General features: G+C 69.6%; 49 protein-coding genes and 1 tRNA gene (2 of these 50 running past the window's edge). 29 read left to right on the top strand and 21 right to left on the bottom strand.

Annotation, left to right across the window (positions count from 1 at the left end; translation table 11 throughout):
• Positions 1–430 carry the 3' portion of a zf-HC2 domain-containing protein gene (locus tag J2X64_RS05395; protein ID WP_310150704.1) on the top strand. It extends 389 nt beyond the left edge of the window, so only the last 430 of its 819 coding nucleotides appear in the window; the start codon falls outside the window, past its left edge; the stop codon is at positions 428–430.
• A 162-nt stretch (positions 431–592) separates the two neighbouring features.
• A tRNA-Ala gene (locus J2X64_RS05390) sits at positions 593–665 on the top strand.
• Between the two features lie 426 nt (positions 666–1,091).
• On the opposite strand, the gene J2X64_RS05385 is transcribed toward J2X64_RS05390, so the two are convergent.
• A complete protein-coding gene (locus tag J2X64_RS05385; RefSeq protein ID WP_310150701.1) occupies positions 1,092–1,271 on the bottom strand; it encodes a hypothetical protein in 180 nt (59 codons plus the stop codon).
• 448 nt (positions 1,272–1,719) lie between these two features.
• Here J2X64_RS05385 and J2X64_RS05380 point away from each other — a divergent pair, with 448 nt between their 5' ends.
• From J2X64_RS05380 to J2X64_RS05360, 5 genes are read left to right on the top strand one after another with little or no spacing between them, the layout of a single operon-like run.
• On the top strand, positions 1,720–2,763 hold the full coding sequence (locus J2X64_RS05380) for an iron-siderophore ABC transporter substrate-binding protein (protein ID WP_310153131.1): 1,044 nt from the start codon (positions 1,720–1,722) through the stop codon (positions 2,761–2,763).
• On the top strand, positions 2,763–3,785 hold the full coding sequence (locus J2X64_RS05375) for an iron ABC transporter permease (protein WP_310150699.1): 1,023 nt from the start codon (positions 2,763–2,765) through the stop codon (positions 3,783–3,785). Before J2X64_RS05380 ends, J2X64_RS05375 begins: the two co-directional genes overlap by 1 nt.
• Positions 3,782–4,822, top strand: a complete 1,041-nt coding sequence (locus J2X64_RS05370; protein ID WP_397444016.1) for a FecCD family ABC transporter permease — start codon at positions 3,782–3,784, stop codon at positions 4,820–4,822. The genes J2X64_RS05375 and J2X64_RS05370 overlap by 4 nt, the downstream gene beginning before the upstream one ends.
• A 1-nt stretch (position 4,823) precedes the next feature.
• Positions 4,824–5,708: an ABC transporter ATP-binding protein gene (locus J2X64_RS05365; RefSeq protein WP_310150696.1), complete on the top strand. Its 885-nt coding sequence runs from the start codon at positions 4,824–4,826 to the stop codon at positions 5,706–5,708.
• Positions 5,705–6,661, top strand: a complete 957-nt coding sequence (locus J2X64_RS05360; protein ID WP_310150692.1) for a siderophore-interacting protein — start codon at positions 5,705–5,707, stop codon at positions 6,659–6,661. Before J2X64_RS05365 ends, J2X64_RS05360 begins: the two co-directional genes overlap by 4 nt.
• Positions 6,662–9,050: 2,389 nt before the next feature.
• Here J2X64_RS05360 and J2X64_RS05355 read toward each other — a convergent pair.
• From J2X64_RS05355 to J2X64_RS05335, 5 genes are all read right to left on the bottom strand, one after another.
• Positions 9,051–9,479 carry a CBS domain-containing protein gene (locus tag J2X64_RS05355; RefSeq protein ID WP_310150689.1) on the bottom strand — a complete coding sequence of 143 codons (429 nt, stop codon included), beginning with the start codon at positions 9,477–9,479 and terminating at the stop codon, positions 9,051–9,053.
• A gap of 361 nt (positions 9,480–9,840) precedes the next feature.
• On the bottom strand, positions 9,841–10,146 hold the full coding sequence (locus J2X64_RS05350; RefSeq protein ID WP_310150685.1) for a hypothetical protein: 306 nt from the start codon (positions 10,144–10,146) through the stop codon (positions 9,841–9,843).
• Between the two features lie 892 nt (positions 10,147–11,038).
• On the bottom strand, positions 11,039–11,749 hold the full coding sequence (locus tag J2X64_RS05345) for a GAF and ANTAR domain-containing protein (protein ID WP_310150682.1): 711 nt from the start codon (positions 11,747–11,749) through the stop codon (positions 11,039–11,041).
• A gap of 1,186 nt (positions 11,750–12,935) precedes the next feature.
• On the bottom strand, positions 12,936–14,213 hold the full coding sequence (locus J2X64_RS05340; RefSeq protein WP_310150678.1) for a glycoside hydrolase family 3 N-terminal domain-containing protein: 1,278 nt from the start codon (positions 14,211–14,213) through the stop codon (positions 12,936–12,938).
• Positions 14,214–14,575: 362 nt separating this feature from the next.
• Positions 14,576–14,914 carry a hypothetical protein gene (locus J2X64_RS05335; RefSeq protein WP_310150674.1) on the bottom strand — a complete coding sequence of 113 codons (339 nt, stop codon included), beginning with the start codon at positions 14,912–14,914 and terminating at the stop codon, positions 14,576–14,578.
• Between the two features lie 510 nt (positions 14,915–15,424).
• On the opposite strand from J2X64_RS05335, the gene J2X64_RS05330 reads away from it, so the two are divergent.
• The 3 genes from J2X64_RS05330 to J2X64_RS05320 all read left to right on the top strand — a co-directional run bounded on the left by J2X64_RS05330 (position 15,425) and on the right by J2X64_RS05320 (position 18,641).
• Complete coding sequence (locus J2X64_RS05330; protein ID WP_310150671.1) at positions 15,425–15,838, top strand: nuclear transport factor 2 family protein; 414 nt, start codon at positions 15,425–15,427, stop codon at positions 15,836–15,838.
• Between the two features lie 1,384 nt (positions 15,839–17,222).
• Positions 17,223–17,717: a pyridoxamine 5'-phosphate oxidase family protein gene (locus J2X64_RS05325; RefSeq protein ID WP_310150664.1), complete on the top strand. Its 495-nt coding sequence runs from the start codon at positions 17,223–17,225 to the stop codon at positions 17,715–17,717.
• Positions 17,718–18,215: 498 nt separating this feature from the next.
• Positions 18,216–18,641, top strand: coding sequence for an ANTAR domain-containing protein (locus tag J2X64_RS05320; RefSeq protein ID WP_310150662.1), 426 nt, complete (start codon positions 18,216–18,218; stop codon positions 18,639–18,641).
• A 416-nt stretch (positions 18,642–19,057) separates the two neighbouring features.
• On the opposite strand, the gene J2X64_RS05315 is transcribed toward J2X64_RS05320, so the two are convergent.
• On the bottom strand, positions 19,058–19,321 hold the full coding sequence (locus J2X64_RS05315; RefSeq protein ID WP_310150657.1) for a hypothetical protein: 264 nt from the start codon (positions 19,319–19,321) through the stop codon (positions 19,058–19,060).
• Positions 19,322–19,917: 596 nt separating this feature from the next.
• On the opposite strand from J2X64_RS05315, the gene J2X64_RS05310 reads away from it, so the two are divergent.
• The gene (locus J2X64_RS05310; protein ID WP_310150655.1) at positions 19,918–20,529 is read left to right on the top strand and encodes a hypothetical protein; all 612 of its coding nucleotides are present in this window, start codon (positions 19,918–19,920) and stop codon (positions 20,527–20,529) included.
• 760 nt (positions 20,530–21,289) lie between these two features.
• On the opposite strand, the gene J2X64_RS05305 is transcribed toward J2X64_RS05310, so the two are convergent.
• Both J2X64_RS05305 and J2X64_RS05300 read right to left on the bottom strand, forming a co-directional pair.
• Positions 21,290–21,793, bottom strand: a complete 504-nt coding sequence (locus J2X64_RS05305) for a hypothetical protein (protein WP_310150653.1) — start codon at positions 21,791–21,793, stop codon at positions 21,290–21,292.
• Positions 21,794–22,146: 353 nt separating this feature from the next.
• Positions 22,147–22,815, bottom strand: a complete 669-nt coding sequence (locus J2X64_RS05300) for a hypothetical protein (protein WP_310150650.1) — start codon at positions 22,813–22,815, stop codon at positions 22,147–22,149.
• Between the two features lie 178 nt (positions 22,816–22,993).
• Between J2X64_RS05300 and J2X64_RS05295 the strand changes: the two genes are divergently transcribed.
• Positions 22,994–23,878, top strand: coding sequence for a nuclease-related domain-containing protein (locus tag J2X64_RS05295; RefSeq protein WP_310150648.1), 885 nt, complete (start codon positions 22,994–22,996; stop codon positions 23,876–23,878).
• A 101-nt stretch (positions 23,879–23,979) separates the two neighbouring features.
• Here the strand turns inward: J2X64_RS05295 and J2X64_RS05290 are convergent, their stop codons facing one another.
• Entirely contained in the window at positions 23,980–24,363 is a 384-nt protein-coding gene (locus J2X64_RS05290; RefSeq protein ID WP_310150645.1) for a cupin domain-containing protein, read from the bottom strand.
• 509 nt (positions 24,364–24,872) lie between these two features.
• Complete coding sequence (locus J2X64_RS05285; RefSeq protein WP_310150642.1) at positions 24,873–25,631, bottom strand: hypothetical protein; 759 nt, start codon at positions 25,629–25,631, stop codon at positions 24,873–24,875.
• Positions 25,632–26,119: 488 nt separating this feature from the next.
• On the opposite strand from J2X64_RS05285, the gene J2X64_RS05280 reads away from it, so the two are divergent.
• Positions 26,120–29,071 carry an AAA family ATPase gene (locus J2X64_RS05280; protein ID WP_310150640.1) on the top strand — a complete coding sequence of 984 codons (2,952 nt, stop codon included), beginning with the start codon at positions 26,120–26,122 and terminating at the stop codon, positions 29,069–29,071.
• Between the two features lie 1,312 nt (positions 29,072–30,383).
• Positions 30,384–30,728 carry a nuclear transport factor 2 family protein gene (locus J2X64_RS05275; RefSeq protein WP_310150637.1) on the top strand — a complete coding sequence of 115 codons (345 nt, stop codon included), beginning with the start codon at positions 30,384–30,386 and terminating at the stop codon, positions 30,726–30,728.
• A 529-nt stretch (positions 30,729–31,257) separates the two neighbouring features.
• Here the strand turns inward: J2X64_RS05275 and J2X64_RS05270 are convergent.
• The 3 genes from J2X64_RS05270 to J2X64_RS05260 form a co-directional block, all read right to left on the bottom strand.
• Positions 31,258–31,818, bottom strand: coding sequence for an MBL fold metallo-hydrolase (locus J2X64_RS05270; RefSeq protein ID WP_310150635.1), 561 nt, complete (start codon positions 31,816–31,818; stop codon positions 31,258–31,260).
• A 106-nt stretch (positions 31,819–31,924) separates the two neighbouring features.
• Positions 31,925–33,379, bottom strand: a complete 1,455-nt coding sequence (locus J2X64_RS05265) for an NAD-dependent succinate-semialdehyde dehydrogenase (protein WP_310150633.1) — start codon at positions 33,377–33,379, stop codon at positions 31,925–31,927.
• Positions 33,376–34,494: an SDR family oxidoreductase gene (locus tag J2X64_RS05260; RefSeq protein WP_310150630.1), complete on the bottom strand. Its 1,119-nt coding sequence runs from the start codon at positions 34,492–34,494 to the stop codon at positions 33,376–33,378. Before J2X64_RS05260 ends, J2X64_RS05265 begins: the two co-directional genes overlap by 4 nt.
• Before the next feature lie 151 nt (positions 34,495–34,645).
• Between J2X64_RS05260 and J2X64_RS05255 the strand changes: the two genes are divergently transcribed.
• From J2X64_RS05255 to eboE, 15 genes are all read left to right on the top strand, one after another.
• Entirely contained in the window at positions 34,646–35,431 is a 786-nt protein-coding gene (locus tag J2X64_RS05255; protein WP_310150627.1) for an SDR family oxidoreductase, read from the top strand.
• A gap of 61 nt (positions 35,432–35,492) precedes the next feature.
• The gene (locus tag J2X64_RS05250; protein ID WP_310150624.1) at positions 35,493–36,212 is read left to right on the top strand and encodes an XRE family transcriptional regulator; all 720 of its coding nucleotides are present in this window, start codon (positions 35,493–35,495) and stop codon (positions 36,210–36,212) included.
• A 264-nt stretch (positions 36,213–36,476) separates the two neighbouring features.
• Positions 36,477–37,457, top strand: coding sequence for a zinc-binding dehydrogenase (locus J2X64_RS05245; protein WP_310150621.1), 981 nt, complete (start codon positions 36,477–36,479; stop codon positions 37,455–37,457).
• 25 nt (positions 37,458–37,482) lie between these two features.
• Complete coding sequence (locus J2X64_RS05240) at positions 37,483–38,535, top strand: alcohol dehydrogenase catalytic domain-containing protein (protein ID WP_310150617.1); 1,053 nt, start codon at positions 37,483–37,485, stop codon at positions 38,533–38,535.
• A complete protein-coding gene (locus tag J2X64_RS05235; protein WP_310150615.1) occupies positions 38,528–39,415 on the top strand; it encodes an NAD(P)-dependent oxidoreductase in 888 nt (295 codons plus the stop codon). Before J2X64_RS05240 ends, J2X64_RS05235 begins: the two co-directional genes overlap by 8 nt.
• Positions 39,416–39,543: 128 nt before the next feature.
• On the top strand, positions 39,544–40,563 hold the full coding sequence (locus J2X64_RS05230; protein WP_310150611.1) for an ABC transporter permease: 1,020 nt from the start codon (positions 39,544–39,546) through the stop codon (positions 40,561–40,563).
• A gap of 104 nt (positions 40,564–40,667) precedes the next feature.
• Positions 40,668–41,786, top strand: a complete 1,119-nt coding sequence (locus J2X64_RS05225) for a substrate-binding domain-containing protein (protein ID WP_310150609.1) — start codon at positions 40,668–40,670, stop codon at positions 41,784–41,786.
• A gap of 56 nt (positions 41,787–41,842) precedes the next feature.
• Entirely contained in the window at positions 41,843–44,365 is a 2,523-nt protein-coding gene (locus J2X64_RS05220) for an ATP-binding cassette domain-containing protein (RefSeq protein ID WP_310150607.1), read from the top strand.
• A 14-nt stretch (positions 44,366–44,379) separates the two neighbouring features.
• A complete protein-coding gene (locus J2X64_RS05215; protein ID WP_310150605.1) occupies positions 44,380–45,453 on the top strand; it encodes a 2,3-butanediol dehydrogenase in 1,074 nt (357 codons plus the stop codon).
• A gap of 13 nt (positions 45,454–45,466) precedes the next feature.
• Positions 45,467–46,003 (top strand): VOC family protein, encoded by a 537-nt coding sequence (locus J2X64_RS05210; protein ID WP_310150602.1) that lies wholly within the window; start codon positions 45,467–45,469, stop codon positions 46,001–46,003.
• A gap of 150 nt (positions 46,004–46,153) precedes the next feature.
• Positions 46,154–47,509, top strand: a complete 1,356-nt coding sequence (locus J2X64_RS05205; protein ID WP_310150601.1) for a Xaa-Pro peptidase family protein — start codon at positions 46,154–46,156, stop codon at positions 47,507–47,509.
• A 10-nt stretch (positions 47,510–47,519) separates the two neighbouring features.
• Entirely contained in the window at positions 47,520–48,584 is a 1,065-nt protein-coding gene (locus J2X64_RS05200; protein ID WP_310150599.1) for a thiamine pyrophosphate-dependent dehydrogenase E1 component subunit alpha, read from the top strand.
• The gene (locus tag J2X64_RS05195) at positions 48,572–49,549 is read left to right on the top strand and encodes an alpha-ketoacid dehydrogenase subunit beta (RefSeq protein ID WP_310150597.1); all 978 of its coding nucleotides are present in this window, start codon (positions 48,572–48,574) and stop codon (positions 49,547–49,549) included. The genes J2X64_RS05200 and J2X64_RS05195 overlap by 13 nt, the downstream gene beginning before the upstream one ends.
• On the top strand, positions 49,546–50,775 hold the full coding sequence (locus tag J2X64_RS05190) for a biotin/lipoyl-containing protein (protein WP_310150594.1): 1,230 nt from the start codon (positions 49,546–49,548) through the stop codon (positions 50,773–50,775). The genes J2X64_RS05195 and J2X64_RS05190 overlap by 4 nt, the downstream gene beginning before the upstream one ends.
• A 65-nt stretch (positions 50,776–50,840) precedes the next feature.
• Complete coding sequence (gene eboE / locus J2X64_RS05185) at positions 50,841–52,058, top strand: metabolite traffic protein EboE (protein WP_310150592.1); 1,218 nt, start codon at positions 50,841–50,843, stop codon at positions 52,056–52,058.
• Between the two features lie 57 nt (positions 52,059–52,115).
• On the opposite strand, the gene J2X64_RS05180 is transcribed toward eboE, so the two are convergent.
• The 7 genes from J2X64_RS05180 to J2X64_RS05150 form a co-directional block, all read right to left on the bottom strand.
• On the bottom strand, positions 52,116–52,301 hold the full coding sequence (locus tag J2X64_RS05180) for a hypothetical protein (RefSeq protein WP_310150589.1): 186 nt from the start codon (positions 52,299–52,301) through the stop codon (positions 52,116–52,118).
• 172 nt (positions 52,302–52,473) lie between these two features.
• Positions 52,474–52,797: a hypothetical protein gene (locus J2X64_RS05175; RefSeq protein WP_310150588.1), complete on the bottom strand. Its 324-nt coding sequence runs from the start codon at positions 52,795–52,797 to the stop codon at positions 52,474–52,476.
• Between the two features lie 173 nt (positions 52,798–52,970).
• Complete coding sequence (locus tag J2X64_RS05170; protein WP_310150586.1) at positions 52,971–53,663, bottom strand: GntR family transcriptional regulator; 693 nt, start codon at positions 53,661–53,663, stop codon at positions 52,971–52,973.
• 81 nt (positions 53,664–53,744) lie between these two features.
• The gene (locus tag J2X64_RS05165; RefSeq protein ID WP_310150585.1) at positions 53,745–54,653 is read right to left on the bottom strand and encodes a polysaccharide deacetylase; all 909 of its coding nucleotides are present in this window, start codon (positions 54,651–54,653) and stop codon (positions 53,745–53,747) included.
• 14 nt (positions 54,654–54,667) lie between these two features.
• On the bottom strand, positions 54,668–56,155 hold the full coding sequence (locus J2X64_RS05160; protein ID WP_310150584.1) for an NCS1 family nucleobase:cation symporter-1: 1,488 nt from the start codon (positions 56,153–56,155) through the stop codon (positions 54,668–54,670).
• Positions 56,156–56,290: 135 nt separating this feature from the next.
• Positions 56,291–57,085: a cation transporter gene (locus J2X64_RS05155; protein ID WP_310150582.1), complete on the bottom strand. Its 795-nt coding sequence runs from the start codon at positions 57,083–57,085 to the stop codon at positions 56,291–56,293.
• Positions 57,082–57,671, bottom strand: the 3' portion of a protein-coding gene (locus J2X64_RS05150) for a cation diffusion facilitator family transporter (protein ID WP_310150580.1). The gene runs 319 nt beyond the window's last position; 590 of the gene's 909 nt are visible here — the last part of the coding sequence; its start codon lies beyond the right edge, outside the window; the stop codon is at positions 57,082–57,084. The genes J2X64_RS05155 and J2X64_RS05150 overlap by 4 nt, the downstream gene beginning before the upstream one ends.

Raw genomic sequence — 57,671 nt, 5'->3', positions numbered from 1 at the left:
CCTCGGGGACCGTGCGCCAGGGCCGGTGGCGACGGCGACCTCGACCGGTGGGGGCGGTGGGGCCGGCGGCGTGGGCGCCGCGCGGCTGGCCTTCTCCCCGGTGCAGCCGTCGCTCATGACGGCGGTGGTCGACGTGGTGCCGGTCGCCTCGGGCACGGAGCTGCGGGTCGAGTGCCAGTACGCGCGCTCCTCCGGGGGCTCCACCTCCGGCGGCACGGACGGCAGGTACCAGGGTGAGGACGGCGTCGCGTACGCGATCTGGGTCGTCGACCGCTCCGGCTCGGCCACCGAGCTGCACGCCTGGACCGCGCGGCCGGACCGGGTGATGCGGCCCGTGGGTCGCTCGGACCTGCCGGTCGCCAGCATCGGCGCCGTGGAGATCCGACGTGTCACGGACGGGGCCACGGTGATGCGGGCGCGGCTCAGCTGAGGGCTGGGCCGGCTGTCGTCTCTGGGGGACTGTGCGTTGTCCCGCAGGCTGGGGCAACGCACAGTCCGGCCCCCGACACACGGTCCGCGAACGCCGGCCGCGACGGTGGCGGGTCGTTTTTTCTCCGGTGCCGGGCTGGTGTTACAGTTTCGTCCGCATCAAGGGGCTGTGGCGCAGTTGGTAGCGCGTCTCGTTCGCAATGAGAAGGTCAGGGGTTCGAATCCCCTCAGCTCCACCCCGAGAGAACCCCGGCTGACCTGCGTAATCATCGTCAGGATGGACAGGGCGTCTTGTTATGTGACCCTCTGGCGTGTGCCCCCGGTGTGGCACACGCAGTCGGATGCACTCCATGCCTCTCCATGCAGCGACATGCGCGTCTAACTCTGCGTGACGGCGCCCGAACGTCCACCCTTGCCGGACTGTGCGCGCGTGCCGCAGGCGCCCTGACCAATCCGCGTTCAGACATGGGTCGGTGCGCAGGTCAGGGGCGGCATCCGAGGTCGTGTGCGACATCTCGTGCAACATGTGCTCAGTGGGACCGGCAGATATGAGGCTGAACCCGAGTGGCGCAGCGACCTGGCGGCGCTGTTGGCTGGTGCACGTTTGACCTGCTGGGTGATGAGGATCGGAGGCCGCAGAGCCTTCGTTCGACCTGCCGGAATCAGGCGGACTTCTCGGCGTACGTGCCAACGTGCTCCAGCGCCATGTTGAGGGATGCCGCCATCGGCAGGGCATTCTGCGCGGCCTGGGAGAGTAGGTAGCCGCCCTGCAGCGCAGCCATGAGGCCGGTGGCCAGACGTTCGGTGTCAGCGTCGGGTCGTAGTGCCCCGTGCACCTGCATTCGGTCCAGCGTCTAGCTGCTGTTGGGTGGTGTGCCGCAGAGACGCAGCAGGACGACCGCAGGGAGCTGCCAACATCTGTGAAGTCATAAATCCCTTGTCTCGCAGCGAGTTGTGGTCCTGCTTTGCCGGTAGACGACCGCGTGGTCGACACCTCGACGATTGCAAGCGAGGTTCGTGCTAGTCCACTACTTGTCACGACTTGTCAGGTTCTCTTGACCCGATCTTGACCCTTCGGCGGTCGTCTGGACGCTGTCCACCGCGTGCCATGGCAGGCGGGCAGCCGGCTCAGTCGATAGGACGCTCCCACCGCCGTCGGGTCGATGCACCGGCTATCGCTGCCCCGGGAGCGGCAGTGGGTGTTGATGCCCCATTCGGTGGTTTGCGCAGTAGGGAGATCGCGCATAGGTTAGGCAAGCCTAAGTAAGGCTCACCTAACATGCAGGAGCAATCGTGTCCCTCCGCCTCCGCGCGCTCGCCTCCGTGGCCGCCACCGCCCTGCTCGCCCTGACCGCCTGCTCGACGGGCCCGGCCACCGAAGCCGGCGATGACACTCCTCGCGCAGAGGCGGTCGCCGCCGACGCCTTCCCGGTCACCGTGAAGCACGCCTTCGGCGAGACGACCATCGAGGAGCGGCCCGAGCGGGTCGCCACCGTCTCGTGGGTGAACGCCGACGTCGCTCTCGCCCTCGGTGTCGTGCCGGTGGGCATGCCCAAGGACGAATGGGGCGCCAACGACAAGGCTTCCACCCCGTGGAAGGACGCAGCTCTGGAGAAGGCCGGCGCTGCGCTGGGCACCGACAAGGCGCCAGCGCAGTATTCCGAAGCCGACGGCATCAACTACACCGAGATCGCCAAGACCACGCCCGAGGTCATCCTGGCCGCCTACTCCGGCCTGACCAAGGAGGAGTACGACAAGCTCTCGAAGATCGCCCCGGTCGTGGCCTACCCCGAGGTCGCCTACGGCACGCCCTGGCAGGAGAGCACCCGCCTCATCGGCCAGGCCCTCGGCAGGAGCGACGCCGCACAGAAGCTGGTGACCGACACCGAGAAGACCATCAGCGAGCAGGCCGCGAAGTACCCGCAGATCAAGGGCAAGACCTTCATCTACGGCAACCTCGAGCCCACCCGCGGCAGCGGCATCAACATCTACACCAGCCAGGACAACCGACCCCGCTTCCTCACCCAGATCGGCATGAAGCAGGCCCCAGTCGTCAAGGAGAACACCAAGGACTTCTACCTGACGTGGTCGGAGGAGCGCGCCGACGAGCTCGAGTCCGACGTCTTCGTCACCTGGGTGCCCAGCGCGACGACCAGGGACGCGATCGTGAAGGACCCGCTGCTGGGCCAGATCCCGGCGGTCAAGCGCGGCGCCCTAGTAGCCGACCCCGACGAGACCCTGACGCTGAGCGTCTCCGCGGCCAGCCCGCTGAGTTTGCCGTGGGCCCTCGACCGCTTCCTGCCCCAGCTGGCCGCCGCGGCCGACAAGGCCTGATGGCGTCAGGTCCAAGGACGAGGCGTCGGGCGCTGCCCCCGGCGGCGGTCGTCGTCGCCGGGGCAGTACTGCTCGCCACGGCCTGCGTGCTGTCCCTCGCGGTCGGCGCCCGCCCGGTGGGGTGGTCGACGCTGTTCGACGCGTTGTCCGGTTTCGACCCGTCGCTCGGTGACCACCTTGTCGTGCAGTCGCGGGTGCCGCGCACCCTCACCGGGCTCCTCGCCGGCACCGCCCTCGGCCTTGCCGGCGCCGCCATGCAGGGAGTGACGCGCAACCCGTTGGCCGACCCCGGCATCCTGGGCGTCAACGCCGGGGCGGCGCTGGCGATCGTCGTTGCCCTGTTCCTCTTCGGCATCGCCAGCCCGGCGGGCTACCTCTGGTTCGCGTTCGCCGGCGCCGCCGCGGCGGCGGTCGTGGCGTATGCCGTGGCGAGCCTCGGGCGCGAGGGCGCCACTCCGGTGAAGCTCGCGCTGGCGGGCGCGGCGCTGAGCGCGGTGCTGGCCTCGGTGATGAACGCCCTCCTCGTGCTGAGTCAGCAGACCCTCGACCAGTTCCGCTTCTGGCAGGTCGGGTCGCTGAGCGGTGCCACGCCGGCGGAGCTGCGCACCGTCCTGCCCTTCGCGGTCGTCGGGGCACTCGTGGTGGTCGGGTCGGGCCGCTGGCTCAACGGGCTCGCCCTCGGCGACGACCTCGCTCGCGGACTCGGCCAGCGCGTCGCCCTCACCCGCGCGGTGACTGCCGCCGGCGTGGTGGTGCTGGTCGGCAGCGCTACCGCGCTGGCCGGTCCGATCGCCTTCGTCGGCCTCGTCGTCCCGCACATGGTCCGTGCGCTCGTGGGCGGCGACCACCGCTGGCTCCTGCCGCTGTCGGCTCTGCTGGCGCCGGCGCTCCTGCTGGCCGCCGACGTGGCAGGTCGGGTCGTCGCCCCACCGAGCGAGGTGCAGGCGGGCATCATGACCGCGGTCGTCGGCGCCCCGGTCTTCATCGCCCTGGTGGCCCGGCGCCGTGTGGCCGCGCTGTGAGCGTCGTGACGGTCGCAGCGCCCGTGGTGCGACAGGCGCGCATCCGGGCGCAGCGGCACACCTCTCTGGTGCTCGGAGGGCTCGCCGTCGCCGTCGTTGGGCTCTTCACGGTCAACGTGCTGTTGGGCAGCTACACCGTGACGATCCCCGACTTCCTGCGGATCGTCTCAGGTAAGACGATCCCGGGCGCCAGCTTCATCCTGCTCGAGAACAAGCTGCCGCAGGCCGTGCTCGCCGTGCTGGTGGGGGCCGCCTTCGGTGTCGCGGGGGCGGTGTTCCAGACGCTGCTGCGCAACCCACTCGCCAGCCCGGACGTCATCGGCATCAGCATGGGCGCCAGCGCCGCGGCCGTGGTGGGGATCGCCTTCTTCGGCGTGGGCGGGCTGGCGCTGCAGGGCTTCTCGATGGTGGGCTCGCTCCTGGCCGCCCTGGTGATCGTGCTGGTCTCGCGGCGCGGCGACCTGGCCGGGCACCGCCTCATCCTGGTCGGCATCGGCTTGGCTGCCGCCCTGCAGGCGCTCACGTCGTGGGTGCTGACCCGCACCGACATCCACGTCGCGGCGGAAGCGCTGGTGTGGCTCAATGGCTCGCTGAACAACGCCACCTGGGCGCGCGTGCGAACGCTCGGACTCCTGCTGATCGTGCTCCTGCCAGTGGTGGCGGTCGCCGCCCGCCGGCTGCCCGTCCTCGAGCTGGGGGAGGAGGCCGCCGTGGGCCTGGGCGTCCACCCGTGGCGCGGCAGGCTGCTCCTACTCCTGGCGGGCACGGCACTGGCCGCCGCGGGGACCGCTGCGGCGGGGCCGGTCGCCTTCGTGGCCTTCCTGTCGGGTCCGATCGCCCGGCGCCTGCTCAGGGGACGGGCGACCCTGCCGGTGGCCGCGCTCGTCGGGGCGCTGGTCGTGCTCGCCGCCGAGTTCACCGCCGTCAACGCCGTGCCTGGCAGCGCCCTGCCCGTCGGGGTGGTCACAGGGCTGCTCGGCGGCCCGTTCCTGCTGTGGCTGCTCGTCACGGCCCACCGAGTCGGCCGAGGAGGCTGAGATGGCACCGATCCCCACCGCGCCCTCACACCACGACGAAGCGGCCAGGGTGCACCACACCCTGGAGACCCGTGACCTCTCGCTCGCCTACGACGGGCGCCGGGTCGTCGACGGACTCAGCCTCGAGGTGCCCACGGGAGCCGTCACCGCCGTCGTCGGGGCGAACGCCTGCGGCAAGTCGACGTTGCTGCGCGGCCTGGCCCGGGTCCTGCAACCCGAGTCGGGGTCCGTGCTCCTCGACGGCCGGTCCATCCACGAGCGACCGACCAAGGAGGTCGCCGCGGTGCTCGGCATGCTGCCGCAGTCGCCGGTCGCGCCCGAGGGCATCACCGTCGCCGACCTCGTCGGGAGGGGTCGCTACCCGCACCAGGGCTGGTTCCGCCGGTGGACGGCGGAGGACGAGCACGCCGTCACCGAAGCGCTTGCAGTCACCGACACCACTGAGCTGGCCGAGCGCAGCGTCGACGAGCTCTCCGGCGGCCAGCGCCAGCGGGTCTGGATCGCCATGGCCCTGGCCCAGCAGACCGACCTCCTGCTGCTCGACGAGCCGACCACCTTCCTCGACGTCGCGCACCAGGTCGAGGTGCTCGACCTGCTCAGCGACCTCAACCACGCGCGGGGCACGACGGTGGTGCTCGTCCTGCACGAGCTCAACCTCGCAGCGCGCTACGCCGACCACCTCGTGGCGATGCGGGACGGCCGGGTCGTCGCTGCCGGCCCGCCCGCGGAGGTCGTCACCGAGCAGCTCGTGCGCGACGTCTTCGCCATGGACTGCCGCGTCGTGCCGGACCCCGTGGCCGGCACCCCGATGGTCGTGCCCATCGGGCGTCGCCGGTCGTACGTCGCACCCACCACCAGCCCGTCCCCGACAGGAGCCCTGCGATGACGATCACCGCCGCACCGCCGACCATGCTCGCCTTCGACGTCGAGGTCGTCGGCGTGCGGCGGCTCGGCCCGTCGATGGTCCGCGTCACCTTCGGCGGCGACTGCCTCTCGCGGTTCGGGGACGGCGGGCCACTCGGGCCGCGCGACCTGCGCGTCAAGCTCATGTTCCCCGCTCCGGGAGCAGCGCTGCCCGACCTCTCCGACCTCTCGCCCGGCTGGTACCAGCGGTGGCTGGCCTTCGACCCGTCGGTGCGCGGGTCCATGCGCACCTACACGGTGCGGGCAGCCCGCGTCGCCGCGGCAGACCCGCAGCTTGACATCGACTTCGTCCTGCACGGCGACGGTGGCCACGCTGGCCCGGGCTCCGGCTGGGCGGCCCAGGCTAAGGTCGGCCAGCGGCTGACCGTCATCGGCCCGCATGCCGGCACCACGGCATATGCCGGCATCGAGTGGCAGCCGCCGGCGCCCGGCGCCGCGGCTCCCGTGCGGGTGGTGCTGGCCGGCGACGAGACCGCGGTGCCTGCCATCGGCTCGATCCTCGATTCTCTCCCTAGGGGGTATGCCGGGCACGCCCTCCTCGAGGTGCCCTCGGCTGCCGACGTCCTCACCGTCGACGCCCCGGCCGTCGCCCGCGGTGAGGTGGAGGTGCGCTGGCTCGCCCGGGGCTGTCGTCCGCGCGGGGAGGCGCTGCGGGCGGCGCTGCTCGAGGTGATGGCAGACCACGCCGGAGCGGTCCCGCCCACCACGACCGAGCTGACCGAGGTCGATATCGACCGCGAGATCCTCTGGGAGACAGCGGAAGGCGTTCGGGCCGCCGACTGCTACGCGTGGGTTGCGGGTGAGGCCTCCGCTGTCCGCGACCTGCGTCGCCTGCTGGTGGGCGACCTGGGCGTCGACCGCACGCAAGTCGCCTTCATGGGCTACTGGCGCGAGGGGCGGGCCGAGTCCAGCTGATCCGTTTCAGCTAACCCACTCCTGGTGAACACGTGGGTGACCGAGGCGAGTGGTCGGCCACTCCTGACCTCAGTCCCCTATTTTGGCTCGCTGACCCAGGTCGCCAAGCAGTGCCTGAGCTTGGAAACGCATGCATTGCACGAGTTGGTGAGGACTTTCCTTACTGGTTCAAGCGCGGCTTCGCCGCGGGCCGGGGCCTGCGGCCCCGGCCGTGTCGGGCATGCGGCCTGGCGGCCGTTCCGGGCGCGGCCGGTTCCGCTGCCCGCCGGCCACAGCAAGAAGTGCCCCGCAACCAGTCCGAGGCACTTGTCACCACCTAGCCGCCGACCCGACTCCGCAGCATCCGGCCGGTGCCGGCGAGCCCGTCAAGGCCGCAGCCCCAGCCCGGTCACGGTGCACACTCCGTGTACCGCCACAACACCGCCCGCAATCAGGGCGACCTTGACCGACTCGACGGCCGACCTCCACTGCTCCGCCATCGGGTCGCCGGCTCTCCCTGGCCATGGCCGAACGCGTGTGCCCCCGGCGTGCCCCCAGCCTTCAGCGGGCGCACCCAAGCCGAGGTCAACCGTACGAGCCAGAGCACGAATGCCATTGCTGTTAAAGGCCTGCAGGCCTTCGCTATGAGAAGGTCAGGGGTTCGAATCCCCTCAGCTCCACTCATCGGCATCCTGTCCGACCTGCGGAAACGTCAAAGGATGGACAGGGTGTCTTGCTATGCGGTCGCCGCGTCTGAGATGTGGGAGCACAAGGGAGCACAATTCGGGGGAGTTGTTGTGCTGCTGTTGGGCGGCCTGCTCGTCGGGTCGACGTTGACGGTCGTCACCGCGGCGCGATGCTCAGGGCCCTCGACGTGACCGACGGCGCCCCTGGAGGCGGCCCATCGGGGTGGAGCGCCTTGGACTTTGCCGTGGGGCGCGGACGAGTGTTGCATTGAGCCGGGAGGGCAGTCCCATGGTTGGGATGACTTCAGCACGACGGCCGAGCACCTGATCGATACGCGGTCGGTGAGAGCCTCATACCTGCCGTTCGGTGGAGGCGCGCCACCAGCCGTTCGCGGTGGAATTTCACACGTGGTGAGCGCTCGCCGTAGCCTGTTCACATGTACTTGGGGTCGGACCTGCTCGTTGGTCTCGTCGACGCGCGCTGCCTCGCAGTGCGACCGGAACCGGCTGGCGCTCACACCCACTGAGGCGAGGCCGCGGCCCTCCACCATGTGGCGGAAGTGAACAGGGCCATCCCTGCGCGAGGATGCGCCCGGCGTCGCCGTCGGATGACCCGTCACGGCGGTGGCGTCGCCAACCGCCTGGCTGCCGATCGACGCTGCGGCGGGCCGTCTTGTTTGAGCCTCGGCCTCCGTGGGCATGGGCGGACCGTTGCGGCTCCTGGACTGCTCAGACCTTCCCGGCTGTCCGAGCCCCCGGGCCCCACCAAGAGCATGGTCACCGGCCCATGAGGGATCAGACGGGACGGCGCCCGTGAAGGGCGGCGTCGTCGTTGGCAGCTGGCGGCGGCGTTGTCAGGCCCCTGCCTGTGGCCGGCCGGACGAACGGTCGTTTGGCCAGCCCCACCACCGCGCATAAACCCGGTGCCGCCGCCCGGGTGACGGCCGTCCTGTCCCCCAGCTCCAACCTCCCCGGGCCGCGGTCCACGCAGATGCTTACCGATGCAGATTCGCCGCCGCCACCGGTGGGTACAGCGTTCTCATGGACGCCGCCTCCCGGGCTGTGCGGGCTGTCGGGGGGCAGATGCCACCGCCCCCGGGAGGCGGTTCGAGCGGAGGCTGCCCTGGTCGTGGCGTACACACGCTCGATTGAGTGGAGGGACGCGGATGGGCGAGACGTACTACCGCGGGCAGATCGAACAGAGACGACGTGAGCGCTCGCACGCCGAGGCGGACGCTCAGAGCGTGCGGGAGCTCGAGGTCAGCAAGTCCGCTGAGGCGGCTGCAGCCAAAGTTGCCGCCGAGTCCGCCCGCTCGTCCAGGGCCGCGCAGGCCCTGCTCCGTGCAGCCGCCCTCTACGAGAGGGACGCCCGAGCCGCGGCGCGAGAGGCCACCATGCGGATCGGACGGCCAAGCGGCTGCGTAGGGAGGAGCTGGGGCTGCACGGGGCGCTGGGCCGCCTGATCGCCGTCGAGGCGGAAGAGCTGAAGCGCAAGTGGTCGCGCGACGCGCGCCCCGCTGGGACCAAAGGGAGCAACAGGCCATAGCCCTCGGGCGCATGTGCTCCCGGTTTCAACGACCTCGCGGCGGGGAAAGGACAGGTCGCCACGCCCCGAGTGTGCCAACAACAGGGGGTGCACAGCCCGGGGCGTGGTCCCTCGCTGGCCAACGACCTGCCGGAGCAACCCGAGGCGATGGCTGCCTTCGGCTCCGACCGCTCGGCCGTCAGTCCGTAGAGGGTGCGGCCGAAATGGCTTCAACCAGCCGCCCAGCACTCTCCTCCGGGAGGTTCTTGGCGATGTCTGCCTGGCTGATCATCCCGACCAGGTCCTGACCGTCGATGACCGGAAGCCGACGTACCCCATGCCTGGCCATCGTGGAGAGTGCCTTCTCGATATCGTCGTCGGCGCCGACTGTGACGACTTCGTCACCGGCGTAATCCCCGACTCTCACCTGGTTGGCATTCATCCCCTCGGCGACGCAGTTCAGCACGATGTCCCGGTCCGTGATCATCCCCGTGAGCCGGTTGTCGTCGCCGCAGATTGGCAGCGCACCGACCCCGAGGTCACGCATCTTCTGTGCCGCCTGCGTCACCGTGTCGTTGATCCCGGCGCACTCGGCGCCACCCGTCATCACATCGCGTGCCGTCGTCATGATGTACCTCCCAATCGAATGTGGAGACTCTCCTTACCCACTCTGCAGAGGTTCCACACGGGACGCTCCCACCGCCACGGGGTTCGCGGTGGGGCGCCGACCGCCGCAAGTGTCAGGGGATGCCGCGGTCGGCACGAAGCTCAGCGTATGCCCCGAAACGAGGGAAACCGGCCGCTGAGCACGACCACTCAGCGCTACCCTCGTACCAGCGCGTGCTGAGATCCGGCGGGCAGAAGGAGTCGGTGAGCAACACCGCGAAGTCCTGTCATCGGCATGAGCGGACGTATGCCGCCGGCCGGCACGCGGCGGTAAGACGCAGCAGCCCGGATCGCGCCTTTAGCGTACGTTTCGCGCATTCGGTCTAGCCTGTGGCGACCCGTTTGAGGGCCAGATCGCGCGGTGTTGGGGTGCTGCGCGGCCCGTTGGGGCTGGCGTAGAGCCGAGAGTAGAGACCTACGGATGCGTCGGGGCAAGTGAATGGGTCGAGGCCGGTGGGCAGGATGGTCGGGCAGCCGGTGAATCGGCGCTGACGGGCCTGGTCTTGGCTGGTGATGATGGTGCGGGTGATGGTGGCCTTTATCGGGGTGTCTGTGACTGCGGTCGTGATCAGCTCATAGGCGGCGGCGCCGTTGGGGCAGTCCGGCATGACCAACAGTTCGATGTCCATGGCTATGGAAGGTGTCTGCCGAGCCAGCGGAGTTTGCGGCCGAGGATTCTGTTCCGGTGCCACCCTCGCCGCATCACCTGCGCGCGGAGGTTGCGGAACTGATCCCGCCCAGCTGCGGCGGGCCCGCGTTTCCCCTCGTCCTCGATCTTCCATGCCTGCTGGTGCACGAAGTGGGCACACCGCAGACAGAGGTGTACCTCTGGGTGGTCGCCGAGGTCGACCATTCGATCGGGGGCATCGGTGGAGCCGCAGCACCAGCATGCGGCGCTGCGATCGTCCTCCTGATCGACTGCGGTGATGGGTTCGGCGCTCATGTGCCCATCTTGCGCGTCCGCATGACCTCTCGGAAGGGAGGGACGGAGAAGCGCTGTCACTGGCAGGACCCTGAGGAGTGCGGCAAATCCGTAGGTCGACGAAGTGCCAGGGCGTGATGCCTGGGCAAGGCGGTTTGGATGCGGACCCCTGCCCGGATGCATCCACGCCCTCTCAGCTCATCCCCCGGCTCGGCCACAAGAACCTGAGGCCCTGTGCCACCAGCTACTCGAGGGCTTCGACGGCTCCGCCATCGTGGTCATGAGCGCAGTTCGACGGTACGACCGGCGCCGTCGGTTGGTGGTGCGTGGGCACTAGGGCGCATCATCCGCTGGGTGGAGGCGGCGGCTCATGGACTAGGAGGATGGTGGGGGCTCAGGGGTCGGTGCGTCCCAGTACGGTCAAGGCTTTGCTGAGGCGGCGGCCGCGTCGGCACGAGGGTGCCCCGGCGCGGCGTCACCGGCCCACCCCGCCACGACTGCCAAACCGCAGGCCACACAGCTCTTAGAGCGAATGGTGGCCTGCGGTGGCGGGTACGGCGCGGGTGGCTGGGGGGCTCAAACAGCCGGGTCCCTCGGTCCTACCAGCCATGCTCCAAGCTGCCCGTGGCGATGACACGGTCCGCCAGGGCGGACACCTTGATGTTCCTGTCCTGGCTGGCCTTGGCCAGGACGCCCCACGCATCGTCCAGGGAAAGCCCGCGGGTCCCCATCAGGATCCCCAGGGCGACACCGATGTGCCGACTGGTGTGCAGGGCCTTCTCCAGGTGCTCGACCTGTTCCTGGTGCCGCGCCGCACCTAGGGCAGCGACGGCGGTCGCGCCGAAGATCGCGATCATGGTCTCGTGTTCGGCCCGGAACGCGCGCGGCTCCATCGCGTACACGTTCAGCGCCCCGAGGACCTCGTCGTCGACGGGCAGCACATGGGCCAGCATGCTGCGCACCCCCAGCTCGGCCACAGCCTGGGGGCCGAACGCCGGCCACCGCGGGTCCGTGCACAGGTCGTCGACCCGAAAGGTGTCCTCTCGCCGGATGGCGTCCAGGCACGGCCCTTGACCGGTGGCGTACTGGATCTTGTCGGCCTGCTCGGGAACGGCGCTCGTGGCGGCCACCGTGACCGCTTTGCCGTAGCGCACGCTGGTGATCGAGGCATGGTCGCCCCCGATGATCTTCAAGGTCAGCCGACACAGGGTGTCGGCGACTTCGTCGGTGTCCTTCAGGCAGGCCATGGTCCTCGCCACGTCGGCGAAGTCCTCCAGCACGCGCCATCCCTCATCCAGCGCCTTGGGCACTGTCACGCTCCTCGCGCCCGTCCCTCCCAAGGTGTTGGCCGCGCTCTGACCGTCACCCCGTGAAGCAATTGTGCGTCACAGCAACCACTTCCGGAAGCCCGCATTTTCGAGCCAGTCGGCAAGGAGACGCCCCCACCGCCAGGGGCGATCGGTGGGGGCGCGGCCGCAGCCGAGAGGGTGAGGGGGTCCCCGGCTGCTGCATTTCCAACGGTACGGCTCCGGATGCGTTTGAGTGGCGATGCCCCGGCGTGAGAGACCCTCACCCGTTCGGATGAAGCCGTGGCTCGCCCAAGGCGGGGATGCTCGGGTGTGGGCCCGGACTGGCGCGTCACGGGCTCGCAGGGAGCGGCCGCACCAGGTCTTCGAGGGCCGACCCGGTGCGGCGGCTCCCGCAAACGATGGGCGCCCCCACCGAGGGGGGTCGGCGGGGGCGCGGCGCGGGAATGACTAGGAGAACCCGCATCTCCCACCGTGCTTGCGGCGCCGGAGACCGAACAGTGACCAAGGTCCCGCCACCCTCCATGGGTGCGCCCCCAACCGGGACGGGCCGGCGAGGGCGCTGCGACGAGGGGCGATGTGGCCCCAGCGCCGCTGGGGTAAGACCTTGGCAGTACGTCCCTCCTCCGAACAGGGACCAAGGACCCGCCCGCCACGGCAAGGACGAGAGACGCCCTACTTGACGAGGTGCGTGCCAGCGCGAAGGAGTCAGGCGCCGAAACCGCCGGCGTTGCCGCCCCCGCACCGGGGATTCGGTACTCCTCCGGAGCCCGCCCAGCAAGGGTGTCAGCACCCAACCCCTCGCTGCCTCGACGGCGCAGCACCAGTCCGAGAACGGCTAGGGCGGCAACAACGACCGCGATACCGATGACGAAGCTCATGTTCCCCTCCAGCCTCCGTCCCATCCGGGCCGGTCGTGGCCGCGTAGGCGCCTGCCGCCTGGTCCAGGGCCGGTTTGTCCTGAGGAGGCGAGATTGCCCCATTACTGCTGCGACAAGCACCGGGGGCTCTGCCACCAAAGCCCGCTGTCGACGCCCAGGGCGGCTAGTGGGCTGTGGGCCATGTGCGTCCCAGGCTGCGTAGCTTCCCGAGGGCGATGAAGCGGCCGATCTGAGCCGCATCCTCGCGTCTCGTGGATTGGGGTACATCAGCGGCTGAGTAGGGGCTTCCTTCGGGGGTCCGCGAGACCTCAGAGCTGGGTGTTGAGGTAGCCCTGCAGTTGGGTCACCGTCCGCGAGTTCCACGTCCGCGCGCCGTCGGTGGCGATGCCCAGGTAGAGCTGGAGTGCTCGCATGGACGCGGGACCCCACAGGCCGTCGGCGGTCGTGCCGATGCGGGTCTGCAGCGCCCGGATGGTGGTCGGGTTGAGCGCACCGGTGACGGTGACGCCGAGCCAGCGCTGCAGTGCCGAGATCGTCCGGGGGCCCAAGGATCCGTCCAGCGAGAGTCGAGCGCCGAGCAGCCCCTCGGCGGCCTTGGCGGTAAGGATCCTCATCACCGCTGCCGCTACCTTGGCCCGGAAGGCGGAGTCCGTCGCAGCACGCGCCTTCACTGCAGCCACCATCGCGGGGATGGTCGAGGCGTTGACGGTCAGGACCTCGTCCCCACCAGCGTTGATGAAGCGGACGGCGCGCTCGCCCGCGGACCAGGCGGCGACCGCCTTGGCGTTGCCGAGGTCGTCGCTGACGACGACGCCGCGGAAGCCAAGGGTGTTGCGCAGGAGGCCGGTGACGACCGTGGGCGAGAACACCGCCGGTCGCGATCCGTCGATCTTGGTGTAGATCGCCGAGGACATCATCACGACCGGGACGCCGTCCGCGACGGCGGACCTGAACGGTGTGATCGACCCGGAAGTGGTGGTCGTGACGTAGTCCTTCACGCCCGCGGTCGTGTCGGTGTTGGCGGTGACGTAGCCCAGCCCTGGGAAGTGCTTGGCCGTCATCGCGAGGTCGGCCGAACGCTCGCCGGAGAGGAAGGCGTCGCCCTTGGTCGTCACGACGCTCGGCGTGTGGCCGAACTCCCTTTGCCAGTAGCCGATCGGTGGGTTGCTCGACGCAGTCGCGGCGGGGACGGTGTCCATCACCGGTGCGAGGTTCATGTCCACACCCGAGCGGCGGAGCTGCCGGCCCCACGTCCGCGCCGACGACGTCAGAGTGGTTGTCGACCACGTCCCCATGGTCAGGGCGGTCGGCATGCGCGAGAACCCGCTGCCCTGCAGCACCTGGACGTAGCCGCCCTCCTGGTCCGTGGAGATCCACAGCGGCACACTCGCCGTCGCGGTGCCCGTCGCGAGGCGGTCGAGACGAGCGGTCAGCGCGCGGATCGGTGCGGCGCCCGCGGTGGGCCGGCCGGTGAGGATGACGTTGCCGACGTGGTAGGTCCCGATCGCGGTCGCCGCCGCGGCGGACAGGCCGGTGGCCGGCGTGCCGACCATGAACAGCTGCCCGATGCGCTGAGCGTTGCTCATACGGGTGTATGCAGCCTGAGCGAGTTCAGCTGCAGTGGCCGCCTCAGCGCGGGGCACGGCCGGGGTGCCGACCGACACACCCACCGCTGCTCCGGCGACGACGAGACCACGGATCAGACCGGAACTGGTCCGCATGGGGACCACCACCTCGGCTCGGCGGAACACTTCAACACTACGACGCCCCGCAGCCGCGGAAGGTTGGTCTCATCGAGCTGACGACCTGTTGCGTCAACGGCACCGCCCAGCTCGCCGCGGAGTGAGGCACCTGGGAGGCAGTCCTCAGCGGACCTTCAGCCGTGACGGCAGTTGTCACAGTCTCAAGGCGGTCCGTCGGACGGGGAGGGCTCCAGCGGAGCTCGCGGTCAGTTGCCTTGCCTGTTGGCCAGGGCCTCAAAGTTCTCGTAGAGCGCTGGCACCCCGTGCTTCTCACGGGACTTCAAGGCTGCTGGTCCGACCCGGGACCACATGCCTGCGACCCAGAGCCAGTCGAGCACGAGATCCGTGTCCAAGATTCCGTTCTTGGTCAGCGTTCCGATGGTCTCGCCCCAGACGAGGACCCGAGACACCAATACGTCGTCGACGGTGGCCTCCTCGGGTTCGAACTCGTCCGCCCACAACGCCTGCTGTGCTTCCTCCAGACCCATGGTCGCGCCCCATTGGGCCAGCTGCACAAGCAGTGCGGCATCTTCACGACTCGCCATCGCGATCCCTCCTTTGCCTCTCCCGATCAGGTCCCCGTCCCGGCAGGAGAAGGTGTTGCACGCTGAGCACGCCCTGCCGGGGACCCTGGCGCCAAGAGGCTGTCACCCGGGAAGGGGGCGCAGAAGCCACATTCGTACTACGACACCCACGTGTTTCGGCCACCCGAACTGTCCGGCCAGGAGGGGAGAATGCCAAATACAGGCGGTGCTGCGACCGGAACTGCCGCCGGCATCGATGATCGCCACCGCAGGAGGTGACGTCGGTCGATCTCGCGGATCGCGCGCTCTGTCATCAGCCGCAGCGGGGCCGGGGCGCCTCGACGTCGGACAGAACCCCTACGTCTAGCCTCTGGACCAACCGCCGACGCCGGGCGGGCGGCCCTCACCCGCCGTGCGACGCGCTTGGGTCTGGAAGTCGTTCGGAGGCCGCCGACTTCGCACAGGAGACCCATCTGCGCTGTTGCGGCGGGAAAGTGACCAGTGCCATCCTTCCCCGACGGGAGGTATGCCATGGCTGACGAGCACCCCTCGGTGCGTCTCGTGCGGGGCTACATCGAGGCGTCTCAACGGGCGCGGGCCTCCGGGAGCGCCCCTGACTTTGCTGCCGTTCGCCGGTATCTCGCAGACCACGTGGTCACGAGGATGGCGAGCCCGTGGACGGACGAGCCCTGGCAGGTGAAGCAGCAAGGCGCCGACGCCATGATCGAGCGCCTGCGGGCCCCCATCAACGCCGCCACCTCGCTCACCACGGAGAACGTCAACGTGCAGATGGCTGGGGACGACGTCCTCGTGGAGCAACTATCCACGATCGTCGACGGCAACGGCCGGCACGTCACCATGATCTGCCACATCTTCTCCGTGGCCGACGGTGCAATCACAGGGATACGGGCCTACCGCAACGAGCTCGGGCTTCCCCTCGGCTGAGATCCCAAGCACGACCCACCACAGCAACAATGGCCGAATGCGGCGGAAAGACGCATCGCCCGGATCGCGGTGGCTTTTCCGTGAAGACGACCTCGAGGATTACGTGCATGTCCGGCACAACCGGCGTCGGCGAAGACTCCGAGAACGCCGAACACCCGACCATACGATGGGATGCGGGTGCTTCCTCCTGGTCAGAGCAAGCGCACGCCGCGCCCCCACCGAGTGCCCTCGGTGGGCGAACTTGGTTGGGAACCGCCGCACCGGATCATCCCTCAGAGACCCGGTGCGGTGGCGTCCCCTGCAAGCCCAGGACGACGCGCTCCAGCCTCTGGACCCGCCTTCAGAGCATCCCCCCAATGCGCGAGCTACCACTTCCCCCGAACGGGTGAAGTGAGGTCACCCCAGGGCCTCAGCACTTCGGGGCAATCGCGCCCTACCGTAGAAAACGCGCAGTCAGGGGCACCCCTCACCCCCCTTGGCTGCAGCCGCACCCCACCGCAACCCCTGAGCGGTGGGGTGCGTTCTGCCTTACCTCCGGGACGTAGGTCCCTAACGCGCCGTTTCCGCAGCGGCTTATGTCGGAAGTCGGCAGCTTCAAAGGCGCATCCCCCTGCCTGCTGTCGGGCCCCGCTGGTCCATCCCGCCGGTGGGGGCGCCCATGTCGGCAGAGGGTCATAGCGTGGCCGTATGCGCTGAACCGAGCCGGCACACCACACGTTCCTGCTGCACCCGGACGCCGACGTTGAGGCGGCTATCGCGGCCTGTGCGGCGCAGGGCTGGCAGCGGGACACAGGCCGAGGCTCTGTGTATGGGATCAACAGAGTGGAGTCCCGCCTGGTGCCGATGAAGCGGCTCGGCAGGATCGTGACCCGGGATTGCGGCGCGACCCACATCAGCCCTACGACCTGCCTCCAAGCTGGCCGGCACCTAACCACCGAACCGCCTGCTCTGGAGTGAAGCCGATCCACTCGTGGTTGTGCGGCTTCTTCATGGGGACAACGTAGGGCGACGCCTCGGCGCCCCTCCGGTTGGAGAGGCGTCGCGGGCGGCGCAGGAGCGGCCGGCCCTGAGAACACCGGACTCATGGCCGTTCTTCATTCGGTGGTCCTTGGAACCATGAGGTAGCAGCGTCGGGGCGGTGACGTTGGCGCGCAGCGCTGTAGCCGCCTCCTTGTTGACGGTCGCCCGGGAGCAGTTGCGCGAGCCACGGCGTCATCTGGTCACATTGAGGAGGTTTCCGTCGGGCGAAGCCCCGCAGGCGCGCTTGAGGGACCTTTGTCCCTTCCTCCTGTATGGCCCCGACGGCACCGTGGCACCCGACGCTCCGTCGTTGGGCGTAGACGCCGCGGCCTCCGGTTGCCGCACCCATGTTGGGACGATAGGCATGAGCACACAGACAGCACAACACGCGCCCGCGACGGCTCTGCGTCGGTTCGAGCTGCGACGGCTGGACCCGATACCGGAGAGCGAAGCGCTGGCCCTGCTTGGCAGCCTCGACTTCGGCCGTTTGGTATTCACGGAGCACGCACTTCCCGCCGTGCGGCCGCTGAACCACATCCTCGAGGGCGGCGACGTCATCATCCGCACCCGGTTTGGTTCCGCAGCCGCGAGTGCGGCGATTCCGTCGGCGGTGGACGTTGTCACGTACCAGGCCGACCACGTCGATCCCCGCGACCGCACGGGGTGGAGTGTGGTGGTCACGGGCCGGGCATCCGTCGTGACCGAACCCGAGCGGCTGCGCCGGTGCGCTGAGCTTCTGCACCCGTGGGTGGAGTTGCCGATGGACCTGACCCTGGCCATTGCTCCGGAGATAATCCGGGGCTTTCGCCTGGTGCCCACAACGGACAAACCTACGCTGACGGGGTCGGGCACGAGTTGACCTGGGCAGAGTCGAGCACCCCGGGTGATTACACCGGGCGTCCCGATCCTCTCCCCGGGACACGTGGATCACCGCGGACCGGTGCCGGCTGACCCAACTATTGCCAGCGCTAGAACGGCTTCTTGGGGCGGGCTCGCGGTGCGGCAGAATATGGCTCCCAAGGTGACGGCCAGAGCGCGGCCAACACCTGCGGGATGGACGGGTACAGGAGGGTCACTGTGCCCAAGGCGCTCGATGAGACATGGCGTCTGCTGGATGACTTCGCCGACGCTGCCAGAGCGTTGGCGCACATGAAGGGCACCGAGGAGGTGCCCACGCTTTCCGTCAGCTGAGGTTGGGGATCCTCGGCGGGGACCATGTGTCGATCGCCAGCGTGCGTGAGGGCAAGGCCATCACGGTGGTCGCTACCAGCACCGTGCCGGAGGTTGCGGACACGATCCCGTACTCCACCTGCCACTGGCCGTGCCTCGACCCATCAGGCGCCACGGCACGTTCCGTGTGCAGGACCTGTCCACAGATCCGCGCTGGCGAGCCTTCGCAGCGCAGGCCGCGTCCGAACTGGGCGTGCGCAGCATGCTCGCCCACGTCCTGCCCGTTGACGGCCGGGCGCTGGGGGCGGTCAACGTGTACGCGATGGAACCGCACGCGTTTCGCCCCGAGCACGAAGCCTCGTCGCCATCATTTGGTGCGACCGCGGTGGGCGCCATGGGCGTAGTGCGTCACCAGGAGCAGGTCGAGCACCCGGAAACGGCGCTGCACACCAGCAGGCACATCGGAGTCGCCTTGGGAATCCTGATGAATGCCCGCCGGATTTCGTTGGACGAAGCGTGGGACGAACTGCGCCAGGCCAGCCAGGACAAGAACATCACGGTGTCAACCCTGGCGGAGCGTGTCATCGCCACGGACGGCTTCGACCGCGGCTGATAGGGCGCCCGGGCTCGCGCCTTGAGCCCCTAACCGATCTGTCCGTGAGCCATTCATGGCGCCTGCGTTCAGCAACACAGCAGAAGGAGAGTCCAAGTCACCGCGACACACCGGTAGGTGCCGCCGCGCCGGGCCGCCGTCACGGCCTCGTGCGAGGATCGTCGCGGGAGGGAGCCTTCAGTTTCGGGGCGCGGTGCCACTGATGGGTCGCAGCATCCTCGTCGCCCATGAAATGTCGCTTCGGCCGAAAAGGCTGGACCCCTTCGTACCTGTGGGCCACCCGAGCGGCGGCTCGTCGTCGCACGGCTGACAGCGGCGGTGGCTGGAGAACCCCCTCTGCTGCCTCGGGTGGCGCGGCCTCGCCACTGGGACCCTCTTGCTCGGTGAGGACTGCTCTGGCACGTCGGTGGTACCGATTACAGGCCGCGGTCATCCTCGTCGGGGTCGCCACCGGCACCGAGGGTGTCTTCCAGGACGCTGCTCCTGGAATCGTTCCCGCCACCGACGCCGTCCGTCCCGCCTGACGCGTCTTCACCCTTCGTGAGGTCGTACTCCGAGCGCGATGCCGCCTCCGGGGTGTCAGCCCCTGACTCGCTACTGCTCTCAGTTGGACGCTCCGTTGCCTCGGGGAGATCCTCGTCCCGGCCGGTCGCGGTCGGGTCCACCGGGTAATCACTCATAGCTTTGCTCCCTATGTTGGACGTCCCGACACGAATCACGTGTCGCGCTCTCCTTCCTAGGCCATAGTTGTGGCGGTCGCCACTGCGGCTACCAACATCAGTTGGGGCCGGCGAAGGCAGCACGAAGTGGTGGCTTGTCCCTAGTGGCCACAGTGCGTACGAAGAGCGGACCGACCGCATGCGCATTGACGTCGGCAGCATCCTGCGCCCGACGACCAGCCTGGAGGTCGGGCGCCCCTTTGACTCGACGTCGGCTCGAGCCGCTCCGTGAGCTCCGATCGCGTCATCGGGTGGCTGGTCTAGGGGCAAGCGCCCCTGCCGACGCCCTGCCCGCGCCCTGAATCTTCTGGCTCGGCTTCTTCAATGAGGCGGGGGGCCTCCTAGGAGCGGATGCGACGGCGCTGCGGCATCGGTGAACCTCCACCATGAGGCCCCGGCGCTGGGAGACCCAAACTCGGCTGGCGACTGTGACGCGGCCCACAGTGGTACGAGGACCTTGGTCCCAAGACCTCCCAGTGCCGCTGCCCGATGCTGAGGATGCCCAACCAGGGCAAGACAATCGGGGCCGCGAACCCCGTACAGCGGGAGAAGAAGCCATGCGACGCAGAACCCTAGACACCATCCTCAGCGCCGGCGGCTTCGTCGTCGCCGCAGTCCTGCTGGTCGCCGGCGGACTGCTGATGTGGGCCAGCAACTTCGTGCAGGACAACGTGCACAGCCAGCTGGCCGACCAGAAGATCACGATGCCGTCCGGCAAGGCCATCGAGGACCCGGCCATCAAGCCCTACCTGCAGCAGTACGCAGGCCAGCAGATGACCACCGGGGCCCAGGCGAAGGCGTACGCCGACCACTACATCCTGGTCCACATGAACAAGGCCGGTCAGGGCCGGACCTACGAAGAGGTCAGCGGCGAGTTCATCGCCCTCTCGGCCAACCCGAACGCCGACAAGGCCAAGGTCGCCGAGCTCGGCCAGCTGCGCCAGACGCTCTTCATGGGCAACACCCTGCGGGGCCTGCTCCTCAACGCCTACGCCTTCGGCACCATGGGCACCATCGCCCTCTGGGGCGCGATCGCCAGCTTCGTCGGCGCGGCACTCATGTTCCTCCTCAGCCTCCTCGGCCTCAGGCACCGTCGCAACGTGCCGGCCGAGCAGGAAGTTCGCATCGGAGCCGGTCGCACAACCGTTCCTGCTCCCGCTGTCGGCTGAACCGGCCAGCACCTGCGGACACACAGCAAGCCCCCGACCGACGGGTCGGGGGCTTCGCTGCACCCCCGAAGCATGGCCGCGCCCCCATGGGGTCGACGGCGGTGGCTCGGTTATCCCTCGATGCACGGTGACGCCGGCTGCGGATCCGCTTCCCTCCTGGCGTTTGGCAGGAGAGCAGATGTTGCACATGGAGCGGATCCCACCTCACTGGTCGCCGGGGGTCCAGCTCAGCGCGCGCCGATCTATCCATGTGAGGGTCTTCTTCAACCGATGCCCTAGCCGCGCACGGAAGCGCGGACTAGGTCCGCCGTGTGAGCGGAGCAGCGGCGCATGCCAACTGCACCCCCGTCGTGCAAGCCGTCCGGGGGTCCTCCATCACGGGGCGGCGCGCTGAAGGGGCGGGTGTGGCCCGGTGGACGCCGAGCCACGGTCCTCGTAGCCGTGGCTCAGGGCCTATTCGAGCCCGGGCACTGCAGGTGACCACTCGACTGCAGGGGCGAATCGTTCGACTGAGTCGCCGCTTCGCGCCAGAGACGCTGGCGGCCTCGACGCGGCGGAAAGAGTCACGCCCGGATCGCGGCAGAAGTGGGCGTCCGAGAACGGGAAGTCTTCAGGGGAGCCTTCGCCGAGCCGGCGACCGGCTGCCCACGCGGAATGTCCCCGTGGCCTCTGTCTGATGCGTACTGTTCGGGCGCGCTCCGATCCTGCCGCGTGCACAGGACCGGAGCGATCAGAATCGACCGGATGGAAGATCGACGACCTACCCGCAGGTGAGACTGGGCTTCTCGAATGAGACGGTCACCTGACCGTTGGCCGCAAGGGTGAAGTGGTCCACCTCGCGGTACTTGACGACGGTCCCGTCGGAGCCGGTCAGGGTGATGGACCCGGTGAACGTCGAGTTGCTGTTGCGCTCGTTCAGGTTGAAGTTGCCCCAGAAGGTGGCGTGGCCGGTGTACGTGACCCCGGTCGCCGGATCGGTCGCGGCGACCTTGTCTTCCTCGGTGAACGTTGCCCATACCTCATCGCCGTCGGGGAAGTAGGTGATGTGGTCAACGACGTTGGAGGTCGTGTTGATGTTCAGGAGATCGCCCGTGCAGGGGTTGAAGTCCTGGAACGACAGCGTGCCGTGGAAGTTGTCGGTTGACGTCACGGTGTGGCCCGTGCCGCCAGTGGCGGCGTAGGCGGGTACGGCGGCGCTGGTCAAGCCGAGCGACGCGACTGCCGATACCAGCAGACCGACGCGCCGACGCGATGCGGTGGACATGTTGCTGCTCCTCTACTTACTGATGACCGGATGTATGCCCTGCTCCTCTACAAACTGATGATGGGACTTGTGCTCCGCGGTGGCTTCGCACAGTTCTCACTTGTACTCGGCGTGGTCGCACGACGGGACCCCCCGAAGACGTATGCCGCGACCTACTGTCCCTCTTTTGAGGATGACGACGCGCGAGCGCCGGGCGGAGCTCTTGGACTCGTAGCCTGCTCGCGGAGCCCGGACTCGTTGGCTCGGGCCGGCGCTCTGTCATCGACAGTTCCGGTAAACCCTGCCCCGCCCCGCGTGGCCGGCTCGCGGCGATCCGACCAGCCCCAGATGATGCCGTCGGCTGGGAGCCGGGTTCACACGCCCGCGACGTACGCGGTGAGGAAGTGGACGGCGTGACGGTCGCGGTTGCCTTTGGCTCGGTCGTAGTGCTCGGTTCTGGGGTCGGCGTGACGGGCGGTGGCCGGCTTGTTGCCCTTGCCGACGAGGTGCAGCACGCGGTATCCGCGCATGGTGTCGGAGTAGTCCTCGATCCGAACCGCTGCTGCCTCGGATGCGCGTAGGGCGTTGATGCCGAGCAGGAACGCGAGTGCCCCGTGGTGGACGGTGATGTTCTGCGACACCTGGAGGAACCGGATCAACTCGAGCCGGTCCAGCCCGTGCGTGCGTGACTCGTCCCTGTGCACCTCGGGTAGCCGGGCGTACACCGCCGGGTCAGACCCGATCAGGCCATCGATGTAGGCGAACCGGAAGAACCCGCGAACCCCGTGCATCATCGTCACCACGGACGAGTCCATCAGCCCACGCTCACTGAGCCCCCGGATGTACAGCTCGACGTGGGCTCGCTGAACACCGACCAGCGGGTCGAGTCCGTGCACCTCGCACCAGGTGAACCACTCCCTGAGCTGGAAGGCGTACAGAGCGTGGGTGGGCCCGGAGTAGCGGGCCAGAAAGGAGACCGCGGCGAGCTGGGCGGTCGACATCGAGTCGGGCTGAAACGGAAGCAGGACCGTCGTATCGGACATGGCGTCACCTCTTGCGGCGACACGACACAGGCCCAAACCCCGGCGCCGCCCCCGCGGCCAGGCACCCGGACACTCCGACAATAGACCCGGGGGTGAGCTGCGGCGTTCAGCACCACCCCGACCCCGGGAATCCGGCAAACCATGCGTCCGCGGCTCCTGCAGAACGTACGGTTCCGGCGTGGACGGGGGACGGGGCGAGAAGGTCATGCGGCTGCGGTACGCCGGCACCTGCTGGGTTTGTGGTGCAGGGATCGCAGCGAACACTCAGGCCGTCTACGAACGGCAGACCAAGACGGTTCGTTGCATCCACCATGACATGACCACGCCATGTCCATCCAACCCCGCTGCCGGTCTGGACGCGGGGCCATCCACTCTCGCAGCCGTGGCGGACGCGGGACCCGTCGCCCTCGAGACGGTCGAGCCTGGCACCGCCGGAGCATCAGCGCGGCGCGAGTTCGAGCGCCGCAAAACCAAGCGTGAGCAACGCATCCGAACCCAGCATCCACGGATCGGGGGCTTCCTCCTGACCATTTCCGAGGAGGGGCAGTCCACCACCGCCTGGGACACCGGCGCCCTCGGTGGAGAACGCCTCGGCAAAGGCTTGGACCGATTGGCCTGCAACACCATCAAGCTGCTGCCCGACCGACGCATTCCGAGGTCCGAGGCGAACATCGACCACATCGCCGTAGCGGCCAACGGCGCCTACGTCATCGACGCCAAGAAGTACCGCGGCCGACCTCACCTCAAGATCGAAGGCGGCATCCTGCGCCCCCGCGTCGAACGGTTGCTCGTCGGATCACGCGACTGCACCAAGCTAGTAGACGGCGTGCTGAAACAGGTCGACGTGGTCCGATCAGCGCTCGCCGACGACGCCCCAATCCGCGGCGTGCTCTGCTTCATCGAAGCGGACTGGCCATTGATCGGAGGCAGCTTCACGACGCGCGACGTGCAAGCCCTTTGGCCCAAGGAGCTGTATCCCCAACTCCAGGCGCAAGGGCCACTATCCGCCGAAGCCATCGCCGACATCCACCGATGCCTGGCCAACGCCCTGCCTACCGCCTGACAGATGCCTAGTCGCGCCGATATGACGCGGGTCGATACGACGCTCATCCTGCGGATGTGGCGATCCCCGTCGGCGGCGCCCAAATTCGCCGCAGCCTTACGTCAGGTCTCATCAGGTCCGTCCACGTTGAATACCGCCTCACCGCTTCCGGCCCTGACGACGATCACCGTGGCCTCCGCCGATGCCGGATTCCCCTCGCGGTGCACCGTGTAAGGGGGGACGAAGACAAAGTCGCCGGGCTGGGCATCGACGACGTCGCGGCCCCCAGGTCCGGACTCCATGCGCAACAGTCCCGAGACCACGTAGATGTGGCTCTCGTAATCTCCGTGATGGTGCCAGCCGGAGACCATCCCCGCCTCGGTCGTCACGTGGCCTGCCCAGCTGCGATCCGTGCTGACGGCCTGTTCGCGGCGCATGCCCGGTGTCATCTGACCCTCCGAGCGATCGACCGGTCGCACCAACTTCACTTCTCTCTCGTCGTCCACCGCGACCTCCTGCTGCCAGCGACCTGGTTGCTCCTTGGACGCTGCTCGCGACAAGTCGGAATGTCAAGACTCGAATGAGCCCAGCGACAAAGCCTGCCGATCTGTCCGCAATCAGGAGGGTCGGCAGCGGCAGAATGGACAGGCAAGCATCGACCCCTATTGGTGGATCAGTTCCTCATCCATCTCTCCGGTTTGTACTGGTGCCTGAGAACAAGGTGGTCTGTAGTCGCTAGCGGTGACGAGCCGGCCATTCGGCATGTTCGAGGACGATCTACGCCGGCGCGGAGGCCGGCGGGACCAAGCCGCCCCGGGGCGACGGCGCCCCTCACCCACAACTCGTGGCGTGGGCTGGGGCGCAGAACCTGGCGGGAGGGTATCCGCGAGGCGCTGGCCGTCAAGTGTGGCTACGGAGCTGACGCCAGGTTCCTTTGCCTCCCGGGGATATCGGACCACCGGCATCTCGCGGCGAAGTGACGGTGCGCTCCCACTGAAGTCCTGGTTGCCCCGACTCAGCTTTGTCCCTTTTCGTAGCGCCCTAGCGGGTGGCGGTCTTGGAGGGGCTCATGACCGAGTCGGGCGCGGAAGCTGCGCTCAAGGTTCTGCCGGGCGTCCCGTGCGACGCCTGCGAGCTGGGTGCACTGGTCAAGGTCCCCGGACGCAGCAGCCTGAACCATGTCGTCCAGCACGGCCCGTAAGCTGCGTAGTTCCAGCCACATGGGACGGTCGGCGTCGAGAGCGAGTCGGTGGTACACATCGATGAACTCGTCATGCGCCTTGCTAGCGGCGGCGCCCGCTTCGATCCGCGAGATATCGCCGGATTCGGCAAGGGCCTTCGATGCTTCGCGCGAACGACGTTGCGCCACCAACAGTTCGGTGTAGGACTCCCTGAGGGCGGCCCGAGACTGAAACTCATGGTCTCGGGCCTGCTGCCGCTCATCGTGCTCCTTGTCCAGCTGGCGACGTAGGTCGGCTCGCTCCGTCTCCGCCTTCGTGAGGGCATCCGCACGTTGCTGGTCGGCGAGCAGGAGCGCGGCTGCACGCTCCTGGTCCGCTTTGGCCAGCGCGTCGGCGCGCGCCTCATCTGCCTTGCGCATCGATTCCTGACGACTGTTCTCCGCGTCGAGCCGGCTCCTGGCTTGTCGATCCTCCACCGTCCTGACGAGCACACCGGCCCCGAGGGTCACAAAGAGTGCCGTGAACAGGGCACCAAGGGCGTTGGACCACAACGTCTGGCTGAAGGTCAGATCTGCGGGCATCACAGCGGGCATCGCGGCACCTCCACCAACCTCGTTCTGGGTCCGAGCCGGCAGTCCACACGTCAGGGCGTGGCGGAACTTGGACCGAAGATTGTGCTGTTCGCATCGACCAGCGACGCGCCCCTCGTTGAGTCAGAAGCTGGATGGCGCTTGCATGCTGTTGCCTTCTCTTGCCGATATTTTGCCGCCTCACGGCCCACTTGGACTCAGGCGTTTGCCGTATGCCGGCATGCCCTCAGGCGTGGCCGCTGCGTCAGTGATCGGCACCCGGCACGCGCATCGCACCGGCTCTGGCAGTGTTGACGCGATCTTCGTCTCCGCCGGAGGAAAGAAGCGACGCCAGGATCGCGGCATCAGGGGACGTTCACCGTGTTCCGCCGGGTTCGCGCGGGGCTCCCGGCGTGACGTCTGACGTAACCGGGGGAGCAGATCCGGCTGCCATTCGGAGAAAGCTTTGGCGGACGGGGGTCGTAGGGCGCCGTTGGGCGGATGATCGTGGGATGGGTGGGCCGGCGACCATGATCGGTCGGGAGTCTGAACGCGCGACGGTGAGGGCTGTCGTCGAGGGGGCCGCCCTCGGAGAGCCGGGGCTCCTGCTGGTGCACGGGGAGCCGGGCATCGGCAAGACCACGCTGGTTCGCGAGGCTGCGCTCGCAGCCGAACGCGGCGACACCAACGTGCTGTTCGGTCAGTGCCTTCGATTCGGGGCGAACGTCACGAGCTACGTCGTCTTCACCCAAGCCTTGACTCATTGGCTGCACACCACCACGAGCGAAAGCCGGGACAGCTTGGCTCCCGGGGGTCGCCTGGACGACCTCGTGCCAGCAATCAACGACGCGTCAACAGGGGTTGCCCTGCTTCAGATCGGGGAAGTCGTCGACGCCCTTCAAGCGGACCGGCCCACTTTGGTGGTGCTTGACGACCTCCAGTGGTGCGACCCCAGTTCGTTGGACGTCCTGTCCTACCTGGTCGCAGGATTTCTGCCCGGCCAACGGCTCGGAATCTTGGCCACCTACCGCGACACCGACCTCGTGGAGGGTCACCGGCTGCACGGCTGGTTGGCGGACGCGCTCCGGATGCCACGGGTCGCCCAGCTGGAGCTGAGCCGGCTGGGTGCGTGGGACGTCGAGGAGATGGTGCTGGCCCGAGGCGCCGCTGTGTCCCGTCCTGGGCTGGTTGAGGAGGTCTTCCGCCGCTCGGGAGGGAACCCCTACCTGGCCGACCTCCTCATACAGAACGCCAGCTCAGTGGTGCATGGCGGAGACCCGGTGAACAACCGGCTTGGGGACGCACTGTTGGCAGCGTGGCACCGACTGTCGGGCGGCGGTCGGACAGTGACCCAGCTCCTCGCCGTGGCCGGCGGCCCGGTCGCCTTCCCAGTGCTGAGGGACTTCGCGGCTCGTCACGCGGTCGCGCCAGAAGACGTGTCCCACGCGTTGACCGAGGCGGCGAGGGAGGGAATCACGGTCGAGACCGCGAGCGGGGCCATCTGGTTTAGGCATCCGCTGCTGGCCGAGACCATCGCGGGGACCATGAAGAGCTGGGAGCGTTCCGAGCTACACAGCGAACTCGCCGAAATTTGGCAGGCGGCAGTACAGGTGGACGAACGTGATCGCGCGAACTCCCTCGCGCTGCACTACGTGGCGGCTGGTGACATCGATCAGGGGTTCGTCTGGTCGGTGCGGGCCGCCAACCGCGCCGACGCGGTGCGGGGTAGGGACGAGGAGGCCAGCCATCTGTCCACTGCGGTGTCGCTCGTCGACCTCCTGCCGGACGAGGGCGCGGCGCAGGTCGACACTGTGGCTCTGCTGATCCGGGCGGGGCGTGCCTGCAGGGGCGCGGGTGACGACCGCGGGGCAGCGGCGCACTACGAGAATGCGCTGGCGCGGGTAGCCCGTTCAGGCGACAGTCCTCTCCTGGCGTCACGGATCCTGCTCGAGCTGCAGATGCTGCGCAAGAGAGCAGCAGACGACGCGGCGCCCATGTCCGTGTCGGAGCCGCGCGAGGTACTCGCTTTGACCGAACGGATTCCCGACTCGCCCGAGCGGGCCCAAGCCTTTGGCCAGCTCGCTTTTGCCGAAGTGTTCAACGGCATCGCGGAGGCGCACCAGCACGCTGAGAGCGCTGTCCGGCTCGCCGAGAGAGCGGGGACCGCGGCCGCCCTGGTCTGGGGCCACGGCGCCAGGGCGCATACCCTCGGGGGAACCGTTGCGGGCATCGCGGACGCCGAACGAGCATTCAGTTTGGCGGCGGAGAGCAAGGACCCGCAGCTCGTCCGCTGGGCCGGTCTCTTCCTGAGCAACGCCTACGAAAGCGTTGGCCGGTATGCGGACGCGGCCACCATCACGGGCAACGCGTACCGCACCCTTCGAGACGAGGGCCAGTTCGACTACGCCGCCACGATCGGCGCCATGGCGGCCCGGTGGAACTTCGTGCTCGGCCGCTGGACTCAGGCTCGGGGCCTGGTTCGTGAGCTGCTGACCATTGCACGCAGCCACAACGCCGCCGCGACCTCACGCTGCGTCGCATCCTTGCTGGCCGCCCACGAGGGCAACCGGGCCGCGGCCGTCATGCACCTGCGGCGGGCAGAAGACCTCATGTTGAACCCCGCACCCGTTGGTGACGTCCTGGCCGAGACACAGATCCAAGTCAGCATCGCCCTGGGCGACCCCATGGGCGCCCTGGACAGGATCGGCGAACACATGGCCGAAGTGGTGCACGCCAGCCCCCGGACCGCTGACGAGTGGCTGAAGTATGCATCCCAAGCGGCGGCGCAGCTCACCCAACGCTCAACGGACCAGGAGGCGCGACGGGCAGCGCTTCATCGGCTCGAGGACATCGAGGCAAACCGAGGCACGCAACCCGCCGCCTTCGAGGCCGCGGGCCCCCTGGACTTCGTCCATCCGGCGCTTGGAGCCCTTCATGCAGCGCAGCGCGCCCAGGGTGCGGTGGACACGCAAGCACTCGAACAGCTCTGGGATGCGGCATGTGAGGCCACCCTGAAGGCCGACATGCGATATGAGCACGCTCGGGCTCTCGTCGGGCTTGCCGATCACCTGCTCACGCACCGCCACCACAGGAGCAGAGCCGCGACGGCCCTGGCGGACGCCCTGCGCATCAGCATCCAGCTGGGGGCCCCACCACTGACTGCGGTGATCAACCGTCTGGTGTCACAATCCCATCTCCACATTCCGATGCCCGATACCGGCGGGTCGAAACACCCTGTATCCGTTCTCGCGTTGCCGGGTACCGCGGCCCTGACGACCCGGGAGCGAGAAGTCCTCGACCCCTTGCTGTCGGGAGCGACGTACGCGCAGATCGCCCGGCAACTGTTCATCAGCGAGAAGACGGTGAGCAGCCACGTGTCGAACGTTCTGAGGAAGACCGGCACGACGAGCCGGATCGAGTTGGCCGCCCTGGTCAGCCGCGACCACAGCACGACTGAACAGTGAGAAGGTCTATCCCTCGATCGTCAGCGGCCCCCGGGGACGCTCCCTGCCACCCGCCGTGAGGGGCTGGGTCGTGGGCCACCCTTCGGATACGGGTTGGTCCGCGCTCACCGCAGCGGATCGTGCTCGAGCTGCCGCGCCTGCTCAGCCGAGGCCGGCCGAGCCGGGGTGCTGGGGTCGCACGTGCTGACAGAGGGCAAGGTGAGCGGCGCAGTCACCTCGGCCCCACCGAGGTTGCCCTCGCCGGTGTCGCAGCGGACGACTTGGCGTCCCATGCGTGCAACCGTCACCGGCGCAGCATGCCACTCGGAGCTCACGTGCGTACCGATTCCCGGGCCTTGCTGCGCCGACACTGGCGTCGCCCCCGCGCAGGCCATGCCCAATGACGCCAGGGCCGCAGCGGTCACCACAGCTGGAGTGGTGCGGCCGATCGGACGGCGCCAACCGAGAACGTCCCGCGTCCGAACGCCGGCGATGCGGCTGGAACGCTGCTGTCTGTGCGTAGTAGCGAGCAGGTTGGCGTGCTTCCGTTGCTTGTTCGTTCGGCGGCTCATGTCTGGCTCCTTGACCTTGGGTGCTGATCGGATTGACTCCGCTCCCGACGCTCCCGCTGGGTGGTCGTCCCGGACATCCGGCATGAAGCCTCAGATCGCGCCGCCGAGCCCCTCAGATCCCTGCACACCAGCCCGGCCCACGGGCCCCGAGGGGTGCGAAGTGTCCACCCCCTGCCGCTGGGCGTGTGGAGAACCTACGCGCACTCCCGTCCCGCTTCGGCGCCGAGTCGCCGGACACCGACGCGCTCACTGCCGTCTGGCGGCAGCGCCCGGACATCGGTGGAGCCGGTAGACCGCGAAGGCCGGCACGCGGCGCTAAGACACACCTTTCGGATCGCGGCAGAAGGGGCGCATTCGGGTATGCCGGTGGTCCTGGGGGCTTAGCGCGGCGGACGTATCCGGCCACACTCCGGTCGCCTCGAACACTCTCCCGAGGCGTCTACGCCTTCTGCCGGAGGCGCCGACCGACGGAGTGGAGGACCGTGAGTAGTTGGCCCGCCTCTCGGCACAGAAGGAGGGTCGTATGTACGCGCCTTCACGATGGCCCAAGCCGATCGCACCGCACCATTTTGGGGTCTGGTGTTCATGACTTCGCCGAGTTGCGATTGAAGCCCACACGACCGCTTTGGCACCAGGTCCTTTCAGGACAAAAATCCGTGAACGCGCTGGACACGCGCTTCCCCGGGGCGCGGCCCGGGCATTTTGGGCACGCTTGGCCGACCTCCTTGCTGAGCGCAGCACCTACCAGATCGGGGCTTAACATGACACGTTCACCGCAAGAGACGTTTGCTGCGCACTTCGAAGCACTCACAGGTGGGGATCTGAAACGGTTACTGGAGGACTACTCCGAAGATGCAGTGATCGTCACCGACCAGGGCGTTCTGACCGGGCACGCCGGGATTGAGGGGTTCTACATGAATGCCCTGCAGTTGCTTCCCGAGCCACGGTTCGCAGTCACCAATGCGGTGTACGCGGACGACGCCGCGTTGGTGCGTTGGACAGCACAGTCAGCTGGCGGCCGAGTCGATGATGGCGTCGACACATTCGTCTTCTTGGACGGCAGAGTTCGGATCCATACGACCCACTTCACGCTTCAGCCAGCTTGAGCGTTTGGGAGTCAGTCTGGGCGATGTCACTCACATATTCGGGTGGCGGATGGACGTACCGCGGGGGCCCACGAGGATCCTCGGGAGGAGAGGACTCGCGGCACCCCAGGCCTGTCCGAGAAGGGCCGGCCATCGCTGGCTAGCTTCGAGAATCTGTGGCCAATTCGCGGCGAAGCTCGGTAGTGACGCGCGAAGCCGCTGGTGATCGGGCGGCATACGGCGATCTGTAAATCCGTCGCCTCTGCGCATCGCAAGACGGTCCAGCGCGACCCGCCTGGCGAGCCGCCTGCTTGTGCCCCCTTTGTGCTCCCGGAGATTCACGCCGTGCATTCACTGCACGCGGCGGACTGTCTCTCGAGCACAGGGGCAGGGGATGCGGAGAATCACTGAGGACTTCGCAATGAGAAGGTCAGGGGTTCGAATCCCCTCAGCTCCACAGAACGAAGAAGGACTGGACACGTTTTTCGTCCGGTCCTTCTTCGTTCTTCGAATGTGTATGGGGGGGTCGCTCACGCAGGCCAGTGAGCCGTCAGCGGGCCAGGTGGCCGGGGCGGAACGGCGCACCGTGGCCCGGCACGATCAGCGCCGGGTCGAGGGCCAGGAGCGCGGCCCGCGACCGCTCCAGCGTCGCCTGGTCCTCTGCCAGCGGGTCGACTGCCGGACCGTCCTGCGACCACCAGAGGTGGGTGCACGCGACGAGGCCTTCGGCGGTGTCGACCAGGGTGGTGATGTCCTGGGCGGTGTGTCCCGGCGTGGCCATCAGGCGCACCGATGGCGACAGCTCGAAACCGTCGGCGGGCCGGTCGACCCAGGTGTCGTCCCGGTAGATCGCCCAGAAGTCGTGGAACCGCGCTTCAGGGAAGAGGGCGGCGTTGAGGGTGTGGTCCGGGTGGTGGTGGCTGAAGACCACATCGGCGACGTCCCTCGGGTCGACACCCATGGCTGTCAGGGGGTCGAGGATGGTCGCGCGGTTCGCCACCATGCCCGGGTCGACGACGACGGTGTGCCCGGGCTCGCGGACCAGGACGACGGTGCTGGCGACCCGATCTCCTGCGTAGCCCGCCGTCAGCACGGTCAGCTCTGCGCTCATGCGCTCATCGTGGCACCACACGGGTAGACCGGAAACCGCGCGCCCGTGTGTCACGAACCGTTGACGACGGCTCCCCTCATCACCATCGAGTCGGGCCGCCTCGCTCCTACGGGGCGATGCCGACGTAGGTGGTCTCGAGGTACTCCTCGATGCCTTCGAACCCGCCTTCGCGGCCGAAGCCGGAGGCCTTGACGCCGCCGAAGGGGGCGGCGGGGTTGGAGATGATGCCCTGGTTGACGCCGATCATGCCGTACTGCAGTGCCTCGGCCACCCGGATCATGCGGCCGAGGTCGTTGGTGAAGACGTAGGACGCGAGGCCGTACTCGGTGTCGTTGGCCAGGGCGACGGCCTCGGCCTCGGTGCGGAAGGAGGCGATCGGGGCGACGGGGCCGAAGATCTCCTCGGTCATCATCCGGGCGTCCTTGGCGACCCCGGTGATCACGGTCGGCTCGTAGAAGTACCCGCGGCCGGGCACGGGTCTCCCGCCGGTGACGACGGTGGCGCCCTGGGCGCGGGCGTGCTCGACCAGCTCGGCGACCCCGTCGCGGGCCTTGGCGTCGATGAGCGGGCCGACGTCGACCCCCTTCTTGGTGCCCTTGCCCAGGGTCAGGGCACCCATCCGCTTGGCAAGCCGCTCGGCGAACTCGTCCACCACGTCCTCGTGGGCGTAGAACCGGTTCGCGGCGGTGCACGCCTCACCGATGTTGCGCATCTTGGCCAGCATCGCCCCCTCCACGGCCCGGTCCAGGTCCGCGTCGTCGAAGACCAGGAAGGGGGCGTTGCCACCCAGCTCCATCGACACCCGCAGCAGCTGCTGCGCGGACTGCTCGACCAGCCGGCGGCCCACGGCCGTGGAACCGGTGAAGGTCAGCTTGCGCAGCCGGGGGTCGCGGATGATCGGCTCGACCACGTCACCGGTGCGGGTGGTGGTGATGACGTTCAGGACCCCGTCGGGCAGCCCGCACTCGGCCAGCACCTGCGCCAGCGCCAGCATCGTCAACGGGGTCTGGGAGGCCGGCTTGACCACCATCGTGCACCCCGCCGCGATCGCCGGACCGACCTTGCGGGTCCCCATCGCCAGCGGGAAGTTCCACGGCGTGATCATCAACGTCGGCCCGACCGGCTTCTTCATCGTCAACAACCGGGTCGCGCCGTTCGGGGCCGTCGACCAGCGCCCACTGATCCGCACCGCCTCCTCGGAGAACCACCGGAAGAACTCAGCCCCGTACGTCACCTCACCGCGCGACTCGGCCAGCGTCTTGCCCATCTCCAGCGACATCAACGTGGCGAACTCCTCCGCCCGCTTCGTGATCGCCTCGAACGCCGACCGCAGGATCTCCCCACGATCCCGCGGCGCCGTCGCCGCCCACTCCGCCTGCGCCGCAACAGCCGCGTCCAACGCCGCCCGACCGTCAGCCACCGTCGCATCCGCCACCTGCGTGATCGTCGACCCGCTCGACGGGTCCTCCACCGCGATCGTCCGACCATCGCCGCCCTCACGCCACTTCCCACCGATGAGCAGGCCCTTGGGGACGGACTCGATCAGGGACTTCTGGTTCACGCGGTGACCTCGGTGTCGGACGTGGTGCTCGACGTGGTGCTCGTCGGCGTGAGCTCGGGGATGATCCGCTCGGCCCGGAGCTCGGCGAACAGGTCCCGGAACGACTGTGCCGAGTCCTGGTAGTCGAGGAAGCCGAGTGAACGGCTCTTGCCCATGTCCGCGAAGGTCTCGACCGTGCGCCCCAGGTCGGCGTCGGTGTGCCACCAGGACGCGAGGTCCGAGGCGGCGTAGTCCTGCAGGCCGTGCTCTGAGACCAGTCGCGCCCACACCTCGTCGGCGTGACCCATCCGGTCCTGCAGCGGCGTGGGGTGCCCGGGGTAGGGCGCAGCCTCCACGCCCAGGGCAGCAGCCACGCGCGGCCACATCTGTCGCCAGCGGAACACGTCGCCGTTGACGGTGTTGAAGGCCTCGTTCCGTCCGGCCGCCTGCGACGTCGACCAGGCCACGTGACGGCCCAGGAGCCTCGCGTCGGTGAGGTCCGTGACACCGTTCCACTGCTCGGGGCTGCCGGGGAACACGAAGGGCTCACCGGTCTCGCGACAGATGGAGCCGTAGATCGCGAGCGTCACGCCCATGTTCATGGCGTTGCCGAGCGCGTATCCGATGAGGGTGTGGGGACGGTGCACCGACCAGGTGAAGGAGTGCCGGTCGGCTGCCTCGAACAGGATGTCCTCCTGCTCGTAGTAGAAGTTCTGGAACGGCAGGCGCCCCTGCTCCTCGCGGAAGGGGGTGTCGGCCGGCGCGCTGGCGTAGGCCTCGAAGGGGCCGAGGTAGTGCTTGAGGCCGGTCACGAGCGTGGCGTGGGTGAGCTGGTTGCTCGCGCAGACCACGTCCAGGGTGTTCTGCAGCATTGCACCATTGACCCTGCAGTTCTCCGCCTCGGTGGCCTGCCGCTGCCAGGTGGTGAACACCAGGTCGGTGATCTCGCGCCCCTCGAGGGCGGCGCGCAGCGACTCCGGTTCGAGCACGTCGGCATACACGTGGTCCACTCCGGGGAGCTCGTACCGCCGGGAACGCGCCAAGCCGATGACGCTGAATCCCTTGTCGCGCAAGGCGATCGCTGAGTGGTACCCAGCCATTCCGGTCACTCCGACCACCAGTGCGGTGCGGTTCATGGGCGTCTCCTGTCAGGGTGGGGGCGCATCCGCGCGGCCCGGGACGGCCGACGGGCGCGGGCTCGTCGTCATGGTGCCGGGCACTGGACGCTAGCGTCAAGTGTCAGTTAACATCCGCACGTCGACCACTGCACCACGGAAGGAGCGCGCCATGACAGGTCGCCTCGAGGGAGTCCGCGTCGCGATCACGGGCAGCGCCAGCGGCATGGGGAAGGCCTTCGCGCTCGGCTTCGCCCGCGAGGGTGCACGGGTGGGGGTGCTCGACCGCGACGTCCAGGGTGCCAAGGCCGTGGCGGACGCGATCACGGACGCCGGCGGGACCGCTGTCGGCGTCGGGGTCGACGTCACCGTCCGCGGTGAGGTCGCCGCGGCGCTGGACGAGGTCGTGTCGCGCTGGGGCGGCCTCGACGTGATGTTCAACCTCGCCGGCCTCAACGTGCCGATGCGCCTCCTCGACGTCACCGAGGAGAACTGGCGGACGATCATGGACGTCAACGCCCTCGGCACGCTGATCTGCATCCAGGAGGCGGCCCGGCGGATGATCCCCGGGGGAGCAGGAAAGATCGTGAACACCTCGTCCATCGCCGGCCGCCAGGGATATCCCAGCTTCGCGCCGTACTCCGCGAGCAAGTTCGCCGTCAACGCGCTCACGCAGGCGGCCGCCCGGGGCCTGGCCGAGCACAACATCACCTGCAACGCCTTCGCACCCGGCGTCGTCGTCACGCCCCTCTGGGAGCGCCTGGACGAGGACCTCGTGGCGATCGGCGACGCCGAGCGACCGGGCGACGCGATGGCGGCCTACTCCGCCGACATCCTGCGCGGCCGACCCGCGCAGCCCGACGACCTGCTGGGCGCGGCGCTCTTCCTGGCCTCGTCCGACTCCGACTACCTCACGGGCCAGGTCCTCATGGCCGACGGTGGGATGGTGCTGGTCTGATGCGCACCGTGGGGAGTGGCGTCGGCGCCGGACGGTGCGACCGTGCGGGTACGGTGACGGCGTGAGCGAAGGGGCGGTGTCGATGCCGATGAGCCAGCTGGGGCCGCGGTTGCGCGAGGCGCGGACGAGGGCCGGACTGTCCCTGCGTGCCGCCGCCCGCGAGCTCGGGGTGTCCCCGTCGTTCGTGTCGCAGATGGAGAACGGCAAGTCGCAGCCGTCGGTGGCCACGCTCTACTCGCTGGCCCAGCTGCTGGGTGTCTCGGTGGACGAGCTCTTCGCGGCAGAGGCCCCTGATCCGGGTGCCGCGTCCGCGCCGGCGGACGACCATGCCGCCGAGACCGTGGAGCACGGGACGCACCACGGGGCGGACCCGTCGGACCGCCCGGCCGCCCGCTCCGACTTCGGGTCACCGGTCACCGCCTTCCCTCGCCAGGGGAACGGCAGGGTCTCGGTGACGCGCCCGGGGGAGCGAGCGCGCTTGGAGATGAACACCGGCGTGGTCTGGGAGAGGCTGGCCGCGAACACCGGGCCCGACTTCGACTTCATGGAGATCGTGTACCCGCCGCACAGCAGCTCCACCTCGGACGGCACCATGCTCCAGCACGCGGGGTACGAGTTCGGCTACCTGCTCGAGGGCGAGCTCGAGATCACCGCCGGGTTCGACGTCTTCACCATCCGCGCCGGCGAGGCGATGGGCATGGACTCCTCGTTGCCGCACCTGCTGACCAACCCCGGCGACGTCCCCGCCCGCGGCATCTGGTTCGTCGCGCACCCCCGCTGACCCGACCCGCGCCGCCGGGCGCGGGAACCGTCGGGAGGCCGCAGCGGCCGGACGGCTCGGCACGCCGCCGCCCCACCGGCGCTGCCCCACCGGCGCTGCCCCACCGGCGCCGCCCCACTGGCCGGCCCTCACCGTCCGGGGCTCACCGTCCTACCGGTGGACACCGTGGCTTGACGATCCGGCATCCCCGTAGTTAAGTGACCGTGAACATAGGCCGGTCCTGGCGCCGGTCCTGACAGCGACGTCAGCCCCGAAGAGGTGTCCATGAAAGCCCTGCAGTTCACCGGTCCCTCCGCCTACGCGGTCAACGAGCTCGACATCCCCCGGATCGCCGAGGACGAGGTCCTGCTCGCCAGCCGGTCCGTGGGCGTCTGCCACTCCGACATCGAGCTGCTCGAGGGGCGCTACATCATCCCCTTCGAGTACCCGGTCATCCCGGGGCACGAGTGGGCGGCCGAGGTCGTGCAGGTGGGCTCGCAGGTGGACGGCTTCCGCCCGGGTGACCGGGTGGTGGGGGAGTGCGTCATCGGCAACGACCACTTCGGCTTCAGCATCAGCGGCGCCGCGGCGGAGTTCTTCGTCGCCAAGGCCGCCTGGCTGCACCACCTCCCCGACGAGCTGAGCTGGACGCAGGGTGCGCTCGTCGAGCCCTTCAGCTGTGGGTACTACGCATCCGTCCGGGCCGACAACCTCGACGCCAGCGACACGGTGCTCGTGTACGGGGCGGGGCCGATCGGCCTCGGAGTCGTCGCGGCCTGCGTCGGCCGGAACGCCAGGGTCCTGGTCGCCGAGCCGACCGAGGCGCGCGGGCAGCTGGCCCGCACGCTAGGCGCCGAGGTGGTGCTGGACCCGACGGCCGAGGGGTTCGCCGAGGAGGTCAAGGAGCAGACGGCCGGCCAGGGCCCGTCCGTCGTCATCGAGGCGAGCGGGCAGCCGCAGGCCATGGCCTCCGCGCTCCAGGTGGCCGCCTTCCGCGCCCGCCTCGTCTACGTCGGGATCGACGTCGGGCGGTCCGTCCCCGCGCAGCTCGGACTCTTCCAGTCCAAGGAGCTGCAGGCGCGGGGCATCATCGGCTCCCCGGGCGTCTGGCCGCAGACGCTGCGGTTCCTGGCCCGCGCGGGCGTCGACCTGAGCCCCCTCGTCACGGCGCAGGTGCCGCTGACGGAGGCCGACCGCGGCATACGCACCGTGCTCGAGGACAAGACCCAGGTCAAGGTGCACCTGACCTCTGACGCGGCCCTCTGAGCCGGACCACGACGAGGAGACGACGATGCGCGCAGGAGTCCTGTACTCGGCCGGCGACCTGAGGGTCGAGGACGTTCCCGACCCCGTCCCCGCCGAGGGCGAGGTTCTGGTGGAGGTGTCGTACAACGGGTTGTGCGGCACGGATGCGACCGAGTACTCCAAGGGGCCGATGATGGTCCCGCTGACGACCCGTCATCCCGGCAGCGGCCACCTGGGTCCGACCATCCTCGGCCACGAGTTCGTGGGCCGCGTGGTGTCGGCCGGTGCCGGGGCGCAGGAGTGGGTCGGCAAGCGCGTCGCCAGCGGCGCGGGAGTCTCCTGCGGCACCTGCGCCTGGTGCCTGCGCGGACGCACCAACCTGTGCCAGTCGTACTACACGCTCGGGCTGTCGACGCACGGCGGCCTCGCGGAGCGCGTCTGCGCCCCGGCCTCGACGCTCACCGAGATCCCGTCGGACCTGCCCGACGTCGAGGCCGCGCTCGCGCAACCGCTCGCCGTCGGCCTGCACGCGGTCACGCGGTCGGGGGCCGCGCCCGGGGAGACCGTCGTCGTGATGGGGGCGGGCGCCATCGGCTCGTTCATCCTCGCCGGCCTCAGCGGGCACGACGGCGAGGTCGTCGTCGCCGACATCGACCCCGCCCGCCTCGCGGCGGCCGAGGAGCTGGGCGCCACCCGCACCATCCAGATCGAGCCAGGTACGTCGGGTGCCGAGCTGGGGAGCCAGGTCGGCCGCCCGGTCGACCTCGTCATCGAGAGCGCGGGGGCTCCCGGCTCCGCCGCGAGGGTGCTCGACCTCGTGGCGCGCGGCGGACGCGTGCTGCTCGTGGGCCTCTCCAAGGAGCCCCAGGAGCTCGCCCTCGCCGGCGTCGTGCTGCGCGAGGTGGACATCGCGACGACGGTGGCGCACGTCTGCGCCACCGACCTCCCACGAGCCCTCGACCTGCTCCGCGATCGGCCCCTCGGCCGCCTCCTCGGGGTCACCGAGGTGCCGCTGGACGCCGTGGTCGAGCAGGGGCTCCGCCCGCTGGCTGCCGGCACGGCCGGGGGCAAGATCCTCGTGGCGCCCAGCCGTGGCTAGGGTCGCCGTCCTCGGGGCCGGCCGCATGGGTGCGGCCATGGCCGTCCGGCTGGTCGACCAGGGACACTCGGTCGTCCTCTGGAACCGCACCCGCGCCAGGGCCGACACGGTGGCCGAGTCGAACCCGCTCGTGGCCGTCGAGGACCGGGCCGAGGACGCCGTGCGCGGCTGCGAGGTGGTCCTGTCCATCCTGGCGGACGGCAGGGCGACCCGGGAGGTGCTGCTCAACCCGGCGGTCCTGGACGCCCTCGACCCCGCGTGCGTCGTCGTCGACCACGCCACGAGCGGTCCGGACGCCGCCCGCGTCCTCGCGACGGGACTGTCCGAACGGCACATCGGCTTCCTCGACGCCCCGGTCTCCGGGAGCATCCCCGCAGTCCAGGCCGGCACCCTGCTCGTCATGGCGAGCGGTGCGGCTGGGGACGTCGAACGTGCCCGACCCGTGCTGGAGGCGTTGGCGCGCAAGGTCGTCCGTGTCGGCGACGCCGGAGCCGGACAGGTGATGAAGCTGGCGGTCAACCTCGTCCTGCACGACCTCAACGCCGCGATGGCGGAGGCCCTCCAGCTCGCCGAGGCCGCGGACATCGCGAGGGACGACGCGTACACCGTCTTCCAGGAGAGCGTGGTCGGGGCGCCCTACGTGCAGTACAAGCGCGCGGCGTTCCTCGACCCCGGGACCCCCGTCGCCATGAGCCTGGCCCTCGTCGAGAAGGACCTGGGGCTCGTGACCGAGCAGGCGCGTGCGCTGGGGCGGCCGGCCCCCGTCACCGAGGCGGTGCTGCAAGCGGTGCGGGCCGCGGTCGGGGCCGGGCTCGGAGCGCGCGACATGGCCGACCTGAGCCGGTACGACGGCCGGGCGCCGGGCGCCACCTCGCGCTGAGTCCACCCCTTGATCTCATTGGTGTGAACCTCTTGTGAACACGTTGCAGGACTTGTAAAGTCACACGCAACGCCGCAGGAGCCCCGGCTCCCACCGCGGCTCGGCACCTCAACGACGAGGAGGTACTCATGGCCACCACCGAGGACCAGCGCACGACAGGGCGAGGCCACCAGCGGCTCTCCCTCTCCCGCGGGCTCGCGACGGTGCTGGGCGCCCTCGTCCTGCTGTTCGCGGTGTCGGTCGTGCTCGCCCCCAGCAGCGTCAGCACGGGCGCGCTGCAGAGCATGCTGCCGTTCGCCTCGGTCCTGGCGATCCTGGCGATCGGGCAGACCCTCGTGGTCATGCAGGGCGGCTTCGACCTGTCGGTGCCGGGCTCGGTGTCGCTCGTCGTCGTGGTGGTGACCCACCAGGCATACGGGGACAACGCGAAGGTGCTCCCCGCGGCCCTGACGGCGCTCGCACTCGTCCTGGTCGCCGGGGCGGTCAACGGCTTGCTCATCGGTCGCCTCGGCCTCAACGCGATCGTCGCGACACTGGGCGTCAACGCGCTGCTGTATGCCGGCGTGCTGGGAGTGTCCGGCGGCACGCCCCGCCAGACGACCGACCTGCTGGCCAGCCTCGCGGGCGGAACCGTGCTCGGCGTGCCGAACGCACTGCTCGTCGCGGTCCTGACGACCGTGGTCACCACCGTGCTCGTGAAGCGGACGGTGGCCGGTCGCCGGTTCGAGGCGGTCGGTGCCAGCGGCCGCGCGGCCTGGGCCACCGGGCTGCGGGTGCAGCGGCACCGGGCCGGCGGCTACGTCGCCGCCCAGGTGCACTACTGGCTCGGAGGCCTGCTTCTCGCCGGCATCCTCAACAAGCCCACGGCCTACCAGGGCGACCGCTACCTGCTCCCCACCGTCGCCGCGGTGGTCCTGGGTGGCACCTCGCTCCTGGGCGGTCGCGGGAACATCGTGGCCACCGCACTGGCCGCGCTGTTCCTCACCCAGCTCGACCAGTTCGTCCTCGCGATCGGGGTGAACTACGCCGTCGAGACCCTCGTCCAGTCGATCGCGTTCGCAGTCGGTGTGGCTCTCTACACCATCGACTGGCGCCGCCTGCGCGCCAGGTTCGGGCGTCCACCACGCACGGCCGTCTCACCCGGCTGACCGACACCCGCGCGGTCCCACCCCCACGGCACCGCCGACCCCACCCACCCGACCGCACGGTCATCCCAACCACCCCTGCTCTGCGGCCCAAGGAAGGTCACACCATGAACTCGAGGACGACCACGAACCGCATGCGGATGCTCGCATCCTGCGGCCTCATCGCTGCCACCCTCACCGCCTGCAGCCAGACCGGTGGCGCAAACACCGCGGACGCACAGTCCAGCGGCGGCGCCACGGTCGCCGGCGCACCCTCGTGGTGCGGGACGAAAAAGGTCACGCTGGGCCTCACCGACGGCTTCGGTGGCAACAGCTGGCGCCTCGTGACGACGGCAGCGGCCAAGGACGAGATCGCCAAGTGCCCCAGCGTCACCAACTTCTCGTACGCCGACGGCCAGGGCGACACCCAGAAGGCCATCTCCGACATCCAGGGCATGGTGGCCAAGGGCGTCAACGCCCTGGTCGTCTTCCCCGACGCCGGGAACGCCGTCCTGCCCGCCCTGCGCAGCGCCTACAAGGCCGGCGTGGTCACCGTGCCGTACCGGGTCAACCCGGGCGGTGAGGCGAAGAAGGACTACAGCGTCTGGGTCGGAGCCGACTTCGTCACCGACGGCATGCACTGGGCCGAGTGGCTCCAGAAGAACCTCCCCAACGGCGGCAACGTGCTCTTCCTGTCCGGGCCTCCCGGCAACAGCCAGGGCCTCGACGAGCTCAAGGGGATGAAGTCGGTGCTCGACGCCGGCAAGTACAAGTTCATCGGCCAGCAGCCCTTCGAGGTCACCAACTGGGACCCCTCGAAGACCCAGCAGGTCCTCAGCGCGGCGATCGCGAAGAACCCCAAGATCGACGCCATCGTCTCGGACTTCGGCCCCTCGCTGGTCGGCGCGCTGCCGGAGTTCGAGAAGTCGGGGCGCTCCATCCCGATGATCGCCACCTCCGACGGGAACGTCCTGTCCTGCTTCTACGACCAGCACAAGGCGAAGAACCCGAACTTCAAGCTGATGACGGTCGCGACGGGCAACGACAACGCGCGCCTCGCGGTGCAGTGGGCCGTCGCCCTGGCCACCGGCGGCAAGACCCCCTCGGACCAGACCTTCAAGGCCCCGATCTTCGAGGACTCGGTGAGCAGCCAGCCGCACCCCGTCACCTGCGAGAAGAGCCTGCCCGGTGACGTGTACCTCTCGGCCGAGATGGCCGGCCAGGACCAGGCGAAGCTCCTCAAGTGAGCCCGATCGAGGCGTTCCCCGTGCCCGCCCGACCCCCAGACGTCCAGGACGGACCCATGACGGACCAGCGAGAGATCCCGGACCCGCGCCCGGCGGCGCAGGATGACGCAGTCGCCCTGGTGCTGAGCGGCATCAGCAAGCACTACGACGGCGTCGCGGCACTCACCGACGTGTCCCTCGAGGTGCGGGCCGGGGAGGTGCACGCGCTCCTCGGGGAGAACGGCGCCGGCAAGTCGACGCTCATGGGCGTCGCCACCGGCTCGGTCGTCCCCGACGCGGGATCGATCGAGGTCCGGGGCGAGGCGGTCCCGGTGCTCACGCCGCCGCTGGCGACCTCGCTGGGGATCGCCATCGTCCACCAGCACCCGGCCGTGATGCCCGACATGACGGTGGCGGAGAACATCCGCGTCGCCGTGCCGGCCAGCCAGCTGGCCGGCACGGAGGGGGCGGAGGCGACGATGCGCCAGGTGCTCGAGGACGTGGGGTCCACCGCGCACCTCGAGGACAGGGTCGGCAACCTCAGCGTCGCGCAGCGGCACCTGCTCGAGCTGGCCAAGGCGATCCTGATCAAGCCGTCGATCCTCATCCTCGACGAGCCCACGGCACCCCTCGGCCCCGAGTCGGTCGACCGGCTCTTCGCCTGGGTGCGACGGGCGGCCGAGCGTGGGACGGCAGTCGTCTACATCACGCACCGCCTGGCGGAGGTGCGTGAGCTCGCCCAGCGCGTCACCGTGCTCCGTGACGGCAAGGTGCGCGGCACCGCCGACGTGGCATCCGTGACGGACGACGAGCTGCTCGCACTGATCGTCGGCCGGCAGCTGGAGTACACCTTCCCCCCGAAGCTTCAGGGCGAGGGTGACGGGACCGACTTCCTCACCGTCGAGAACCTCTCCGGCCCCGGCTTCGACGACGTCTCGTTCACCGCGCGACGCGGCGAGATCGTCGGCATCTCGGGCATCGTGGGCAACGGCCAGAGCAACCTGCTGCGGGCGCTCACCGGCCTGGAGCCGTTCTCCGGCACGGTGCGGATCGGGTCCACCGGCTACAGCGACAAGCAGCTGGTCGACGCCACCGCCTACCTGCCCGCGGACCGGCACGTCGAGGGCCTGATGATGACCCTCTCGGTCCGCGAGAACGCCGCGGTCTCCGCCCTGACCCGGTTCCGCAAGGGCCGCCTGCTGGACCGGCGCGCCGAGGTCGAGAGCGTCGAGGCGGAGCTGCGCGGGCTCGCCGTGAAGACGGCCTCCCAGGAGACCGAGGTCTCGGCCCTGTCCGGCGGCAACCAGCAGAAGGTGGTCCTGGCCCGGGCGCTGCTGTCCAAGCCGAAGCTGCTCGTCGCGGACGAGCCCACCCAGGGCGTCGATGTGGGTGCCCGTGCGGAGATCTACCGCATCCTGCGCGAGGTCTCCCAGAGCGGGGTCCCCGTCGTCGTGGCCTCCTCGGACGCCAAGGAGCTCGAGGGCCTGTGCGACCGCGTGGTCGTGATGTCCCGCGGCTCCGCGGTGGCCTCGTTCGAGGGGGAGGAGGTGAGCGAGAACCGGCTCATCGACGCCGCGGTCCGGGCCACCGGGCACGTCAAGGCCAAGCAGGAGCGACAGCGCTCGCTCGCGGCCTCCACCCGTTTCAGCCGGTTCCTCCAGGGCGACTACGCCCCGGTCGTGGTGCTGGCCCTGGTCATGGTCGCCCTCGGCGCGTACATCTACGCCCAGAACCCGCGCTACCTCTCGGCCTTCAACATCACCTCGGTGACGATGTCCTGCGCCGCGCTCGGCTTCATCGCCCTCGGCCAGACGATCGCGCTGATGACCGGCGGGATCGACCTGTCCGTCGGTCCACTGGCCGGCTTCCTCGTGATCATCGGGTCGTTCTTCCTCGTCGACGGCAAGCCCCTCCCGGTGATGCTGCTCGGCGTGCTGCTCATGGCGCTCGCCGCGGCCGGGACCGGTGCGGTCAACGGCTCGCTCATCAGGTTCGCCAAGTTCACCCCCGTGGCGGCGACGCTCGCGGCATACATCGGCCTGCAGGGGCTCAGCCTGCTGCTGCGCAGCGCGCCCGGCGGCAACATCGCCGAGAGCGTCACCGGCTTCCTCCAGCTGGGGGTCGGCCCGGTCCCGAACGTCTTCATCCTGCTCGTGGTCGCCAGCGTCGTGATGGAGTACCTGCTGCGCTACCGCGGCTGGGGGCGCAGGCTCCGTGCGGTCGGCTCGGACGAGGAGTCCGCACGCCGGGTCGGGGTGAAGGTCAACCGGACCGTCGTCCTCGGGTACGTCAGCTCGTCGCTGTTCGTCTTCCTCGGGTCGATGGTGCTCCTCGCCCAGCTCGGCATCGGCGACCCCAACCAGGGCATCGGCTACACCCTGAGCAGCATCACGGCCGTGGTGCTGGGCGGCACGAGCCTGCTCGGCGGCCGCGGCACCTTCATCGGCACGCTCCTCGGGGCCGGCCTCATCGTCGAGCTGCTCAACGCCACGGTGTTCCTCAACCTCAGCCAGACCTGGCAGTACCTCTTCCAGGGCGCGCTCATCGTGGCCGCCGCCGTGATCTACGGCCGGGCCCGCGGCGCCCGCGCCACCCTCTGAACCAGGAGACCCCCATGCGTGCAGCACGCTTCCACGGCAAGTCCGACATCAGGGTCGAGGACGTCGAGACCCCGAAGATCAAGGAGCGCGACGAGGTCCTCGTCGAGGTCCTGTGGTGCGGCATCTGCGGCACGGACCTGCACGAGTACATGGTCGGCCCGATCGTCACCCCGGTGGACCCCCACCCGCTGACGGGCGCCACGCTCCCGCAGACCCTCGGCCACGAGTTCTCCGCGCGGGTCGTGGAGGTCGGGCCGGACGTCGAGGACGTCTCGGTCGGCGACCGCGTCGCGATCATGCCGGCCATCGTCTGCGGCCGGTGCCGCTTCTGCCGCGAGGGCCTGGGCCACCTGTGCGTCCGCTTCGCGTGCACCGGCCTCTCCGCCGAGACCGGCGGGCTGGCGCAGTATGCCGTGCTGAAGGAGTACCAGGTCGCCGTGCTCCCCGACAGCGTGAGCGACGTGGAGGGCGCGGTGGTCGAGCCGGCGAGCGTCGCGGCATACGGCATCGACCGCGTGGGCATCCACGGCGGTGACGTCGTGCTCGTCACGGGTGCCGGGCCGATCGGGGTCCTCTCGGCGCTGTATGCCGACGCGCTGGGTGCCACCACGGTCGTGATCGCCGAGCCGAACCCCAACCGGGCGGCGCTCGCCCGCGCTGTCGACGTGGGGCCGGTGCTCGACCCCACCGACGCCGGCTTCGCCGACGCCCTCGCCGACCTCACCCAGGGCCGGGGCGCGGACGTCGTCGCGGAGTGCTCGGGCTCGACCCCCGGGCTCACGACCGCCATGGACAGCGTCCGGACGCGGGGCAAGATCGTCCAGACCGGCCTGCACACCAAGCCGGCCACCCTCGACGCGATGCGGCTGTCCGAGCGCGACATCAGCTACGTCGGCAGCTGGTGCTACCTCATCACCGACTGGCCGCGCATCATCCGGATGATCGCCTCGGGCAAGTACCCCGTGGCCAAGGCGGTCACGACGCAGATCGGCCTCGAGGACGTCGTGACCAAGGGCTTCGACGTGCTCGTCAACCCCACGGGCGACCAGCTCAAGGTGTTGGTCTCCCCGACGGCCGGCCGGGCCTGACGGAGCGCCGGACATGACCACCGCCGTCACCGCCATCCACCACGTGGGGCTCGTCGTCGAGGACCTCGACCGGTCGATCGCGTTCTACCACGACCTCCTCGGACTGCCGCTGGCCAGTGGACCCACCCCCTGGTTCGAGGGCGACGAGCTCGCGCGTGGTGTCGGGGTGCCGGGTGCCCGGCTGCGGCTCGCGACGCTCCGGGCGGGGGAGACCGTGGTCGAGCTGCTGCAGTACCACGAGCACCCCGCCACGGGTCCGCAGCCGCCGCCGAACAACAGCCTGGGTGCGGCGCACGTCTGCTTCCGGGTCGACGACATCCGGGCGAGCAAGGCCGAGCTCGAGGCGCAGGGCGTGCGCTTCTACTCCGACATCACCGTCGTCGACGACGGCCCGCTCGCCGGGTGGCGCTGGGTCTACCTCAGCGACCCGGACGGGTTGACCCTCGAGCTGGTCGAGATCGCCTACGACGAGCAGGGGGAGCTGCGCGAGCGGGAGACGCAGGAGTACCTGCGCGCCCGCGCCGGCGTCCACCTCGCCCACCCGCACTGACCAGCCTGCCCACCCACCCCCAGCACGCACCCCGAGCACGAACCCCGAACACGCACTCCAGCACCCCCGCTGCGCGCCGAACCGGTGCGCGGTGTGGGCCGGGCTGCACCCCCACCTGCGACGCGGTCGCACCGAGACGAGGAGATCGCAATGGTTTCACCGACCTATGGCACCAACGCCGTCGACTGGGAGAGCCGCCTGGACATGGGCCGCCTCCGCGCCGAGCGGCTGGACCGGCTCAAGGCCGAGCTCGAGGCGTCGGACCTCGGGGCGCTGCTGACGTTCGACTTCCACAACATCCGGTACATGACCGGGACCCACATCGGCACGTGGGCCATGGACAAGATGATCCGCTTCGCCCTCCTGCCCCGCGGCGGCGACCCGGTGCTGTGGGACTTCGGCTCGGCCGCGGCCCACCACAGGCTCTACGCGCAGTGGCTGGACGAGTCGCACCGCGCCGCCGGGCGCGGCGAGCACTACGGCAACCGGGCGGGCATCTCCACCCTGCGCGGCGCCATCTCCCCGGGTGCCGGCCGCGCGGAGGACGTGGCGCGCAAGGTGGCCGAGGTGATGCGCGACTTCGGGCTGGAGGGGCAGCCGGTGGGGGTCGACATCGTCGAGCCGCCCGTCGCCGCCGCGCTGAAGGCCGCCGGACACGAGGTGGTCGACGGGCAGCAGGTCTACCTCGAGGCCCGCAAGATCAAGACCCCCGACGAGATCGGCCTGCTGACGCAGGCCGCGTCGATGGTGGACGCCGCGTACGAGGAGCTGTACGAGTTCCTGCGGCCCGGTGTCCGTGAGAACGAGTGCGTCGGCCTCGTGAACAAGGTCCTGTACGACCTGGGCTCCGAGCACGTCGAGGGCGTCAACGCGATCTCGGGAGAGCGGTGCTCGCCCCACCCGCACGTCTTCAGCGACCGGCTCATCCGGCCCGGCGACCCGGCCTTCTTCGACATCCTGCACAGCTTCGTCGGCTACCGGACGTGCTACTACCGCACCTTCGCGGTGGGGAGCGCCTCGCGGGCCCAGCGCGACGCGTACACGATCTGCCGCGAGCTCATGGACCGCGCGATCGAGCTGGTGAAGCCCGGTGCGACGACCGCCGACATCGTGTCGGTCTGGCCGACGGCGCAGGAGTTCGGGTTCGCGGACGAGGAGGCCGCCTTCGCCCTGCAGTACGGGCACGGCGTCGGGCTGTCGATCTGGGAGCGGCCGATCTTCAGCCGCATGACCTCCCTCGAGCACCCGGAGACGCTGGAGGAGGGGATGGTCTTCGCCCTGGAGACGTACTGGCCGGCGGCGGACGGCCTCGGTGCCGCGCGGATCGAGGAGGAGATGGTCGTCACCAAGGACGGCTGCGAGGTCATCACGAAGTTCCCGGCCGAGGAGCTGCTCGTCGCGGGCAAGCGCTACTACACGACCGGCGGCCACCTCCCGACGCTGCGCGACAGCCAGTCCCACCTCAACACGGCTGCGGCCGAGCGCCAGCCCGCCATCGCCGAGTGAAGGAAGCACCATGAGAGCACCGCTGCAGGACCACCCCTACGGACAGCACCCGGTCGTGCGGCCGCCGGACGACCCCACGCGCCACGACGGTGCCGACATCGAGCTCGCGACCCGCCGGGACATGTACCGGAGCATGCGCGAGATGCGGCTGTTCGAGAAGCGCGCCTACGACCTGTTCATGAAGCAGCTCGTCAAGGGCACGAGCCACCTCTCGCTCGGCATGGAGGCGATCGCCGCCGGGTTCGGGCGGGCGATGCGCCAGGACGACTACACGTTCGCGACGTACCGCGGGCACGCGCACACCCTCGCCCGCGGGGTGCCCATGACGCCGGTCCTGGCCGAGCTGCTCGGTCGCGCCAACGGACTGCTCGGGGGCAAGGGCGGCTCCATGCACCTCACGAGCGTCGAGCACGGGATGATGGGCTCCTACGCCATCATCGGCGCCCACCTGACGATCGCCAACGGCGCCGCGTGGTCGGCCCAGCTGCGTGGCTCGGGCCAGGTCGCCGTGTGCTTCTTCGGTGACGGCACGACCAACATCGGCGCCTTCCACGAGGCCCTCAACTACGCGGCCGTGTACAAGCTGCCCGTCGTCTTCGTATGCGAGAACAACATGTACATGGAGTACACGTCGATCTACGACATCACCGCGGTGCGCAACCCCGCGGCGGACCGGGCCGCGGCATACGGCCTCGAGCCGGTGGTGATCGACGGCAACGACGTCGACGAGGTCTACCTGACGGCACGCGCCGCGCTGGAGCGCGCGAGGTCGGGCGAGGGGCCGTCGCTCATCGAGGCGCTGACGTACCGCCACGGCGGCCACTCCCGGGCCGACCCGGGCAAGTACCGGCCCAGCGAGGAGGTCGACGCGTGGAAGGCGTACGACCCGCTGGACGTGTACCGGGCGCGGCTGACGCGTCTCGGCGTGGACGAGGGCGAGCTCGACGCCATCGACGCCGAGGCCCTGGCCGCCGTCGACAAGGCCACCGAGGAAGCGAAGGCGGGCGAGCTCCCGCCGCCGGAGAGCGCGTTCACCGACGTGTGGGCAGATGGAGGATGGTCATGGCGGAACTGACGTACCGGGACGCGGTGGCCCGCGGAATCGCCCAGGAGATGCGGCGCGACGAGCGCGTCGTGCTCGTCGGCGAGGACGTGGCCGGGGCCGGGGGCGTCTTCAAGACGACGGTGGGCCTGCTCGACGAGTTCGGGCCCGCGCGGGTCGTCGACACCCCCATCTCGGAGCAGGCCATCCTCGGCGCGACCATGGGCGCCGCGATGACGGGGATGCGCCCGGTCGCGGAGATCATGTTCTCGGACTTCTTCGCCGTGTGCTGGGACATCGTGGTCAACCAGATCGCCAAGACCCGCTACATGACGGCTGGGCAGGTCACGCTGCCCCTGGTCATCAAGACCGGCAACGGCGGGGGCCTGCGCTTCGGCGCCCAGCACTCGCAGTCGATCGAGAACTGGGCGATGGCGGTGCCCGGCCTCAAGGTCGTCACCCCCTCCACCCCGGAGGACGTCGTCGGGCTCATGGCCGCGGCGATCCGTGACGACGACCCGGTCATCTTCTGCGAGCACAAGGGTCTCTACGCGTCCAAGGGGGAGGTGCCGGACGGCGACATCGTCGACTCCCTCGGCACGGCGAAGGTCCGCCGTCCCGGGAAGGACGCCACCATCGTCGCCCTCGGCATGATGGTCCCGAGGGCACTGGCCGCGGCGGAAAGCCTTGCGGCACAGGGAATCGACGCCGAGGTGATCGACGTCAGGTCACTCGTGCCGCTCGACACCCAGACGATCCTGGGGTCGGTCTCCCGCACCGGACGGCTGTTCACCGTGGAGGAGAACCCGCAGGTCCTGGGCTGGGGCGCCGAGATCGCCTCGCTCGCCGCCGACGAGTGCTTCTGGGACCTCGACGGCCCGGTCCAGCGCATCACGACGCCCCACATCCCGCTCCCCTCGGCGGACTCGCTCGAGGACCTGGTGATGCCGTCCGAGGAGAGCATCGCCCGGACCGTGGAGAAGGCGCTGCAGCAGTGAGCCCGGCACCCGACGACACCGTTGCCGTGACGATGCCCCAGCTCGGGGAGACCGTGGCGGAGGGCACCGTGCTGAGGTGGCTCAAGCAGGTCGGCGACACGGTCGACGACCAGGAACCGCTGCTCGAGATCGCGACCGACAAGGTCGACACCGAGGTGCCCTCGCCCGGCGCGGGGGTGCTGGTCGAGATCGTCGTCGGTGAGGACACGACCGTCGCGGTCGGCACCGTGCTCGCCCACCTCGGACGCGACCGCGGTGCCGCCGAGCAGCCCGCGCCCGCAAGCGAACCCGTCACCGGCGTCGGGGCCGCCGCAGCACCGGCTCCTCCTGCCCAGGCGTCGGCCCCAGAGGCGGGGTCCGGCCCACGGCACCGGCACTCCCCGCGGGTGCGACGGCTGGCGCGAGAGGCGGGCCTCGACCCGGACACGCTCGACGGTACGGGACCGCGTGGCCGGGTCACCCCCGAGGACGTCGCTCGTGCGGCGGAGGGCGGCGAGGCAGCCCAGCCGGCCATCCAGGCGGCCCAGCCGAGCACCTCCTCACCCAGACCGGCTCCGCCCGCGGCTGCCACCGGGCCCGCGGGCGGGGCTCCCCAGCCCGCGGCCGCCGGCGTGGGCCAGGGAGACGCCGCCGTGGCCGGCGCGGTGCGCTCCGTGCGCACCGTCACCGCGACCGTCGACCTCACGTCCCTGCTCCGGACCGCTGCGGGGGTGGGCAGCGGGGCCACAGCGGACGACCGCTTCGTCGCCGTCGCCACGACGCAGGCCGTCGCGGCCCTGCGGGCGTGCCCGGCGCTGCTGGGCTCGGGAGCGGGCTCCGACCACGTCGCGGTGACGGTCCGGCGCACCGCTGCCGACGGTGCACGGGTCGCCCTGGTGGACCACGCGGAGGAGCTGAACGCGGACGGCATACTGCGCCGCCTGCGTGAGGCCCCCACGGCGTCGTCCCCCTCCGCGGGCACCTCTGGTACCGCCCACGCGACGCTGGAGTTCGCCGGCGAGGACCACGTCGTCGTCGACGTCGAGGACCCTTGGCCGGGGCAGGTGGTGAGCATCGGGTTCAGCCGTCCGTCCCCCCACGTGGTCGTCGTCGACCAGGACGGTGCCGCCGGCATCGGGATCCGGCACACGGCATACGTCTCGGTCTGCTTCGACCAGGCCCAGGCGGACGCACCCCTCGTGCGGACGTTCCTGCGCGACCTCGTCGCGCGGCTCGCCTGCGCCTGACCTGCACCACGTCGTCGACGACCACCACGACACCCCGAACACACGACACCCTGGAGACGCCACCCATGACCCGGAACGGCCGGACCGAACACCTCGCCTACTCGACGCTGGTGCACGCAGGCGACACGTGGGAGGAGATGCGAGAGAGCCTGGAGACCTTCGCGCCGCAGGTGAAGGCGCGGGTGTCACCCGACGACCCGTATGCCGTGTCGCTGCGCATCTCGGGTGCATCGGCGCAGACGCTGACCGACGACGCCGAGGAGCGCGCCCGGCTGCGGCGCTGGCTCGACGAGCACGACATGTACGTCTACACGGTCAACGCGTTCCCCTACGGACCGTTCAAGGGGCGCACCGTGATGGAGGACGTGTACGAGCCGGACTGGAGCACCGAGGAGCGAGTCACCTACACCTGCCAGGTCGCGGACATCCTGGCCGAAGTCGCCCCGGACGACGTGTCGCCGTCGATCCAGACGGCACCGCTGGCCTTCCGGCCGAAGGTACGCACGGAGGACGACGTCCTGCACCTCACCGAGAACCTCCTGCGGGTCGTCGCGCACCTCGTCAACCTCGAGGCACGAACCGGCCGGCGCGTGAAGCTCGCGCTCGAGCCGGAGCCGTACTGCTACCTGGAGACCACGGCCGAGACCATCACCTACTTCCAGGAGCGGGTCTGGTCGGCGGCGGGCCTCGCCACGTTCAGCCGGCTGAGCGGGCTGCCGGTCAGCGAGGCGATCGGCGCCCTGAGGCGCCACCTCGGTGTGGTCTTCGACATCTGCCACCAGTCGGTAGAGTTCGAGGACATCACCGGCTCGCTGCGCGCCCTCGTCGATGCGGGGGTGCCCGTCTTCAAGCTGCAGGCGGCTGCCGCACTGCGGATGCCCGACGTCACGGCGCAGACCGTGGCCGCCCTGGAGCCGTTCACCGACACCATCTACCTGAGCCAGACCACCGAGCGCCGCGACGGCGAGCTCACCCGGCTGCTCAACCTGTCGGACGCGATCGAGGAGTGGCGGCGCGACCCCGAGCCGAAGCGGGAGTGGCGCACGCACTTCCACGTACCCGTCTTCCTCGACGACCTCGGGGCCTTCAGCACCACGCGGAGCGGCATCGAGCAGGCGCTCGCGGTGCAGGCGGAGCTCGACCTGTCCGACCACCTCGAGATCGAGACCTACACGTGGGACGTGCTGCCGGCGCACCTCAAGACCGGCGACATCGTGGAGTACGTGTCGCGTGAGCTCGAGTGGCTCTCCGGCACCCTGGCTGCCTGCCGCGAACGCTCCTGACAACGGCGCCGACGTCGACGCCTCACCCGTCGTGGACACGGGCCCTGCCCTTGGGAGCTAGTGCGTGCTGCCGTAGTTGGTGACGACGGTCGCCGTGGTCGACCTGCCGTCACCGAGCCCCGTCCACTTCTCCTTCAGGCACCTGGAGCAGCGGGTGTAGGTGGCGCCGTCGGTGGTCGTGGCCTGCTCCCACCGGTGCCACAAGCCGGTGCGGCACAGGAACGGCTTGCGTGACCTGGCCATCGTTCCTCCTCGCCCGACAACCACCGCGACATCGTGTGTGTGACGGCACCGGTCACGATGCCGCCTGCGCGCGGCGCCGTACCGGGTCCAACGTCCCGACGGCTCACCGGTGTGCGGTCGTACCGGACACGGATGGGATGCCGGTTGGCAGCGCCGGTGGCGCCGGGCGCGGTCACGCGCCGGGCGTGTCGCCCTCCGGTCGTGCCACAGCGCCCTGAGCGGTGTCCGAGCTGACCAGGCCGAGGCGCAGGTCGGCCCGGGTAGGAGCGCGGCCGACCTTGTCGTTGAGGGTCCGCCACTCCTGGCCCGCCAGGAGGCTGCCCAGCACGTCGCCCATGATGAGCTGCGTCTCCTGCAGCGCCTCGCCCGGCGTGGTGAAGACACGCAGCGAGCGGTAGCACTCGTGGTCGGCGATCTTCACGCTGCCGACGAAGCCCCAGCCGTCCGAGGCCGGGGAGTACCCGATGGTGATGTGGAGCTCGTCGGAGGAAGACATGACCCGTCCCTAACCGGCGGTCGCGAGCGCCCGCCTTGCGTCCTGGAGGGATTGCCAGGTGTCACCAGCATGCCGTCTCGGCCCGAGCCGCCGCCATGACGTTTGTGACGCGATCGCTCAGTTCGTGACGCGATCGCTCAGCGGTGTCCTCTCGGCCGAGGGTGTCCCGGCCCTCAGGCCCCTTGCTCGGCAGCCTCGTCGTCGGTGCCGAACAGGATCCGCAGGGCGATCTGCCGGTTGACGCGAACATGCTGCAGGGCGAGCGTGGCCGCGTGCTCGGGGTCGCGCGACGTCATCGCCGTGAACAGGCCCTCGTGCTCGTGCAACAGCTCGGCGGCGTCCTCGTTCTGGCGGAACAGCCAGTGCAGCCGCCCCTGGAGTGGCTCGAGCAGGCCGGCGAGCAGGTCGTTGTGGGCAAACCGGACGATCGCGTCGTGGAAGGCCTCGTTGGACTCCTGCGCCCCGGCGGCGTCACCCCGGGCAAGGGCCTCCTCACCCTCGGCGAGGACGTGACGCAGGGCCGCGAGCTCCTCGTTGGTCGCCTTCTCGGTCGCCAGCCGCGTGGCCAGGAACTCCAACGCCTCGCGAACGTCGAAGAGCTCCTCCACGTCGCGGCGGGACAGGTGCCGGACCACCACACCCTTGCGCGGGACGACCTGGACGAAGCCCTCGGTCTCGAGCGTCCGGAGCGCCTCACGGACGGGTACGCGGGAGACCCCGAACTCCTCGGCGAGCTCGCGCTCGACCATCTTGCTGCCGGGTTGCAGCCGGCCGTCAGCGATCCGGCGCCGCAGCTCGTCACGCACCTGGTCACGCAGGGGGATGTGGAGCATCCCCAGCGGCGCTCGCTCGGCTGGACTGGGCATTCGGCTCTACCTCCGGTGGTGGGGTCCGGCCACCCGCCTCACCGAGGTGACGGCTTGGCGGGCGGCCGGCGGTGCGTCGGGTCAGCGTCCGACGCAGTCTGGTCGTTCCGGCTGCGCGAAGGGGAATCGCTGCCGGAAGTCGGCGGCTGCGGTGTCGAAGGTGGTGAAGGTGACCCCTTCGTGTGAGCGCCAGTACTCGATCAACCGCTCGAGCATGAGCAGGACCTGCGGTCGGCCCGAGACGTCCGGGTGCAGCGTGACCGGGAACACCGCGTAGTCCAGCTCTCGGTACACCCAGTCGAACTGGTCGTTCCACAGGCGCTCGATGTCGTGCGGGCTCACGTACCCATGGCTGTTGCTGGCGTGCTTGTTGAACATCATCGGAGGCAGGTCGTCGACGTACCAGTTGCCGCAGAACTCGACGAGGTCCACCTCCCTGCCGTGCCCCATCGGCTTCATCCAGGCGTCTGCCTTCGCGGAGAAGTCGATCTTGGTCCAGTCGTCGCCGACCCGTGCGTAGAAGGGGACGAAGTCGTTGTAGTTCTGCGAGTGGTCGTACGTGAAGCCGTTCTCGAGGAGCAGTGCCGCCGTGTGCTCGCTCATCTCCCACCACGGCGCGACGTACCCGCGGGGCGCCTGGCCTGACAGCTTGTGCACGAGCTCGATGCTGTGGAGCAGGACCTCCCGCTCCTGCTCGAGGGTCATGGCCACCGGGTTCTCGTGGCAGTAGCCGTGGGCCCCGATCTCGTGCCCCGCATCGGCCACTGCCTGCATCTGCGCCGGGAAGGACTCGATGGAGTGGCCGGGGATGAACCACGTGGTCTGCAGGTCGTACCGGTCGAAGAGCTTCAGCAGCCTGGGGGAGCCGACCTCGCCCGCGAAGACCCCGCGCTGGATGTCGTTCGGCGAGTCCTGCCCCCCGTAGGAGCCCAGCCAGCCGGCGACGGCGTCGACGTCCACGCCGAGACAGATCTTGATGTCCTTGCTCATGAGTTGTCCTTCGTTCAGTCGAGCGCGTCGACGGTCTGCGGGGCCACGACCCTCGCCACCGAGGTCTGCCTGCTCGAGGCGGCCGCGCGGCGCATGGCCCAGCGGTAGGCGACCCCGGAGAGCACGACGCCGATGGGCCAGGAGAAGGGTGCGGCCGAGGAGAAGGCCGGCACGAGGGCGATGATCGCCGAGACCACGGCGGTCGGCACGAAGACCGCGATGGCGGTCCGGTTGACGCCCCGGGAGTAGTGGTACGCACCGCCCTCGTCGACCCGGTACAGGTCGTCGAGGACGACGTGACCGCGACGGACGAGGAAGTAGTCGACGGCCAGGATGCCGAAGAGCGGCCCCAGGAGAGCTCCGAGCCCACCGAGGAAGTAGTTGACGACCACCGGGCTGGAGTAGAGCTTCCACGGCATGACGACGAGGGCCAGCACGGCGCTGATGAGGCCGCCCCGCTTGAAGGTGATCTTCTTGGGCCAGATGTTGGCCAGGTCGTAGGCCGGGGAGACGAAGTTCAGGACGACGTTGACGCCCACGGTCGCGATGATGAACATGATGGCGCCGACGACGAGGACACCGGTGTTCGGCACCTTGGCGATGATGAGCGCGGGGTCCGTGATGGTCTCGCCGAACACCGTCAGGGCACCCACCGTCGTGGCCACGCTGACTGCGGCGAAGGCGACGAAGTTGACCGGGATCCCCCAGAAGGTCCCGAAGCGAACGGCCTTCTTGTCCTTGCCGAACCGAGTGAAGTCGCAGTAGTTGAGCATCATCGTCGCGTAGGTCGCGACCAGGAGGAACGCCCCACCGATCACTGCCAGGGGCGCCCCGCCTTTGACCGGCTGCACGGACCGGTTCATCGGCAGGTGCCAGTTCGCCTGCGAGAAGAGCCAGACCGCCATGCCCAGCATGACCACCCAGATGAGGGGACCGGCCCAGTCCTGGAACCTGCGCACCGCCTCCATCCCCCGAGTCACGACGAACATCTGGAGCAGCCACAGCAGCAGGAAGCACGCCCAGCCGAGCAGGGAGAGACCGAGGAACGAGCGGTTCTGCCACGAGCTCAGCCCGGGGTCGATCCGCAGCAGCAGCACGACGACCGCCAGCGACGCCAGGTAGGTCTGGATGCCGTACCAGGCGATGGCGATGACAGCCCGGACCAGGGCCGGCAGGTTCGCCCCCCAGATGCCGAAGCTGAGCCGTGCCATCACGGGGAACGGGACGCCCGTCTCGACACCCATACGGCCGGCCAGCAGGAGTCCGAAGTACAGGACCGTGATGCCGATGGCGAGGGAGAGGAGCACCTGCCACGCGGTCAGGCCGAGGGCGAACATCCCGGCCACGAAGGTGTAGGTGCCGATGTTGTGGATGGCGGACATCCACACGGCGAAGTAGTTGTACGAATGCCAGTGCCGTTCAGTCGACGGCGCCAGGTCCTCGTTGTAGAGGCGACCTTCGGGGTCGAGCGCCGCCAGGTGGGGGTGAGGGACGTTCGGCATGGGAACTCCAGAGGTGGATCACTGCGGGGTGCTGACTGATCCGGTCCCGGCGGGGTGGGCGAGACACTGGTATGCGGTATACCAAGAGTGCGGAGGGTGCTGCCCCTTGTCAAGACCCCGAGGCCGATCAGCCCGTCAGTCCCTGGGCGCGTGACGGGTGAGGGGCGCCGGCACTGCGCGTTCCTCGCTACGACGTCCCTGCGGGTTGGGAGTGCAGCAGCCGTCGGAACAGGCCCCGCCTGGCGCCGAGCCGGTGGCTGGGACGCCCTCCACGGCATACTCCTCGCCCCCTGCTACGCCGAGGACCGGGGCGCAGCAGTCGTCCCCCTGCCAGTTCTGCCGTCCCTCACGGGCGGCGACGGCCGCGATGACGAGTGCCGCGACCGGGTCCGCCCACGACCAGCCGAGAGTGGCGTTGAGGACCAGGCCGGCGAGCAGGACCGCGGACAGGTACGTGCACAACAGCGTCTGGGTGCCGTCGCCCTCGACGGCCGCGGACCCGAGCTCGCGTCCGGTGCGACGCTGCCACCACGACAGGACCGGCATGATCGCCAGCGACGCGATCGCGAGGGCGATGCCGACCGTGCTGTGGTCGGGCTCGGCGCCGGTGAGCAGGGCGTGCCCGGCGTCGAGGAGCAGGTACGCGGCCAGGGCAAAGAAGGAGACCGCGATGAGGCGGCGCGCGGTCTGCTCCCGGGACTCGGGCATCCGGTGGCGGAACTGCCAGAGGATGACCAGGCCCGACGACACCTCGACGACGGAGTCGAGCCCGAACCCGACGAGCGCGGCCGACCCGGCCACGGTCCCGGCGCTGACGGCGACGACGGCCTCGACGACGTTGTAGCCGACCGATGCTGCGGCCAGCACCTGCGCCCGCCGGGACAGCGTGGCCCGGCGGCCGGGTGAGAGGGTCGTCCAGGTGGTGCTCACCACGCGACCTCCCTGCACCCGGTGTGCGTGTCGGGCTCGACCTGGAGGGTGGCGTGCTCGACGCCGAACCGGGTCCGCATGACGTGGCTGGCCTGGTCGAGGACGGTGTGCGGGTCGGCGGTGGCGTCAGTCATGAGGTGGGCGGTCGCGACGTTCATGCCGGAGGTCAGGGTCCACAAGTGCAGGTCGTGGACGTCGGTCACGCCCGGCACGCCGGCCAGGGCCTCGGCGACGGTCTCCGGCGGGGTGTCCGAGGGAGCGTGCTGGCCCAGGACGAGCAGCACCTCCCGGCCGAGCATCACGGCGCGCACGGCGACGAAGACCGCGATGGCCAGGGCGATCCCGGTGTCCCACCACGGGTTCCCGGTGGTGCGGACGAGCGTTCCGGCGACGATGACGCCGATCGAGCCGACCGTGTCCGCGACGACCTCGAGGTAGGCGCCCTTGACGTTGAGCGACTCGCTCGCGCCCCCGCGCAGCAGCAGCAGCGCCGCCACGTTCACCACGAGCCCGATGGCGCCCACGACCAGCATGGCGCCGGACGCGATCTCCGGCGTCGACCCGATGCGTCCGATCGCCTCGACGG

It is taken from the genome of Phycicoccus sp. 3266 (assembly GCF_031456495.1).
In the GTDB taxonomy this organism is placed as follows: Bacteria; Actinomycetota; Actinomycetes; order Actinomycetales; family Dermatophilaceae; genus Pedococcus.
The sequence above is the reverse complement of the archived record's forward strand: the minus strand, read 5'-3'. Positions and strand labels throughout refer to the sequence as shown.

What these genes read in the sequence shown, in the direction of transcription:
- J2X64_RS05355 (WP_310150689.1), bottom strand. Translation starts at nt 9,479, where the DNA reads ATGACGACGGCACGCGATGTGATGACGGGTGGCGCCGAGTGCGCCGGG.
- J2X64_RS05310 (WP_310150655.1), top strand. Translation starts at nt 19,918, where the DNA reads ATGCGACGCAGAACCCTAGACACCATCCTCAGCGCCGGCGGCTTCGTC.
- J2X64_RS05275 (WP_310150637.1), top strand. Translation starts at nt 30,384, where the DNA reads ATGACACGTTCACCGCAAGAGACGTTTGCTGCGCACTTCGAAGCACTC.
- J2X64_RS05200 (WP_310150599.1), top strand. Translation starts at nt 47,520, where the DNA reads ATGAGAGCACCGCTGCAGGACCACCCCTACGGACAGCACCCGGTCGTG.
- J2X64_RS05215 (WP_310150605.1), top strand. Translation starts at nt 44,380, where the DNA reads ATGCGTGCAGCACGCTTCCACGGCAAGTCCGACATCAGGGTCGAGGAC.
- J2X64_RS05315 (WP_310150657.1), bottom strand. Translation starts at nt 19,321, where the DNA reads ATGAGTGATTACCCGGTGGACCCGACCGCGACCGGCCGGGACGAGGAT.
- J2X64_RS05285 (WP_310150642.1), bottom strand. Translation starts at nt 25,631, where the DNA reads ATGCCCGCTGTGATGCCCGCAGATCTGACCTTCAGCCAGACGTTGTGG.
- J2X64_RS05175 (WP_310150588.1), bottom strand. Translation starts at nt 52,797, where the DNA reads ATGTCTTCCTCCGACGAGCTCCACATCACCATCGGGTACTCCCCGGCC.
- J2X64_RS05360 (WP_310150692.1), top strand. Translation starts at nt 5,705, where the DNA reads ATGACGATCACCGCCGCACCGCCGACCATGCTCGCCTTCGACGTCGAG.
- J2X64_RS05180 (WP_310150589.1), bottom strand. Translation starts at nt 52,301, where the DNA reads ATGGCCAGGTCACGCAAGCCGTTCCTGTGCCGCACCGGCTTGTGGCAC.
- J2X64_RS05165 (WP_310150585.1), bottom strand. Translation starts at nt 54,653, where the DNA reads ATGAGCAAGGACATCAAGATCTGTCTCGGCGTGGACGTCGACGCCGTC.
- J2X64_RS05385 (WP_310150701.1), bottom strand. Translation starts at nt 1,271, where the DNA reads ATGCAGGTGCACGGGGCACTACGACCCGACGCTGACACCGAACGTCTG.
- J2X64_RS05230 (WP_310150611.1), top strand. Translation starts at nt 39,544, where the DNA reads ATGGCCACCACCGAGGACCAGCGCACGACAGGGCGAGGCCACCAGCGG.
- J2X64_RS05205 (WP_310150601.1), top strand. Translation starts at nt 46,154, where the DNA reads ATGGTTTCACCGACCTATGGCACCAACGCCGTCGACTGGGAGAGCCGC.
- J2X64_RS05255 (WP_310150627.1), top strand. Translation starts at nt 34,646, where the DNA reads ATGACAGGTCGCCTCGAGGGAGTCCGCGTCGCGATCACGGGCAGCGCC.
- J2X64_RS05365 (WP_310150696.1), top strand. Translation starts at nt 4,824, where the DNA reads ATGGCACCGATCCCCACCGCGCCCTCACACCACGACGAAGCGGCCAGG.
- J2X64_RS05260 (WP_310150630.1), bottom strand. Translation starts at nt 34,494, where the DNA reads ATGAACCGCACCGCACTGGTGGTCGGAGTGACCGGAATGGCTGGGTAC.
- J2X64_RS05350 (WP_310150685.1), bottom strand. Translation starts at nt 10,146, where the DNA reads ATGGACATCGAACTGTTGGTCATGCCGGACTGCCCCAACGGCGCCGCC.
- J2X64_RS05330 (WP_310150671.1), top strand. Translation starts at nt 15,425, where the DNA reads ATGGCTGACGAGCACCCCTCGGTGCGTCTCGTGCGGGGCTACATCGAG.
- J2X64_RS05335 (WP_310150674.1), bottom strand. Translation starts at nt 14,914, where the DNA reads ATGGCGAGTCGTGAAGATGCCGCACTGCTTGTGCAGCTGGCCCAATGG.
- J2X64_RS05225 (WP_310150609.1), top strand. Translation starts at nt 40,668, where the DNA reads ATGAACTCGAGGACGACCACGAACCGCATGCGGATGCTCGCATCCTGC.
- J2X64_RS05220 (WP_310150607.1), top strand. Translation starts at nt 41,843, where the DNA reads ATGACGGACCAGCGAGAGATCCCGGACCCGCGCCCGGCGGCGCAGGAT.
- J2X64_RS05340 (WP_310150678.1), bottom strand. Translation starts at nt 14,213, where the DNA reads ATGAGCAACGCTCAGCGCATCGGGCAGCTGTTCATGGTCGGCACGCCG.
- J2X64_RS05300 (WP_310150650.1), bottom strand. Translation starts at nt 22,815, where the DNA reads ATGTCCGATACGACGGTCCTGCTTCCGTTTCAGCCCGACTCGATGTCG.
- J2X64_RS05325 (WP_310150664.1), top strand. Translation starts at nt 17,223, where the DNA reads ATGAGCACACAGACAGCACAACACGCGCCCGCGACGGCTCTGCGTCGG.
- J2X64_RS05270 (WP_310150635.1), bottom strand. Translation starts at nt 31,818, where the DNA reads ATGAGCGCAGAGCTGACCGTGCTGACGGCGGGCTACGCAGGAGATCGG.
- J2X64_RS05195 (WP_310150597.1), top strand. Translation starts at nt 48,572, where the DNA reads ATGGCGGAACTGACGTACCGGGACGCGGTGGCCCGCGGAATCGCCCAG.
- J2X64_RS05210 (WP_310150602.1), top strand. Translation starts at nt 45,467, where the DNA reads ATGACCACCGCCGTCACCGCCATCCACCACGTGGGGCTCGTCGTCGAG.
- J2X64_RS05240 (WP_310150617.1), top strand. Translation starts at nt 37,483, where the DNA reads ATGCGCGCAGGAGTCCTGTACTCGGCCGGCGACCTGAGGGTCGAGGAC.
- J2X64_RS05160 (WP_310150584.1), bottom strand. Translation starts at nt 56,155, where the DNA reads ATGCCGAACGTCCCTCACCCCCACCTGGCGGCGCTCGACCCCGAAGGT.
- J2X64_RS05245 (WP_310150621.1), top strand. Translation starts at nt 36,477, where the DNA reads ATGAAAGCCCTGCAGTTCACCGGTCCCTCCGCCTACGCGGTCAACGAG.
- J2X64_RS05375 (WP_310150699.1), top strand. Translation starts at nt 2,763, where the DNA reads ATGGCGTCAGGTCCAAGGACGAGGCGTCGGGCGCTGCCCCCGGCGGCG.
- J2X64_RS05170 (WP_310150586.1), bottom strand. Translation starts at nt 53,663, where the DNA reads ATGCCCAGTCCAGCCGAGCGAGCGCCGCTGGGGATGCTCCACATCCCC.
- eboE (WP_310150592.1), top strand. Translation starts at nt 50,841, where the DNA reads ATGACCCGGAACGGCCGGACCGAACACCTCGCCTACTCGACGCTGGTG.
- J2X64_RS05280 (WP_310150640.1), top strand. Translation starts at nt 26,120, where the DNA reads ATGGGTGGGCCGGCGACCATGATCGGTCGGGAGTCTGAACGCGCGACG.
- J2X64_RS05305 (WP_310150653.1), bottom strand. Translation starts at nt 21,793, where the DNA reads ATGTCCACCGCATCGCGTCGGCGCGTCGGTCTGCTGGTATCGGCAGTC.